The sequence below is a fragment of the Oceanobacillus sp. FSL W7-1304 genome (assembly GCF_037969805.1).
In the GTDB taxonomy this organism is placed as follows: domain Bacteria; phylum Bacillota; class Bacilli; order Bacillales; family Amphibacillaceae; genus Oceanobacillus; species Oceanobacillus profundus.
Genome location: NZ_CP150211.1, coordinates 3,746,199 through 3,803,869 on the forward strand (window position 1 = coordinate 3,746,199; position 57,671 = coordinate 3,803,869).

A 57,671-nucleotide genomic window follows, 5' to 3' on the forward strand; every position below is an offset into this window, starting at 1 on the left:
TTTGAGGAACTTGCTTCAACAAGAACTCTTGTAAAAAATGTGGCAAAGCAAAAAGGCTTTGCTGAGGATAAGCTTAATGGGAAGGAAATATTTGAATTCGCATTGAATGGAGACGAGGTTTGCATAAGAGAAATCAATCAGCTTGTGTATTACTTATCAAAGGGAATTGCAACGATTGCCTATATGATGAATCCAGAAATGATTGTGATTGGTGGAGGAATAACCAATCAAAAGGAATATCTTTATCCGCTTATTATGAAGCAATTAAAGAAGGATCTTATACCTGCACTACTAGGTAAAACGAAAATTGAAATTGCGGGGAATTTAAATGATGCAGGAATGGTTGGTGCATTACGGCATTTCCTACTTCAAGAATCCTTGCAACCTTTCAATCGGATTACGACGATGATTGAATCAAATAAGCATAAATTAACCAAAGGTGAAGCTGCCATAGCAAAATATGTAACGATGAATTTAAGCGACGTACCTAATCATACCATTTCTCACATGGCTGACAAAATCAATGTTTCTGAATCGATGATTACGAGGTTTTGCAAGAAGCTTGAAATTGGTTCCTACAATCAGCTGCGTATGATGGCAAAAGAAGCAACGATTGGAACAAGGCTTCACGATAAAACAGAGAATTCTAGTCAAGTAGAGATTAAAGAAGACTATATTAACATCCTGAAAAAAATCGATACGTTAAACCAATCAGTTGATTTTGGGGAAATTGGATCACAGCTTAAGCTTGCGAAACGCATTATTTTATACGGATCTGAAGAAATGGAATATGTGATGAATCAACTCAAGTATAAAATGATGGAACTTCACATACCTGTTGACGTTTTTTCGAATCGCTATCAAATGGATCGCTCTGTTCACTTACTGGATCAGCACTGCTTAGCAGTGGGAATAAGTATTTCAGGATTTAACGCAAATGTACTAAAAATGCTTGAAGCTGCTAGGAAGTGCAATGCAACAACGATTGGAATGACTAGCCAGCAGGATTCACCGATAACAGAAAGAGCGGATATTACGTTTTTTATCCCTTCCGGCAATGAAGTAGGAAAAGTTACGCATTCGATTCGTGAAGTATCCTTATTTTATTTACTTGATACTTTTTTAAAAGAAATACAAACATTGAAAAAAACGAAAGTTATGTAATAAAGAGGTGTGTAAATGAAAATCATCTATACTCCAATTGACGAACGACCTTGTAATACACATGTTGTAGAACGAATCGCAGCTACAGCGAAGGATATTGATTTATTGTTACCCCCTAAGGTACTGTTTGGGTTTAAAAAGCAACCTGCCGATACAGATGGGATGTGGCAATGGATACAGCGTGCCGCTCCTGAGGTGGATGCGATTATTCTTAGTATCGATATGCTTGTCTATGGTGGTTTACTTCCGTCTCGTATTCATTATTTGTCGGAGGGAACCGTCGAGAAATGGATAGAAAGGTTACGAAATTTCCATCAACAGTATCCAAAATTACCTATCTATGCATCTAACATGATTATGCGCACTCCTAAGTATAGCTCTAGTGATGAGGAGCCCACCTATTATGAGGAGTGGGGAAGAGAAATTTTCCTGCATGCTTATTTGGAAGACAAGCAAAATGTTAGTGGATTAACGGATGATGAAACAGCTGAACTTATAGCAATACAGCAAAATCTCCCAAAGCAATATGTGGAGGATTATGAAAATCGACGAAGCTTTAACCTGCATATCAATCAATCTATGTTGGAATTAGTTAAAGAGGGAGTGATTAGCTTTCTTGCTATTCCACAGGATGATAGTGCGGAATATGGTTACACGGCAAGGGACCAAGCTATTGTCGCAGTAAAACGTGAACAGCTCAGGCTTTATAACGAGGTTCATATTTATCCCGGTGCAGATGAGGTTGGTGCAACCCTGCTCACACGAATTTATAATACCTATTATCAGAAACGGCCAAGAATTTATCCGATTTGGAGCAGCATATTAGGACCTCAGATTATTCCAATGTATGAGGATCGCCCTTTTGCCGAAAGTCTTAAGTCACATGTTTTAGCTAGTGGTTGTCAGCTGGTTGATCGAGCTGAAGAAGCGGATATAATTCTCGCCTATAATACACCAGGTCGCGTGATGCAAGAAGCTTGGGATCAAGGTAAGAAGGATATAACGTATTCTAGCTTTCGAAATTTATTACATTTCGTTGATCAGATTGCCTCTTATCTAAAGGAAGGCAAAAAAGTGGTTGTAGCAGATTCTGCATATGCAAATGGTGGTGATTCTCAGCTTATTACACTGTTAGATGAAGCTGGAATTTTAGATAAATTACTTTCTTATAAAGGCTGGAATACAAATTGTAATACGCTTGGTACAACGATTGCCCAAGGAGTCATTGGGATGGATGGCGACCAAACTGTAATCCAACAAAACTTAATTTATCATTTGTTAGATGATTATTTTTATCAAGCCGAAATTCGTATGGAGATGTTAGCAGATTTTCTTGCTGCACATAATCTATCGTATTTTGATTTAAAAGATAAAGCAGACCTTGTGAGTGAAGAACGAGATAAGCGGTTGAAGAGACGTTATAGCGATTTATTGATGAATAGCTTTAAGCGATTAAAAATTGAAAAGCTAAAAACGTATGCACCCTGGAATCGGATGTTTGAATGCGGTATAGAACTGGAAACGAAAACGATTTAATTACCGAGTCAATCAATTGTAAAAGGAAGGAGTTGACGGGATGAGGAAGGAAGCGGCAGACGTCATCGTTGTCGGAGGGAGTCTTGGTGGATGCATTGCGGCATTGTCGGTAGCAAAAATGGGGTTATCCGTTATGTTAACGGAGGAAACCGATTGGATCGGCGGCCAATTGACAAGCCAAGCGGTCCCGCCTGATGAGCATCCTTGGATTGAGGAGTTCGGTTGTACGACTACTTATCGTCATTTTAGAAATCGTGTACGAGATTATTATAAACAGAACTATGCCTTAACAGAAAAGGCGATGAAGGAAGAACGATTGAATCCCGGCAATGCATGGGTGAGTCGTCTTTCGCATGAACCAAAAGTTGCTTTACAGGTACTTGAGGATATGTTAGCACCTTATGTAAACAGTGGAAAACTTCGTATCCTGTTAAACCATAAACCTATCGATGTCCAAACAAGTTGCGAAGTAATAGAATCTGTAGTTATACGAGATAGTGTAAAAGGAGAGCTGACAAAACTTACTGGAAGCTACTTTTTAGATGCTACGGAGTGTGGCGACGTCCTCCCGCTTGCAGGGGTAGAATATGTGATTGGTGCTGAGTCCCAGAAGGAAACGGGCGAGCCACATGCTCCTTTACAGGTGGATTCAAAAGATGTACAGGCTATTACACATGTACTTGCAGTCGACTACCTAAAAGAAAGGAATAGTATTATTGAGAAACCCGACCAGTATGATTTTTGGAAACGCTATATTCCGAGTTATTCGAAATGGCCATTACTTAGTTGGTATGCCGTTAATTCTTTGGATACAAGTACGATGAAGAAATTCACGTTGTTTCCTAACGAACAGGATATTCCAGCTCTTTTTACTTATCGAAGGGTACTGGACGTTACGAACCTAATAGGTTCAATATATGACGGTGATGTGTCATTGATAAATTGGCCACAAAATGATTATTTTCTAGGTTCGATTATTGATGTTACCGAAGAGGAGCGAGAAAAGCATTTAAAAGGCGCAAAGCAGCTAAGTCTGTCTCTTTTATATTGGTTGCAAACCGAGGCTCCAAGATTGGATGGTGGGAAGGGTTATCCAGGCTTACGATTACGTATGGATGTTTTGGGAACGGACGACGGACTTGCTAAATATCCTTATATTCGCGAGTCGCGGAGAATAAAGGCGCAATATACGATAACAGAGAATGATGTTAGTAAAGATTTACGGGAAAGCATTCGCACCTATCCAGATAGTGTTGGCGTAGGAAGCTATCACCTTGATTTACACCATACGACTGTTTCAAATCGCACGTTTTATATTCCTACCTATCCCTATGAAATCCCGCTTGGTGCATTGATTCCATTGCGCGTAACAAATCTACTGCCAGCATGTAAAAATATTGGAACCACGCAAATCACCAATGGATGTTACAGACTGCATCCCACTGAATGGAATATTGGGGAGGCAGTCGGATATTTAGCCGCTTACGCCATTGCGAATGAGGTTGAACCAAAGGAAGTTAGACAAAACTCGAAACATTTACAAGCTTATCAACAGTTATTAATCGAAAAAGGTATCGAGCTACACTGGCCAGATGAGATGGAATTCTAAAAAAGAAAGGATATTATACGTTGTTGAATCGAACGAAAAAAACCTTTCATAGCAATATATTAAAACAAGATTATGAATACTGCGTTTTAACTTCAGACGAGGAAACAGAGGAAGCTTATCTTCTACATGTTCAGGACGGAAAAGATTATTTAGAACTTGGAGAATTAGAGAATGCATTCCAAAATTTATTGGAAAAACAACCAGAGATTGCTAGGAAGTTAGTTTTTATACTTGTGCACCCAGGGAATTCGATGGACAGGTGGAACGCCTACCATCATAAGGGAAAAAAATTTAAACAATACCTCACCTTTATGACAGAAGAATTTTTACCAGAAGTGGAAGTAGAAATCGGTAGGAAGATAGTCCGTCGTGGTCTTCTAGGGGATTCATTAGCAGCAAATATATCGCTAAACATTGCAGGAATGAGTCCAGAGACATGGACACATCTCTTGTTGCAATCGGCAGCTGTTTCCGAAAAGGATATTGAAATGGTAGAACAATTAAAGCATGTGCAATGGCTCGTTTATCAAACTGTTGGAAAATACGAAGATGAATATGTTTCGTTGCTTACAAATGAAAACTTATATATTTTGACTCGAAATCGAGAATTACACGAAATGTTAGTGAAAAAAGGTGCACGGATTGTATATTCCGAGCAGGAAGAGAAGCATGAATGGCGTTTTTGGAAGTCGGATTTAATGAATGCGTTAGAGTTTTTCCTTTTTACTTCTTAGTTTGTTTCTTGGAGTTTGGCCTGGCGCGATGCTCAGCTCGAACTGCAAACGGGTTACATCTTTAAAGGAGGTGATGTATTCGCTTGTTTTGTCGTTTGTATAGAGATAAATAAATAGAAAACATCCATCAACGTAATAGGTTGCTAATAAATTTTTTTGGAGGTAAAGAAAATGAGAAAATGGTTTAGTATGTTACTGACTATTGTTTTGTTTTTGACGTTAGCAACCCCAATTCAAGCAGCACCTGGGAGAGGCCTTGAGAAGGTCCTTTCTAATCTTGTAAAAAATGAAAACATTAAAGGGCGTGTGCTTTGGTATGATTTATCTGCAAACATTCACAACCTAGATACACCTGAAAAGGTAGCGAATATTGTGGAAAAAACAGCGAATGCGAATATCGACACCATTGTTTTAGATGTGAAGAATTATACTGGTTTCGTCGGCTATGACAGTGATATTGCGCCACATATGAGTACAGCGGAGATTGCCGACTATGGCGATTTTCCAGCTGGCTATGATTTACTGGAAACAGTTCTTGATGAAGCAGATAAGTACGGTTTGGAAGTTTTAGCGAATATCAATGTTTTCTCAGAAGGAAACAACACGTATAAAGATGGTCCAGCTTTTGATCATCCGGAATGGCAATCCCAATTCTATACGGCCGTACAAATTGTTGAGGCAAAAAATGGAGCGACAGTGCCATTAGATGGGGTGAATACAGAAAGAGGGGAAAACCAAATTATTTTATTTACTCCTGATAAATATGATGTTTCCCCTTCTAATCGCTGGGGAGTTGAAGTTCAAGTTGTTGATGGCGTAATCTCTCAAATCGAAGACAGAGTGGCTACGAATGGAGAAGCTTTAGAAATTCCGGAAAATGGTGTCGTGTTATCTGCCCATGGAAAAGCAAGAACTTGGGTCTTGGAAAATCTGAAGGTTGGTGATCCAGTTGCACATGAAGAGTCTGAAACGAGGATTATACCAGCTTCAGAATATCCTTCTTCTTCAGTGTTTGTAAATCCAATCCAGGAAGATGTTCGTAACTATGAATTGAGTATTATAGAAGAGCTAATCACGAACTATGATTTAGATGGTATTGTGCTTGATAGAGCAAGATATTCGAATGAACATGCTGACTTTAGTGATTTAAGTCGTGAGCAATTTGAAAAATATATTGGCGAGGAAGTGACTAATTGGCCAGAAGACATCTATGAAATCCAGTTAGATGGAACAGAGCAGATAATCGTTGAAGGACCGTTATATAAAGAATGGGTTGAATTCCGTGCACATAATATCCAATCTTTCTTCAAAGATGCAGAAGATCTCATTCATTCTTATGACGATGATTTATTGTTTACCACCTATGTTGGTTCTTGGTATCCACTCTACTATAATGAAGGTGTAAACTGGGCAAGCAAAGATTACAAGCCAGAGTATGATTGGGCTAGCGAAGACTACCATAAAACTGGTTATGCTGAATACCTCGACTTCCTCATGACCGGTAATTACTATTATGATGTAAGTATTGAAGAATCGGATGCTTCCGACTTGCCGTATTGGTATAGTGTCGAAGGGTCTGCACAGCTCGTAATGGAAGTAGTAGATTATGCTGCACCAGTATATGGTTCTCTCTATCTTCAACAATATGAAGGTGACCCAGAACAATTCCGAAAAGCAATCCGTACATTAGAAGATAACACACATGGGATTATGTTATTCGACTTAGTATATCTAGAAATGTATGGTTGGTGGGATATTATAGAAGAAGAGTTTGCTAAAGATACGAAAGCACCACATCAAATTCCTGGGCTATTGAAAATGATTCGCAAAGATAAGTAAGATAATGTGACCTTGACCAAAACTTCAATTGGTGGAAATTTTTTTAGATTTCCGCTGATAGAGGTTTTGGTTTTATTTGTTCATTATAGAAGAGTACTAGTTTAAAGAAGCAGGGAAATAAACTGCTGATATTTGCTTGTATCTCCCTTCATATTATTCAAACTACCAACAAAATTACTAGATTTTTATCTTAATTTTCCAAAAATAGTAAACTTGTCTGATTGTTTTAGTTGTTTTTCGCTGATAATCTATTAATGAGGTAAAAAAACATTTTTACGAGGAGGAGTAAGATGAGCGATCGGAAAAAAGTGTGGTTCGAAGATGCCGAACGTAAACTTGACCCTGGCTTAGTGGAACAATTACGAAATTCTCGAAAAGTACCCAAACAGGAAACTGACAACAAGGAAATCCCCATTATCGTTTATTTGAAAAAGAATTGTGATCAAGGGAAAAAAGACGACCTCTTGAAAGTATGCAATGCTGACTCCCATAACAAACTAGGTAGAGAACTCCGAAGTATAAATGCGATGCAAGGACATTTAACACCAGATAGGATAAAAGAAATTAAAGATCATGAAGCAGTAGATCGGATTTTTTATGATCGGATTGTAACTTCCTTTATGGATATTGCCTGTGAGCAAACAGGAGCTGTGAAAGTTAGAGAGCAGCTTGGGTTAACTGGGAAGGGCGTTACGATTGCTGTAATTGATACTGGTATCCATCCACATGAAGACTTGACCAATCCAGAAAATCGAATAATAGCTTTTCAAGATTTAATAAACGGTGAAAGTGAAGCCTATGATGATAATGGACATGGCACCCATTGTGCTGGTGACGCTGCTGGAAATGGAAGCCTGTCCAATGGAAAATACGTGGGGACAGCCCCAGAAGCCTCACTCATTGGAATAAAGGTTTTAGATGAACAAGGGAGTGGGAGATTATCCACCATTATTGAAGGCTTGGAATGGTGCATCGATCATAAAGAGGAGCATAATATCCGTATAATCTCACTCTCACTTGGAGCTCCTGCTTATGAATCGTTCAGGGATGATCCATTAGCATTAGCTGCTCAATCTGCGTGGCATGAAGGAATTGTTGTATGTGCTGCTGCTGGAAACAGTGGGCCTTCTGCAGCAACTATCAGCACTCCTGCAATCGACCCATTTATTATTACAGTTGGATCAACGGATGATCAGAACACATTAGAGCGCGCAGATGATGTGATAGCAGATTATTCTAGTAGAGGCCCTACAATTGATACGTTCGTTAAACCAGACATTTATGCACCAGGTACAAATATTATTTCCTTATTAGCTCCAGGATCGGCACTTGAATCTGAACTGCCAGAGATGGTTATTGACGAAAACTATATTCAATTGTCTGGTACATCGATGGCAACTCCGATTTGTGCGGGTATCATTGCCCTAATGCTAGAGGCTAATCCGAGTCTCAGTCCAAATGATATAAAGAGCATTCTAAAAGCAACTTCTCACCCAACACTAGATGATGTATGGGGATATATTGAAGCGGAGAGTGCTGCCCGTATGGCACAGAATTATTTAGCTCCGGCTGAAGCCATTCCGGAAAGTTAAATAAGAAACGAAAAGGGAGGACAAATCGTTCTCTCTTTTTTATGCCTCTTTTTGCTGTAAGGGATTTCATGAAGGTCTTTAGAAGCATTACAAATATCTTGCATTTCCATACATTTCTTTATCATGCAATTTACAGTCATTTAATAGATTTTCTCTATAATTAAAGACAAATACGGGTAAAGGGAGAGATTCAGCTCATGATACGAAAATTTACGGTTTTAGCATTGTCGGCAATATTCTTTATGTTTATTTTTGCAGTTCCTGTATTCGCATCGAATGGAAAAAGCGAAATGGTTAATGTTGCACATCGCGGTGCTTCAGGACATGCACCAGAAAATACAATGGCTGCATTTGAAAAGGCATTCGAAATGAAAGCTGATTTTATAGAAATTGATGTTCAAATGACACGAGATGGAAGGTTAGTAGCTATTCATGATACAACCGTAAATCGTACAACCAATGGTAATGGATTTGTTGGAGATTATACTCTAGAAGAAATTCAGCAATTGGATGCAGGCAGCTGGTTCGGAGAGGAATTTGCAGGTGAACGGGTTCCTACTTTTGAGGAAATAATAGATGAATATCGCGGAAAGATAGGAATATTAATAGAATTAAAATCTCCTGAATTATATCCAGGCATGGAAGAAAAAGTTGCTGAGGCTCTGATCGAGCGTAATATGCACAAGCCTAGTAACGGTAAAATTATTATTCAGTCATTCAATCATGAATCGGTACAGCTATCAAAGCAACTTCTGCCAAATATCCCACATGGGGTTCTTGCTGGATTAACATGGGCGGATGTTACGGATGAACAGCTAGCACAATTTGCAACATATGCTGATTTTTTCAATCCAAATATGAATATTGTCACAGAAGATCTGGTTGACCGTGTTCATCTCGCTGGGATGGAAATTTACGCTTACACTGTACGAACTCAGGAGCAAGCAGATAACTTATTTGAACTTGAGGTTGATGGTATCATTACGGACTTTCCTGAGTATGTTTACCGGCATCGGGTGAAGAATTGAGGAATCTGAAGTGGTTAGCAATCTTGTAATGGAATATTCGAATAGATGCGTAGAATTCATCTGTGTTTAATAAAGTGGACATTAGGCTTTTAATGTTAAGAGTTAAATATATTATCATATGAAAATAAATTACTGACCGTTTACCAATAGAGACCAGATTAAAGATTTGGTAATAATTTATAAGCACACTCACTTGGCGAGTGTGCTGTTTTGTGTGGTGGTGTAGTGCTTAATGTGTAAGGTATAATTTGAAAAAACAGCAAGAATACATTCATTATATAGGATGTACCAAAAGCCTCGGGAGTATGGATGGGGCATAACCGACTGCCGTTACAATGGCTTGAGGCGTAGGTATTGCTACTTGAGGTCATGAATCAAGAACTGACCTCATAATCATATCTTCTAATGGACAATCAGTAAGTATATTTACCTAGTGTTAATTTTGATCAAATAGAGCATAAGATCTATGAAATAATGTTATAATTCTATATATTAATATTATTAATGATATAGCTGTCATTAATTATCGTACATCATTTCTGTCGTGTGAAAGACAGAAATAAATGTACTTCATAGAATAAGGAGTATAACAATGTAAGGAAAAATATTATCATTCTAAAAATAAAGGGGTAAGAAAATGGACAATAATTTAAAGGAAGATCGATCGAATCATGATGAAGTGGTAGATACAGATTTATTTTTTCGTTCTTTGTTTACGTATAATCCTGATATCGTTTTTTTTGCAGATAAAGAGGGGGTTATTGCATCAGTAAATGAAGGGTTTACGGATGCCCTAGGTTATTCAAAAGAGGAAATTGCATTATACCCGTTGGAAGAAATTCTCTTAAAAAGTGAAGTCCCTAAGTTTAGAGCGTTATTTAATAGTACCCTTTCTGGAAGAATTGAACATGATAATACTGTTATCGTTCAGAAAAATGGTGCTCCACTTCAAGTGGAAATACATATTATTCCTGCCATATCAGAAGGAAAGACGATTGGTATTTTTGGGATATTTAAGGATCGGACAGAATTGAATACAGCGAAGTATGAGCTGACTGAATCGGAATTGAAGTTTAGAAGTCTCGTTGAAGAATCTAGCTTCGGAGTTTTTATTATACAAAATAAAAAATTATTTTACGGGAATCCGAGGCTATCCGAAATTGTTGGTATACACTCATCAAATGTTAGCTCGGATTTCGATATTTACCACTATATACATCGAGCAGATCAAGCTATATTTCTATCTATAATTAATAATCTAATGGATGGGGAAGAAAGTATTGAGCAATCCATCAGAATGATTAAAGTAGACGGGAGTAGGATAGATGTAGAGTTCCGTGTGAAAAAGGTTTTATATCACAATTATTCAACAATCATTGGGACAATTATTGATATTACGGAACGTAAAAAGGCTGAGGAGTTGAATAACTTCTTGGTCTATCATGATGCATTAACAAAGCTTCCAAACCGTAGATTTCTGAATGAGAAAATAGAACAGGAAATAGTTATTAGTAATACACTAGAAAAACGATTTGCACTAATGATTTTAAACTTAGATCGTTTCAAGTATGTGAATGATACGTTGGGTCATTTGACCGGTGATAAGCTACTTAAAGCATTTTCCGATAGATTAAAAGAGAAGCTTGAGGATGAAGCGGTTCTTACAAGGGTAGATGGAGATGAATTTGTTATTTTATTACCCAATATCGTAAATTCAGAGCAGGTTATAGCATATGCGAAAAAGTTGATAGAATCAATCGATCAGCCATTTCATATCGACAATTATGAACTTTTTGTTTCTACGAGTATTGGGATTAGCTTTTATCCAAATGATGGAAAGGATTATGAAACAATTGTCAAGCATGCTAATTCTGCTTTGTACAAGGCTAAAAGCAAAGGAAATAATACATATCAAATTTATACTTCCTCATTGGATGCAGAAACATATAAAACCTTTACACTTGAGTCAGATCTTAGAAAGGCATTGAAGTTGAAACAGCTAGAAATGTATTATCAGCCTAAAATATGTACAAATTCGAATCAAATTATCGGTGCAGAAGCTTTAATTCGCTGGAATCATCCAGAATGGGGATTAGTTAATCCGAATGAATTTTTACCAATAGCAGAAGAAACCGGGCTAATTGTGGATATAGGCAAATGGATTAAAGAAACAGTATGTATCCAAAATAAAGCATGGCAGGATAATGGGTTGCCGGCTATCCCTATTTCTATCAATCTATCCGCACAGCGTTTTATGGAAAAAGAAATGCTTGTTAATATCTCAAATATTTTACAAAGGACGAAACTTGACCCTAAGTACTTGGAAGTTGAAATACTTGAATCGTCACTTCTGGATAATGAAACGATGATTCTCTCTATGTTGGATGATTTTAAGAAGATGGGCATTCGGGTTTCATTAGATGACTTTGGGACAGGCTACTCATCACTTTCTTACTTGCAGAAATTTAAAGGGCGAATCGATACATTAAAAATAGATCGTACATTTATTAATGGATTAAGTCGCAAGGATTCTGAATCAACCAATTTTATTACAAAAACAATTATTGATTTAGCTCAACATCTTAATATGAATGTTATTGCGGAAGGAGTGGAAACAAATGAACAGGTGGAACTATTAAAAGAAATGAATTGTAACGCAATACAAGGTTATATATTTTCAAAGCCTGTTTCAGCAGAAGCGTTTGCTGCACTTCTGCAAAAAAGTAAAATCAAAGTTGAAGCACCATCCAAAGAAGAAAAAGTAACTGATAATAGAAGAAATTATTTCAGGATTGACCTTGATATTCCATTAAAAGGATCGATGACACTTACACGTATTCTTGGAAGAAATGTTGAACTTGGAAAAGCAGAGGTACTAATTGAAGATATTGGATTAGGTGGTCTGCGGTTTTTATCCGATATAAGGCTAACTGTCCATCAAGACATTATTTTAGAATTTGAAGCAGAGATATTGGGAAACATAGTTAATCTGCAAGGTACAGTTGTCTGGATGAAGGAAATAAGATATGGGATATATCAGTATGGAATTGAATTTATATTCGATGATAATGTTCAGTCTGATTTAACGCAAATACTTAATAGATTAGCTATTGTATTAAGAAAAAATCCATCTCCTCCTGATTCTAGTTTTGTGACAGTAAATAAATATAGTTTTTTTAGGAAGTGAAAATAGTAAAATTCAACATAGACTTTGAATATGGAATCTTTGGTTACTCTTTCAATTGTGCTTCATCTGAAGCTGTTTAGAAAAACGAAACCTAAAAAGAACCTGCGAGATCGTTTCATTAAAATTAAAAAACCGCATGAAATCAATTAAAACTTGATTTCATGCGGTTTTATTTTTGCATTTTTACTCCAAAACGGTTAATTTTGTTTTATCTCGGTAAGAATGTCTAGGATTAAGATTTCTTTCTTGCTTCTTAATAAAGTAATTTTCTACCTATGTAATGAAAGGAGAAGTCAAATGGAAAACGACTGGGATATAGCGAAGGATTCTCTTTCCAAAATCACTGTTTCATCAAATCCTAATAATGAGCCTGTCACGATAAGTGGGGGCGCTAAAGATTTGAAGTGTATTGGTGTAGGTACAGATGCGGCAGTTTTTCAATCGATTCATGCTCCAGCTTATGTGTTTAAAAAATATGCAAAGGACAAAATTGATAAAGTTAAAGTAGAAGCAGGTGTTTATCAGATAATAGATGACTCTTCTTTCTTTTCAACATGTTTTGCTGCGTATGATGAATACCTCGTTTTAAGCTACGAGGAAGGGATGACTCTCTTTGACTGCGTTTTACAAGGGATTCACATTCCAGAGCAAGTTATAAATGATGTGGAGGATGCCCGGGAATATGTTCGTAATAAGGGCCTTAACCCACGTGATATCCATTTAAAAAATATATTACTTCAAAACGGAAGAGCAAAAATACTCGATGTTTCTGAATACATTCAGCCAGGTAATGATTTCAGATGGGAGCATCTAAAGAAAGGCTATGAACAATACTATCACTTAATTGATGGACATTCTGTACCTTACTGGTTAGTTAACACGGTACGAAAATGGTATAATCACCGAGATAAATATTTCTCTTCATATGAAGAGTTTATAAAATCCATTTTAAATTTCCTGTATAAAAAATAGGACACAAGGTTGATATTACGAAAGGAGTTCAAGAGAAAGGATAAGGAGCGCCTAAATATATCAAACGATTGTAAAAAACAATTGAGATCAAGTTAATTGAATGTAAAAGGGGAGGGGACAGGTTTCTCATCCAAACAAATTTCATCATCCTCTTATTTTGCAAGTAGATGTTATATATAGGAGAATTACTATCATGTTAATAATAGTAGAGAATTACCATTAAACTTTGGTGTTTCTTCACTTTTCGGTTAAAGGTAAAAATAGCAGCTTGTTTTGATTACATTTTATTGCAAAAAAACTTGTAGTCATTTAGAAGAACAGATGATATCAATTTAATCGGATATCATTAGATCTTTCATATCTTCACTATAGAAGTGACTAGGGACAGAAGTTGACCCAGCATCCCACCAAAGAATATTAAATCTCGATAATAAATAGTATTGCAATAGCTGTCTATCTATGTTATATTAAATTTCCGCCACAAAACGGAGCTAAAAACAATAAAAAAAGTTGTTGACTTTTAGTTTAATAGTGTGGTAAATTATTTCTTGTCGCTAAAAAAGTTCAATGCGAACAAGAAAATAATTCAAAAAAGTTATTGACATTATATTTTAATCTGTGATAGATTAATAAAGTCGCTTTAAAGAAGGCGGCAAACAAATTTGCTCTTTGAAAACTGAACAAAACAACCAGTATGTCAAGAAAAAGGAAACTCGTTTTTCTTTTTAAAACAAGTAGAAGTCAGCTTCTACAAAAGCTAAGTATTACAAACTTTTATGGAGAGTTTGATCTTGGCTCAGGACGAACGCTGGCGGCGTGCCTAATACATGCAAGTCGAGCGCAGGAAATAAACAGAACCCTTCGGGGTAATGTTTATGGAATGAGCGGCGGACGGGTGAGTAACACGTGGGCAACCTGCCTGTAAGATCGGGATAACTCGCGGAAACGTGAGCTAATACCGGATAACACTTTTCATCTCATGGTGAGAAGATAAAAGACGGTTTCGGCTGTCACTTACAGATGGGCCCGCGGCGCATTAGCTAGTTGGTGAGGTAACGGCTCACCAAGGCGACGATGCGTAGCCGACCTGAGAGGGTGATCGGCCACACTGGGACTGAGACACGGCCCAGACTCCTACGGGAGGCAGCAGTAGGGAATCTTCCGCAATGGACGAAAGTCTGACGGAGCAACGCCGCGTGAGTGATGAAGGTTTTCGGATCGTAAAACTCTGTTGTTAGGGAAGAACAAGTTGGGTAGTAACTGACCCAACCTTGACGGTACCTAACCAGAAAGCCACGGCTAACTACGTGCCAGCAGCCGCGGTAATACGTAGGTGGCAAGCGTTGTCCGGAATTATTGGGCGTAAAGCGCTCGCAGGCGGTCTTTTAAGTCTGATGTGAAAGCCCACGGCTTAACCGTGGAGGGTCATTGGAAACTGGAGGACTTGAGTACAGAAGAGGAGAGTGGAATTCCACGTGTAGCGGTGAAATGCGTAGAGATGTGGAGGAACACCAGTGGCGAAGGCGACTCTCTGGTCTGTAACTGACGCTGAGGAGCGAAAGCGTGGGTAGCGAACAGGATTAGATACCCTGGTAGTCCACGCCGTAAACGATGAGTGCTAGGTGTTAGGGGGTTTCCGCCCCTTAGTGCTGAAGTTAACGCATTAAGCACTCCGCCTGGGGAGTACGGCCGCAAGGCTGAAACTCAAAAGAATTGACGGGGGCCCGCACAAGCGGTGGAGCATGTGGTTTAATTCGAAGCAACGCGAAGAACCTTACCAGGTCTTGACATCCTCTGATACCTCTAGAGATAGAGTTTTCCCTTCGGGGACAGAGTGACAGGTGGTGCATGGTTGTCGTCAGCTCGTGTCGTGAGATGTTGGGTTAAGTCCCGCAACGAGCGCAACCCTTGATCTTAGTTGCCAGCATTCAGTTGGGCACTCTAAGGTGACTGCCGGTGACAAACCGGAGGAAGGTGGGGATGACGTCAAATCATCATGCCCCTTATGACCTGGGCTACACACGTGCTACAATGGATGGAACAAAGGGAAGCGAACCCGTGAGGTCAAGCCAATCCCATAAAACCATTCTCAGTTCGGATTGTAGGCTGCAACTCGCCTACATGAAGCCGGAATCGCTAGTAATCGCGGATCAGCATGCCGCGGTGAATACGTTCCCGGGCCTTGTACACACCGCCCGTCACACCACGAGAGTTGGTAACACCCGAAGTCGGTGAGGTAACCTTTTGGAGCCAGCCGCCGAAGGTGGGACTAATGATTGGGGTGAAGTCGTAACAAGGTAGCCGTATCGGAAGGTGCGGCTGGATCACCTCCTTTCTAAGGATTATTACGGAACCCTACCTTCGGGTAGGAAGGGCATACTGTGTTGTTTGGTTCAGTTTTGAGAGAGTAAATCTCTCTATTTGTACCTTGAAAACTAAATAAGAGTAACAACGACATCAATATTTTTAAATAAAAGCAAGGCTAATAAATTAGTACGCTTATTTACTGTAACTTAGTTAAGTGAATAAGGGCGCACGGTGGATGCCTTGGCACTAGAAGCCGATGAAGGACGGGACTAACACCGATATGCCTCGGGGAGTTGTAAGTAAACTTTGATCCGGGGATTTCCGAATGGGGGAACCCACTGTTCGTAATGGAACAGTACATGCATCTGAATACATAGGGTGCATGAGGTAGACCCGGGGAACTGAAACATCTCAGTACCCGGAGGAAGAGAAAGAAAAATCGATTTCCTGAGTAGCGGCGAGCGAAACGGAAAGAGCCCAAACCAGAAAGCTTGCTTTCTGGGGTTGTAGGACACTCCACTCGGAGTTACCAAGGAATTCTTTAAATGAATCGACCTGGAAAGGTCAGCCACAGAAGGTAACAGCCCTGTAGTTGAAAAAGAATTCCCTCCGGAGTGTATCCTGAGTACGGCGGAACACGTGGAATTCCGTCGGAATCCGGGAGGACCATCTCCCAAGGCTAAATACTCTCTAGTGACCGATAGTGAACCAGTACCGTGAGGGAAAGGTGAAAAGCACCCCGGAAGGGGAGTGAAATAGAACCTGAAACCGTGTGCCTACAAGTAGTCGAAGCCCGTTAATGGGTAACGGCGTACCTTTTGTAGAATGGACCGGCGAGTTACGATCGTATGCAAGGTTAAGTGGAAGACACGGAGCCGCAGCGAAAGCGAGTCTGAATAGGGCGAATGAGTATGCGGTCGTAGACCCGAAACCGTGTGATCTACCCATGTCCAGGGTGAAGGTCAGGTAACACTGACTGGAGGCCCGAACCCACGTATGTTGAAAAATGCGGGGATGAGGTGTGGGTAGGGGTGAAATGCCAATCGAACACGGAGATAGCTGGTTCTCTCCGAAATAGCTTTAGGGCTAGCCTCAAGAAATAGAGTACTGGAGGTAGAGCACTGATTGGACTAGGGGCCCTCACCGGGTTACCGAATTCAGTCAAACTCCGAATGCCAGTTACTTTTACTTGGGAGTCAGACTATGGGTGATAAGGTTCATAGTCGAAAGGGAAACAGCCCAGACCGCCAGCTAAGGTCCCAAAGTATACGTTAAGTGGAAAAGGATGTGGAGTTGCCCAGACAACCAGGATGTTGGCTTAGAAGCAGCCATCATTTAAAGAGTGCGTAATAGCTCACTGGTCGAGTGACTCTGCGCCGAAAATGTACCGGGGCTAAACGTATCACCGAAGCTGCGGATTGTTCTTACGAACAATGGTAGGAGAGCGTTCTAAGTGCTGTGAAGTCAGACCGTGAGGACTGGTGGAGCGCTTAGAAGTGAGAATGCCGGTATGAGTAGCGAAAAAAGAGTGAGAATCTCTTTCACCGAATGCCTAAGGTTTCCTGAGGAAGGCTCGTCCTCTCAGGGTTAGTCGGGACCTAAGCCGAGGCCGAAAGGCGTAGGCGATGGACAACAGGTAGATATTCCTGTACCACCTCATGATTGTTTGAGCGATGGGGGGACGCAGTAGGATAAGGAATGCGCACTGATGGATATGTGCGCCCAAGCAGTGAGAAAGTCAGATAGGCAAATCCGTCTGGCAATTTCAAGCTGTGATGGGGAGGGAAATTTAGTACCGAAGTTCCGGATTTCACACTGCCAAGAAAAGCCTCTAGTTAGATCATAGGTGCCCGTACCGCAAACCGACACAGGTAGGCGAGGAGAGAATCCTAAGGTGAGCGGGAGAACTCTCGTTAAGGAACTCGGCAAAATGACCCCGTAACTTCGGGAGAAGGGGTGCTTCATTTACATGGAGCCGCAGTGAATAGGCCCAAGCGACTGTTTAGCAAAAACACAGGTCTCTGCGAAGCCGAAAGGCGAAGTATAGGGGCTGACACCTGCCCGGTGCTGGAAGGTTAAGGGGAAATGTTAGCCGCAAGGCGAAGCTTTGAACCGAAGCCCCAGTAAACGGCGGCCGTAACTATAACGGTCCTAAGGTAGCGAAATTCCTTGTCGGGTAAGTTCCGACCCGCACGAAAGGTGCAACGACTTGGGCACTGTCTCAACGAGAGACCCGGTGAAATTATACTATGCGTGAAGATGCGCATTACCCGCGACAGGACGGAAAGACCCCGTGGAGCTTTACTGTAGCCTGATATTGAATGTCTGTGCAGCTTGTACAGGATAGGTGGGAGCCTTGGAAACCGGAGCGCTAGCTTCGGTGGAGGCATCCGTGGGATACCACCCTGGCTGTATGGACATTCTAACCCAGGACCGTGATCCGGTTCGGAGACAGTGTCAGGCGGGCAGTTTGACTGGGGCGGTCGCCTCCCAAAAGGTAACGGAGGCGCCCAAAGGTTCCCTCAGAATGGTTGGAAATCATTCGTAGAGTGTAAAGGCACAAGGGAGCTTGACTGCGAGACCTACAAGTCGAGCAGGGACGAAAGTCGGGCTTAGTGATCCGGTGGTTCCGCATGGAAGGGCCATCGCTCAACGGATAAAAGCTACCCCGGGGATAACAGGCTTATCTCCCCCAAGAGTTCACATCGACGGGGAGGTTTGGCACCTCGATGTCGGCTCATCGCATCCTGGGGCTGTAGTCGGTCCCAAGGGTTGGGCTGTTCGCCCATTAAAGCGGTACGCGAGCTGGGTTCAGAACGTCGTGAGACAGTTCGGTCCCTATCCGTCGTGGGCGTTGGAAGTTTGAGAGGAGCTGTCCTTAGTACGAGAGGACCGGGATGGACACACCGCTGGTGTACCAGTTGTTCCGCCAGGAGCATCGCTGGGTAGCTACGTGTGGAAAGGATAAGTGCTGAAAGCATCTAAGCATGAAGCCCCCCTCAAGATGAGACTTCCCATCACTTCGAGTGAGTAAGATCCCTCAGAGACGATGAGGTTGATAGGTTCGGTGTGGAAGCGTGGTGACACGTGGAGCTTACGGATACTAATCGATCGAGGACTTAACTAAATTCTTTATTTGATGTCTTGTTTTCTCTTATTTAGTTTTTAAGGTATAAACCTAAAAAAAATAGGTCTGGTAGCAATAGCGAAGAGGTCACACCTGTTCCCTTGCCGAACACAGAAGTTAAGTTCTTCAGCGCCGATGGTAGTTGGGGCTTTGCCCCTGCAAGAGTAGGACGCCGCCAGGCAAAAGATTATTTCACAGTACCTAAATGGTAGCACAACGACTATTTGTCGATTGATCGTGGATTCGAAGTTTAACTTTTGAAATCTACCTGTGAAATTATTTCTTTGTTTATACTTGGGAAAATTTACCTGGCCCGTTGGTCAAGCGGTTAAGACACCGCCCTTTCACGGCGGTAACACGGGTTCGAATCCCGTACGGGTCACCAATATGGAGGATTAGCTCAGCTGGGAGAGCACCTGCCTTACAAGCAGGGGGTCGCAGGTTCGAGCCCTGCATCCTCCACCATATTTAAACAATTAGATAGATTATTCCTATCGCGGGGTGGAGCAGTCTGGTAGCTCGTTGGGCTCATAACCCAAAGGTCGTAGGTTCAAATCCTGCCCCCGCAACCAAAAATATAAAATTAAATTAACTTGAAATAAGCTAAAGCTAGAAATACTGGATAAATGTATCCGTTAGTTTTAACATATATTATTATTATTGGTCCGGTAGTTCAGTTGGTTAGAATGCCTGCCTGTCACGCAGGAGGTCGCGGGTTCGAGTCCCGTCCGGACCGCCAGATGCCGGCCTAGCTCAATTGGTAGAGCAACTGACTTGTAATCAGTAGGTTGGGGGTTCAAGTCCTCTGGCCGGCACCATTTATTACAGTAGGAGCCATTAGCTCAGTTGGTAGAGCATTTGACTTTTAATCAAAGGGTCGAAGGTTCGAATCCTTCATGGCTCATCTCATATGCGGGTGTGGCGGAATTGGCAGACGCGCTAGACTTAGGATCTAGTGTCTTCGGACGTGGGGGTTCAAGTCCCTTCACCCGCATTTTATTACTTGTCAAGCGTATAAGTAATTCAGCGGTAGAGCGTTATCTTGCCGTTTCAATTTTCTTACTCAGCACTATAGGCGCCCGTAGCTCAATTGGATAGAGCGTTTGACTACGGATCAAGAGGTTAGGGGTTCGACTCCTCTCGGGCGCGTTATTCCGGGAACTTTAGCTTGGTAGAGCCCTTGGTTCAGGACCAAGGTATTGCAGTTTGAACCTTGTTTTCCCGATTATCTTTGTACATGGGGCCTTAGCTCAGCTGGGAGAGCGCCTGCCTTGCACGCAGGAGGTCAGCGGTTCGATCCCGCTAGGCTCCATTTGAATATTGGCGGCGTAGCTCAGCTGGCGAGAGCGTACGGTTCATACCCGTGAGGTCGTGGGTTCGATCCCCTCCGCCGCTACCATTCAAAATTAAATAATTGCATAATGGCGGTCGTGGCGAAGTGGTTAACGCACCGGATTGTGGCTCCGGCATACGTGGGTTCAATCCCCACCGGTCGCCCCATTATATTATGAAGAAAATATTAGGACCCTTAGCTCAGTTGGTTAGAGCTATCGGCTCATAACCGATCGGTCGCAGGTTCGAATCCTGCAGGGTCCATTATAAGTTCACCGTAATGTGGAGGTATACCCAAGTCTGGCTGAAGGGATCGGTCTTGAAAACCGACAGGCGGGTCAAACCGCGCGGGGGTTCGAATCCCTCTACCTCCTCCATACATAAATAGTTAATTAAATAATTGGCTCGGTAGCTCAGTCGGTAGAGCAACGGACTGAAAATCCGTGTGTCGGCGGTTCGATTCCGTCCCGAGCCACCATTATAATGTGGAGGGATAGCGAAGTTGGCCAAACGCGGCGGACTGTAAATCCGCTCCCATCGGGTTCGTAGGTTCGAGTCCTACTCCCTCCACCATATTATATATTACAATGCGGGTGTAGTTTAGTGGTAAAACCTCAGCCTTCCAAGCTGATGATGAGGGTTCGATTCCCTTCACCCGCTCCAATTACCCTTTTCTTTGGGCCTGTAGCTCAGCTGGTTAGAGCGCACGCCTGATAAGCGTGAGGTCGGTGGTTCGAGTCCACTCAGGCCCATTCCTATACATTCTTACATTGGATTAAATTCCATACAATTGTATGTTATTATATACTTTTACATTTGCGCCCTTAGCTCAGTAGGATAGAGCAACAGCCTTCTAAGCTGTGGGTCAGGGGTTCGAATCCTCTAGGGCGCGTATAAATTATTCCACAGTAGCTCAGTGGTAGAGCAATCGGCTGTTAACCGATCGGTCGTAGGTTCGAATCCTACCTGTGGAGCCATTTGGGGAAGTACTCAAGAGGCTGAAGAGGCGCCCCTGCTAAGGGTGTAGGTCGTGTAAGCGACGCGAGGGTTCAAATCCCTCCTTCTCCGCCAGTATTTGGTTCACCAAGTGATAAGGATTTTGGTTTGTTTTTTTATCATAGGTTTAAATTCTGTTATCCCCTTAACTATATAATGAAATATCACTCCACAATTATGTAGGTCCACTACTTTTAAATCTTTTCCAAACTGATTGAAGTAATTCATACACAATTACATATAAAATGAGGAAAAGAGCATGCCTCTATTCCTCATCCCTCACCGATTAATCTAACTCTATTTCAACTATTTCTCCAGTATTCATATTTATTGCTATTTCATATTTTACTCCTTGGGCAGTTATAACATCCACCTCATAAACCCTTACACCTTGTTTTGTGTCTAATTCTGCCTTTACAGCTTGACCAGGTACTTGTGCAAGTGCAATATCTATTGCTTCTTGAATAGTGATTTGACGTTGAAACTGTGGGGATTGGTTGTAATTTATTTGGTCATTCCATCCTTGATTTTGCCAGTGGTGTTGAGGCTGGTTATATAGATTTTGGTAATTCCAATTTCGATGCATCATGTATCATGCTCCTTCTTTGAATTCATTCAGTCACATTTTATGCATATGTCCCGAGTCTGTGTTGATGCCCGAATAAAATAGTGAAGAAGCCTATTTTAGTTTAACCGAACTATTGCGTTACATTTGATCAATAATGGAATATATCCAGCGCTTCTCCTGTCTTTTATAATATAGTATGATAGTAATGGAGGTCGATAGCATGGATACGATTATTTTTGATGTAGATGATACATTGTACGATCAAGCAGCATCATTTAAAAATACATGTAAGAATATGATTGATGTACCTTTTACAGATGAGGAATTAAATAATTTTTATATCATAAGTCGCAAATACAGCGATGCATTATTTGACGATCAAGTAGCAGGGAAACTAACCGTTCAGGAAATGCATATCCGCCGGATTAAGGATGCATGTACGGAGATTGGTATTGAAATGACGGAGCAACAAGCAATAGATTTTCAAGAAGCCTATGTAGCTGAACAGCGAAAGATAGCGTTATTTGATGAAGTTATGGAACTGATGGATATTCTCATAGCCAATAATAAGCATGTTGCTGTCTTAACAAATGGAGCAGAAGGGCATCAATCGATGAAAATTAAACAATTAAGGTTAGATAGGTGGATCTCTAAAGAAAATATGTTTATTTCAAGTGCCATTGGTCACGCGAAGCCATCCAAAGAAGCGTTCGAATTTCTTGAGCATAAACTTGGGTTGGACAAGAATAGAACGGTTTATATTGGGGACTCGTTTGCAAATGATATTGTTGGTGCAAAACAAGCGGGCTGGCATGCTGTGTGGATGAACCATCGAAAGCGAGATATGCCGGAGGGTACTGTTAAACCAGATAAGGTAGTGTATAGTGCGAGAGAGTTATTGGACTTATTTTCAGATGAGTTGTTATGTAATGATGCAATAGTTAACTAAATATTTCGCTCACATCTCTAATAGAGTTTGTGGGCTTTTTTATTTGAAAACATCTATTTCTTTAAAGATTATATTCATGTACCAAAACCTTTCTATCTGCTATAGTATAAATTATATTCAGATTATATTAAATAATTAGAAAAGGGGTAATCACGTTGGACAATCGATTGCAGAGTATTCTTCAATTGCTAATTTCCTCGGATGAGCCCATGAGTAGTTCGCAACTTTCGCTTAATCTGCAAGTGAGTTCAAAAACAGTTCGAAATGATATTAAAGAATTAAATCACTTTTTGCAGAAAATTGATATGCAGATAGTCGGTTTCCGAGGAAAAGGATACAAGCTGAAGGTTGAGGATGAAGAAAAACTAAATAAATTTTTAGATGAAAACATGAGAAAAGAAGGTGAAGCAATTCCTTCTCATCCTGGAGATCGTGTGAAATATTTAATTGAAAGTTTATTATTGAGTTCCGATTATATTAAGATAGAGGAACTTGAGCAAAAACTATTTATAAGTCGTTCAACTTTACAAGGAGACTTAAAAAACGTTCGTAAAATACTAGAAGTTTATAACTTAAAACTGATTAATCGCCCATATTATGGATTAAAAGTTATTGGTGACGAAACCAAAATCAGATATTGTAGTTCTCAATATATCTTTAATCAAAACCAAGAATTAATAGAGGAATCTCCTGCCTGGCATATAATTCTACCAGAGGAAGGTTTGAAAGTTATTAAGAATAGTATCTTAAAAAATATAAGACAACACAAAATTATCATTTCGGATATTAGTTTGCACAATTTAATAATGCATGTTGCTATAGCATGCAGACGAATAAGAGAAAATCATGCGATGGAAAACTTCCTTGAAGAATCGCAGGAAATAAGGTCTAAGAAAGAATTTATAGTTGCGAAGCAGATTTTAAAGCAAGTTGAAGAAATTGGGGTATGTTTTAATGAGAAGGAAATCATGTACTTAGCTATCCATCTTCTCGGGACACGAATGGAAAGTTCAGATGAAAAAGCAAAAGCTCTATCCGTTATAGACGAAGAAATCTTTGGATTATCAAAAGAAATAGTGAAACGGATTGATAAGAACTACAATTTTAATCTTTCTGAAGACCAAGATTTGCTTTTAGCATTAAGCCTCCATTTAAAACCAGTAATTAATCGTTATAAATATCAAATGAACCTTCGAAATCCATTGTTGGAAGATATAAAGACAAAGTATCCGCTATCATTTGAAGCTGCATTAGCAGCTAAGGATATTTTATATGAGAAATATGAGTTGATTATTGATGAGAATGAAATTGGTTATTTGGCTCTTCATATAGAAGCAGCTCAGGAGAGGCTTAAAAACAAGACGAGGAATGTGAGGAAATGTTTAATAGTGTGTGGATCAGGATTAGGAAGTGCACAGTTACTGTTATACAAACTAAAAGACAAATTTAGGGACGATCTTGAAGTTATTGGAACAACGGAATATTATAATTTAAATCAACAATCACTTAAAGAAGTCGACTTTATTGTTTCAACGATTCCAATCCAGGAAGCATTAGATGTCCCGGTAATTTATGTAAATACCATATTGAGTAGGAAGGATATTAACAAAATTGAAAGTGTATTATCAAAAGGTGCATCCATTATTAATAATTACCTTTTAGAGCGTTATACGTTTTTAAATGTGGATTTTGAGACACCAAAAGAAGTAATTCGGTATCTATGTGATAAATTATTAGAAGATTATAAGATAGATGAAGACTATGTTGATTCGGTTTTACAAAGGGAGCGGTATGCCCCTACAAGCTTTGGGAATTTGATCGCAATTCCACATCCACTCGAACCAAAAACAAAAAGTACATTTTGGTCGATTGCAACTTTAAATAAACCTATCTTATGGGGAGATAAGCAAGTTCAGATAGTCATTTTAATAAATATTAAAAAAGGCAATCAGGACTTATGTGAAATGTATCAAATCTTGGTTAGGTTACTGGATAATATGAAACTTCTTTTACAACTTTTGGAATGTACGTCCTTTGAACAGTTTAGGACTTTAATGGACACTGTTTAAAAACTAGGGGAACAAACGGTTCACTTTTTTTGCCTGAAATGAAACTTACTTTTTCCACTGTCAAAGGAAAATATCCCTCTACTAATGAAAGCGTTTACTGTTTAAAATAAAGTATACAGAATTGATTAAAAGAAGGGGATGAAAGGTAATGAGCCCAATTAAATTAACGGTGATTGGAGGGGGCTCTTCCTATACACCAGAGTTATTAGAAGGAATTATTAACAATCAGGTGTTACTGAATATATCGGAGGTTTGGCTAGTCGACATTCCAGAGGGTCAACAAAAATTATCTATTATAGAAAGCTTATCCAAGAGAATGGTAGACAAAGCAGAAAGCCCGATTAAGATCGTAGCGACTTTCGATCGAAGAGAAGCTATTAAAGAATCTGATTACATTATTACCCAAATACGAGTGGGTCAACTAGAGATGAGAAAAAAAGATGAATATATTTCTATTAAACATGGTGTCATTGGGCAAGAAACAACTGGTGCAGGCGGTTTTATGAAGGCATTAAGAACGATTCCAGAAATTCTAGATATATGTAGAGAGATTGAAGAACTTGCTCCTAAAGCATGGTTATTAAATTTTACAAATCCTGCTGGCATTGTTACGGAAGCCATATTAAAACACAGCAATGTAAAAGTAATTGGGCTTTGCAATAATCCGATTAATTATTATAAAAAATTCGCTAAAACTTATGGTGTGGATATACGTGATGTGAGTATTAATTTTATCGGAATAAACCATTTAATATGGATTACAGAATTGTATATAAAAGGGCAGTCAAGATTAGAAGATATTTTAACTGGAAAATCCGATGTTTATGAGGCAAAAAATATTCCATCTTTTGGCTGGGATTTAGATTTCCTTCAATCACTCGGGTCCTTACCGTGTGGTTATCATAAATATTATTATCTAACAGACCAAATTCTTGAAAAGCAGTTAGAAGAATATCAACAAAATAAAACTCGTGCAGACGAAGTACAACGAATTGAAAAGGAATTATTTGATCTATATAAAAACAAAAACCTGAAAGAAAAACCAAAAGCATTGGAGCAAAGAGGTGGTGCCTATTATTCAGAGGCCGCCATAAATCTAATCAAATCGATTCATTTGAATACGAGGGAGATTCACACTTTAAATGTGAGGAATAATGGAGCCATATCTTGTTTACCTGATGATGTGAGCGTTGAAACAAATTGTGTCGTAGAAAAACATCAAATTACACCAATTCAAATAGGGGCTGTTCCACCGCAAATACGGGGACTTCTTCAAGTTGTTAAGGCATATGAAGAACTTACGGTAGAAGCTGCAGTTACTGGTAACAAAACAATTGCATTACAAGCATTAACACTACATCCATTAATTCCATCAGCAAATCGTTCAAAAGAAATTTTACAAGAGATGTTAACTGCGAATAAACATTATTTACCCCAGTTTAGTTAGCAACTATATTGATTGAAGAAAGGATGGACTCTATGAAAATTACTTTACTATGTGCTTTAGGGATGAGTACGAGTTTATTAGTAGAAAAAATGAAAAAAGCTGCAACTGAAAAGGAGATTCAGGTGAAAATAGAAGCACATTCTGTGGATTATTTGGAAGATCATTTGAAAACTGCAGATGTTATTTTACTTGGCCCGCAAATTCGCTACAAAAAAAATGAACTTTTTCGTAAGGCTGAAGCAGCAAATGTACCAATAGGCATTATAGATATGAGAGCATATGGCACAATCAACGGAGTCAAAGTATTGGAACAAGCAATGGAATTAATGAAGTAGTTTCTAAAAAAAGGGGGAAAATCAATGAATGGGTTCAATGCGTTTATGGAAAAATATTTCATGCCCGTTGCCGGAAAGTTGGCGGAACAGCGACATTTAAAGGCAATACGGGATGGAATCATTTCAACTATGCCACTATTGATTATTGGTAGTCTTTTTTTGATTATTTCTTCTCCACCAGTACCTGCATGGTCCGAGTTTATGTCACCATATGCCCCTGCATTAAATATTCCAGTAAATGCAACATTCGGGTTATTAGGACTCGTAGCAGTATTTTCAATCGCATATAGTCTTGCAAAAAGTTACGGAATGGATGAGCTGTCTTCAGGTGTACTTAGTTTAGCTGCCTTCTTTGTTGCCACTCCACTTACAGAAGACGGTAATATTCCATTAAGCTTAATGGGAAGTCAGGGATTGTTTATTGCTATTCTTATCGCATTATTTACAGTGGAAGTCTATCGTTTCTTTGAAGTAAGAAATATTATTATACGAATGCCAGAGGGGGTTCCGCCATCTGTATGGCGTGCTTTTTCTGCTCTTATACCGGGGGCTGCGATAATTTCCATTGTCTGGGGCCTCGATCTTCTATTGAAATCTACGTTTGATCTATCGTTACATGGTGTGGTTGGTGCTGTACTAAGGGAACCTTTAGAAATGGTGGGTAGTAGCATATGGGGAGCGATTATTGCTATTTTACTCATTCATTTATTGTGGGCTTTTGGTATACATGGTATATCCGTTGTTGCTAGTATTATGGCTCCAATCTGGTACAGTCTAACGGAACAAAACGTGGCAGCACAACAAGCTGGCGAAGAACTACCCTACATTATTGGTCAGCCATTTATGGCAATTTGGTGGGCTGTTGGTGGTTGTGGTATGGTGCTTTCTCTAACGATATTGTTTGTATGGCGTGCACGCTCTAAACATCTGAAAAGCTTAGGAAAAGGTTCTATTTGGTCAAGTGTTTTTAATATTAGTGAACCCGTCGTATTCGGTGCGCCAATTGTAATGAACCCAATTCTTGTGATTCCTTTTATTCTAGCTCCATTAGTTGTTGGTCTCTTAACGTATTTTGCAATGTCGATAGGACTTGTTGGTAAGCCCTATATTATTGTGCCATGGACCACACCACCTCCTATTTCTGGAATCCTTACAACAGGTGATTGGCGTGGTGGAGTATTAATGCTTGTCAATATTATAGTGGCTTTGTTTATATATTATCCGTTCTTTCGATTATATGATAAACAGCTGTTACAGGAAGAATCTACTTTAGACGTAGCTGCTGCTACAAAAGAAGAAGCAGGAAACAAGAAATAATGAAGAAATCTTTGATATTAAATGCCGACGATTTTGGTCTTACTCCAGGAGTTACCGCAGGAATTCTTTATGCATATCAACATGGTATTCTTACAAGTACAACCGTAATGGTAAATACTGAATTTGCTAAAGAGAGTTTAGCAGAGGCAAAGCATTTTCCGAATCTTGGTATTGGGCTACATTTTGTTTTAGATTTTGGTAAACCTATTTCTGCTAACGTAAATAGTTTGGTCGATCAAAATGGTGACTTTTTAAAAGGAGAAGAACTTATACAATCTGCAAAAAGACAAGATATTAAAAAGGAACTTCAGGCACAGCTTGATTTACTTTATAAATGGAATGGTCAGGTGACGCATATTGACAGTCATCATCATATGCATCTTCATATCCCTGAAGCTTGGGAAGCAGTAATTGAAGTTGGGCAAAAGTACAAATTGCCTGTTCGGACATTTACTGAGAAGAAACTACCGGGGAGTAAGGTAACTACTAGTGATTATTTTCATTATGATTTTTACGGAGAGGAACATGTTTCATTGAAATATATGATGAAAATTATTTCTAAAATGAAGCTTGGTGTTACTGAAGTTATGTGCCACCCTGCATTCTTGGATCCATGGCTAATGAAAACAAGTAGCTACAATCTTACTAGAATGAAAGAATTGGGGATACTTGTTGATAACAGATTAAAACAGTGTTTACAGAAGCATGCCATTGAATTAATCAATTATGGGGGGCTGGCTGCGAAATGAAAATTGAAGAATTTTCTATGTATATTATCTTACACGCGGGTGATGCCAAATCACTTATGCATGAGGCATTACAGAATGCAAGAAATGGAGCATTTGAACAAACGGAATCAAAAATGAATCAAGCCACCTTAGAACTACTGAAAGCTCATAAATTCCAAACAAAATTTATCCATGAGGATGCCAAATTTAATCTAGAGCGTTTGCCTGTCTTATTGATACATGCACAGGACCATTTGATGACGGTAATGGCAGAAAAAAATCTTATAGAAGAGTTAATCATGATGTATCGGAAACAACATCAATTAGAAGAAAAAATAGAACTTGTCGTGGAAAAGATCGGAGGCTTATAGAACAAACTCAATTTTAAAAATAAAGGGGTGTTTCTGATGAAGAATATTAAAAGTTTTATTACAGTTGTTGCATTTATGTTAGTTACGACATCCTTGATAACTATATCTAGCGCAGAGGAAAATAATAATGTTACAAAAAAGAAATCGAGAGTGACGCCTGGAATTGAAATTTTTTTAGAAGATCATATCGATTGGGTCAAAGATAAAAAGGTTGGATTAATAACAAATCCGACTGGAGTTGATCGCAATCTTGTAAGTGATATTGACTTATTGTATAACCATTCAGAGGTTAATTTAACTGCATTGTTCGGACCAGAGCATGGAATACGTGGTGACCAAGAAGCTGGGGAGTATGTTGATTCCTATGTTGATGAGAAGACGGGGCTGCCAGTTTATAGTTTATATGGTCCAACATGGAAACCTACGGAAGAGATGCTAGAAAACGTTGACGTATTGCTGTTTGACATTCAGGATATTGGTTCCAATGTGTACACCTATATTTATACACTAGGCTTTGCGATGGAAGCAGCAGCAGAATTTGATAAAGAACTCATCGTTCTTGATCGTCCAAATCCAATTGGTGGAGAAAAGGTCGAGGGGCCACTACGATCTGAATCCACGGTAAGTTTTATGGGGAGGTTTCTCTTACCGGTTAGACATGGAATGACTGTTGGCGAACTAGCTACAATGTGGAATCATGAATACAGCATGGGCGTGAACTTAAAAGTAGCCAAAATGAAGGGGGGGAAACGGTCGATGCATTTTGAGGATACTGGTCTACCGTGGGTTATGACATCCCCTAATATTCCCACAAAGGAAACCGCATATCTTTATACAGGAACAGAATTATTGGATGATACTTCTTTGTCAACGGGACTTGGCACTACGAAACCCTTTGAGTTGGTGGGAGCACCATGGATCAATGGTGAAGCATTGGCAGAAGAAATGAATAGTAGAGACCTTGCTGGGGTTACCTTCAGACCAGCCTACTTTACTCCGATGTTTGGAAAATATGAAGGTGAACTAGTAGGTGGTGTGCAAGTTCATATAGATGAACCTTCAGCAATTAATCTCGTATCTCTGGGACTGAATTTAGTAGACGCTATGCGCGACCAGAACCCGGAGGAATTTGAAATGACTCCCAGTTATGCAAATCTAATTGGTGACCCAGACGTTCCTGAAATGATTTTGGATAATGAACCAGTTAATCGTATTATAAGTTCCTGGGAGGACGAACTCAATAATTGGATTGTAGATGTCCGCAACAACTATTTATTGTATAATCCATACCCAGAGGATGCAGAGCCATATAAAGAGCGGGGAGCTCTAGGCATTTTTCCATTGGATTTGGCAGCTTCACCAGGCGAAATGGTAGAATTAACACTAAAAGGATTTGATAAAAATGGCGAAAGGCTGGATATTAAACCAAAAGATATTGAATGGGAAGTCACAAATGATATTGGATATGTAGAAGATGGAAATTTTTACGCTACATCTGGAGGTATAGGTGAGGTAGTGGCTACCTATGATGATTTTACTGCATCACGCACGGTAGAAGTATCGGCTACACGTGTTGAAAATATTCGGTATGGTATTCATTCAAATTATTCTCGAATTGTTGTCGATTTAAATAAAACTGTTAATCATTATGAAGTAGAGGAAGTCACCGGTAAATTACTTTTAAAGATCCCTTATGCAGAGATTGGTAGGGAATTGAATGATGAGGGTGGAACTATTTTAGTAGAAAATAGCCCAGTGATTAACCATATTGATTATTATTTGAAGGACGAAATGTTTATTAGTGAATTTAATCTGAAGGTTGACAAAGTTGACTATGAAAGACCTGATTATGCAGGGAGAATTGTATTTGATTTAAGGCATTAACATCTTGAAAAGTTTTAATCTCAAATCAATTTGATTTATAAAAAATTAGTAGTCTTGACTAATATCCAAGGCTACTTTTTTGCAATTAAATAATATGTATAGAGAGCTTAGAGAAAGCAGCGTTTTCAAAGATGATGGAGTAGACAAACTGGAGCTAAGGATATTGTATGCCCCCCTCTTCTATTTGCAAAATAAAACTTAAACGTTTACAATATAAATATACGAAATTTAGTATATTGCAATCTAAGAAATTAATCTAAAAATCTATAGAAAGAAGAGGAGGATCTAAATGCAATTGCAAGATATCATAACCGATAAAGAACGTCTATTCCTGGAAACGGAAGTTCCTGATGTATACAAAACGGATTTCTCTTATAAACAAGTTGCTACTGTACATGCGGTTGCGCTTCCCAATACAACACAAGAAGTAATCGATTTAGTCAAGTTTGCTAATAAAGAAAATATCCCCATTATTGCTCGTGGAGCTGGTACAGGTGTAGCAGGCTCTCAAGTTCCAATAAACGGAGGAGAATTAATTATTGATGTTCATCAAATGAATCGCATTCTAGCATTAGATGAAGAGACGATGACATTAACTGTGGAACCAGGAGTGCAGTTAAATGAAATTCAAGCATTTGTTGAAAATAGAGGTTATTTTTACCCACCAGATCCGGGCTCAAAAAACTCTACTATTGGAGGTAATATTGCCACAAACGCAGGCGGTATGCGAGCAGTAAAATATGGTACAACGAAAGACTATGTTCGTGAATTGGAAGTTGTCTTGCCAGAAGGAGAAAAGGTTAGACTGGGAAGTTTAAACATAAAAAGCAGTTCTGGATACGATTTGAAGAACTTATTTATAGGTTCAGAGGGGACATTAGGAATAACAACGAAAATCAAATTAAAAGTGTTACCGCTGCCAAAATATAAAGAATCGGTTCTATTGGCTTTTCATACATTAAAAGATGCGACAAATGGTGTATTAACTATTCTTCAAAATGGCATCGAGCCAGCAGCATTAGAATTATTTGAAAGAGGAACGATTGAATATAGTGAAAAATATACAAAGGTTTTATTACAAAGTCAAAAGGGCGAAGCATATGTCTTAATGACAATTGATAGTAATGAACAGGAGACTGTATTTCGCAAGATTAATACTGTGAATAATATTTTAAAAGGTCAAGCAGCAGAAATTATTCCTTTACTTACCCAAGAAGAAGAGGAAAAGGCTTGGTTACTTCGAGATAATATACTGATTGCGCTTATGCAGTTTACAGAATATGAAATGTTAGATGAAGTTGTGCCGATTAATAGATTTAGTGAGATGATTGATTATACAAAAGAATTACAAGCAAAGTATGACTTGAAAGTAATCAATTTTGGGCATGCAGGGGATGGAAATATCCATACTGTTTTAATGAAGGAAGGTTTAGATGAAGCAACATGGCAGGTAAGGCGACAAGCTCTATTAGAAGATCTTTATAAAAAAGTTAATGAGTTGGGTGGATTACCTTCAGCTGAACATGGGATAGGCATTATAAAGAAACCTTATCTAGAAAAAATGCGTAATCCTGTAGAATTGGATTTGATGCGTAAAATTAAAAATGCGATTGATCCAAATACCAGATTAAATCCAGGGAAGTTATTTTAATATAGGAACTTTTTAATTCGATAACCCCATTGATTTACCTGTTGTAAACGCTTATAATTATAATATACAAAAAATAGTATATTGATTTGAGGTAATGATATGTGGGAAAAGTTATATTCAAAAAATGGGTTAACGGCCAAAAATATTGCAAAAGAATTATTAGACGTGGAGATTGGTAATAAGATTCCTAGAGTTACTGACTATAGTGTGAAGCTATCCATCGGTAGAGGAACCGTACAAATTGCGCTAGGTTTATTAGAAGAATTAAAAGCAATTCGACTGGAGGCAAGAGGGCATCTAGGAACATATCTAGTAGATAAAGATATAGAGCTATTGCAGGAAATCGCTGGTATAGCACCATTGATTGGTTCCATGCCGCTGCCATATTCAAGAAAATATGAAGGGCTCGCCACTGGCATGGTGGAAGCCTTTGAATTATCTGGCAAAAGAATTAATTTATCTTACATGCGTGGAGGTTTAAACCGTATTGAATCAATCCGCACAAAGCGAAGTGATTTTTCAATTGTTTCGAAGATGACAGCAGTTAATAGCTTATCGAATTATCCCAACTTAAAAATCATGAAGGAATTTGGCATTAATAGCTATGTATCAGCACATAAAATCTTTTTGGCTGATCAACATGAAAATTCGATTCGAAATGGAATGCGAGTAGGAGTCGATATGGATTCACCTGACCAGAAAGAATTAACGTTCAATGAATTCAAGGGGCTGGACGTGGAGTATGTGCATATTAATTATATGCAACTTTTAGATATGCTAGATTCGAAGCAATTAGATGCTGCTATCTGGAGTATAGATGACAAACGAATAACAAAATCTTTTAAAGCAATAAATTTCCAATTGCCGGAAGCCAAGAAAATAGCAGAAGAAACATCAGAAGCAGTTATTATAATCGATGGTGATAGAGAGCAAGAAATTGCTGAAAAGTGGGGGACTGTTGAAATAAAAAGCATTTTAGAAATTCAAAAGCAAGTTGAGTCAGGGGATAAAATTCCACGGTATTAACAATGTGCAGACAGGAACAGAGAAATCAGGAATCTATCCCCCGTCCCACTTAAGGGAGAGTGATCCAGTTGTTAGTAGATGGAATTACCTATATGCACGAGCATACAACGATTGATCTATCGGAAATTAAAAATAATGAAGATTGTCAGCTGGATGTATTTTCGGAAACAGTTCGAGAATATACGAAGCTATATGATAAAGGTGTTCGTAATATTATTGATGTCACTAACTTTGGAATGGGGAGAAATATTCCCTATGTCCAAAAAGTAGCCGAAGAAAGTGGTATAAATATAATTTCTTCAACTGGCTTTTACCAGGAGAAGTTTTATCCGATTCAAGTATTCAGGGAAACAAGGGAAGAGCTTGCGTTAAGAATGATTAAAGACATAAATGAGGGTATAAAAGGAACGTCTGTAAAGGCTGAAATCATTGGAGAAATTGGCACGAGCCATCATAAATGGACGGAGACAGAAAAAAAGGTATTTGAAGCGGTTGTTATTGCACATAAAGAAACAGGAAAGCCGATTACAACGCATACGACTTTAGGAACACTAGGTCATGAACAGGTAGCATTTTTCAAAGAAAATGGGATTGATTTAAGCAGAGTTATTATCGGACATGTCGATTTAACCGGGGATAGAGACTATATTCTCCACATGTTGCGAGAAGGAGCATATGTTGAATTTGATACAATCGGCAAAGAGAATTATATGCCGGATCAAGTGCGAGCAGATATATTAAAGGAAATACAAGAAAGAGGCTACATGGATCAAGTCGTTTTATCAATGGATATAACAAGAAAGTCACATTTAGAGTATCAAGGTGGACTTGGCTATGCATATTTATTAGATGCATTTATTCCGATGCTGGAACGTTCTGGAATTACAGAAGCTTCCATTGATAAATTGCTGGTAAAAAATCCAATCACGTTTATGAAAGGCTAAGGTGATTTTAATGCAAACAAGTCCACTAAAAAGTATTTCCTTAGAGGAAGCACAGCAAAGACAATTTTTATTAATCGATGTGATTACAAAGCACTTTAGAGGTGACGAGATACTTTCGCTTGGTGATTTGGGTGTGGTAAAGGGCTTGAATAAACCGACTTATACCAAAAAGGTAGAGGAAGTATTAGCAGCGTTCTTTGGTGTTGAGCGGGCGAAACTAGTACGTGGAGCTGGAACCGGTGCATTACGCTATGGTTTTATGAGTTTCTTAAAACCGAATGATAAAATTTTAGTGCATGACGCTCCTATCTATCCAACTAGTAAAACAACCTTAGAATCAATGGGGATAATTCCGATTGCAGTTGATTTCCATAAACATGAGGAAATCAAAGCAGGGATTGCTGCACATCCTGATCTAAAAGGTGTACTGATCCAACACACGCGTCAGCAAATAAATGATCATTATGATTTTGCCGAAATAATTGAAGTTATTCAATCGGTTGAGCCATCTCTGACTATTATTACGGATGATAACTATGCTGCGATGAAAGTTGGTCAGATTGGAGCACAAATCGGAGCTGATTTATCTACCTTTTCTCTGTTTAAGTTATTAGGGCCAGAAGGTGTAGGTCTAATCGCAGGGAAAGCAGATTTGATCGAAAAGATAGAAGCATTTAACTATTCTGGTGGAAGTCAAATTCAAGGATATGAAGCATTAGAAGCATTAAGAGGTCTTATTTATGCACCTGTCATGTTAGCAATTCAAGCTGGAGTTAATGAGCAATTAGTCAAACAGCTTAACCATGGAGCTATCCCTGGTGTGAAAAGCGCCTTTCTCGCAAATGCTCAATCGAAGGTACTACTGGTGGAATTCGACGAACCAATTGCAGATCAAGTACTTCATCATGCTAATGAACTTGGGGCTGCACCGAATCCAGTAGGAGCAGAATCGAAATATGAATTTGTACCAATGTTCTATAAGGTGTCTGGTACGTTTTTAGCTTCTGATCCATCATTAGAGAAAACGATGATTCGGATAAATCCTTTACGAAGTGGAGTTGATACCGTTATTAGAATCCTTACCTTATCCATTGAGCAAGCAAAGCAGCGAAGTAAATAGGGAGGAATTAGCTTGAAGAAAAGAGTTATAATAATCATCCTAGATAGCTTAGGTGTTGGGTATATGGAGGACGCCAAATACTACCACCCACAGGATATAGGAGCGAATACATTCTATCATATTATGGATGCGGTTCCATCCATACAAATCCCTGCCCTGGAGAAACTAGGGATTAACAAGATTGTGAATCATCCAGCCTTAAAGACAGGTGAGAATCAACTTGCCAGCTATGGTTGCTTAAATTTGATGCATAACGGAGCGGATAGCTTTGAGGGTCATAATGAAATCATGGGCTCTAAACCGAAGAAAACATATTTAGCACCCTTTATTGACAATATGGAAGAGGTAAAGCGAGCATTGGAAAAAGAAGGATATAATGTGAGAATACCAGATGCTAATCTAGCTTATTTATTAGTAGATGATTTAGTTATTGTTGCGGACAATATCGAAACGGACTTTGGTCAAATTTATAATGTAACCGCACCACTTGATTATATATCCTTTGAAGAGGTATTAAGAATTGGCCAATGTGTACGTAAACAGGTGAAGGTTAATCGTGTTATTGCACTCGGTGGAGAAAATGTAACACCCCAGCATTTACGAAAATCAGTAGAGAGAAGAGAAGATGGCCTAGTAGGAGTAAACTCACCAAAATCAAATGTCTATAAACAAGGGTATCAGGTACGTCATTTAGGATACGGTATATCACCTGAATATCAACTACCTACTCTGGCAAAAAAAGCTGGTCTGGATGTATCGCTAGTTGGGAAAATGCAGGATGTCATTTATTGTGAAGGTGCTACAAAATTACCCGGAGTTGATACAGAACAAGTCATGAAGGAAATTATAAACGAAATGGACCATGTGCAGCATGGTGTAATTGCAGCCACGATTCAGGAAACAGATTTAGCAGGGCATGCTCAAAACCCTGAACGGTATGCAGATCGGATTGAGTTAGTCGATCGCTATTTACCAGAAATTATCGAAAAAATGACGGAACAAGATCTTTTAATATTGAGTGCTGATCATGGGAATGACCCAACGATTGGTCATAATCAGCATACCCGAGAAAAAACGTATTTATTAGCGTATCAGAAGCAAAAGGAGCCTAAATATCTTGGGGAAAGAGAGACATTATCTGATATTGCAGCTACAGGTGCAGCCTATTTAGGGTTGGATAGGACAGAAAATGGTACGTCATTTCTTCCTTTAATAAAGTAGAGAGGAGGTTTTCGTATGTTCTTAGATGCAACATTAAAACAGAATAGAAAATTAATTGAAACAGCGATTGAGTTTCATCAGCAAGGACTAATTTCGCCGAACACATATGTACTGGACTTAGATATGGTGAAGCATAATGTTCAACTGTTGTCCAAAGAAGCCAAAAAACAGGATATTGAATTATTGTTTATGACAAAACAGTTTGGCAGAAATGAATTAGTTGCTAAGGCTATTGTTGAAGCTGGTATTAAGAAAGCGGTAGCAGTAGATCCTTGGGAAGCAATTACATTAAATCAATATGGCATTAAAATTGGCCATGTTGGACATTTGGTGCAAATTCCAAAGGGGATGATTCGTACAATCTTGCAATTAGAACCAGAATTTGTAACCGTTTTTAGTTATGAAAATGCATGTCAGATTAGTGAAGTTGCGGTACAAATGAATAAAAAGCAGAAAATATATTTACGAATTGCCGATACAGAGGATTTTTTGTATAACGGACAAAATGGAGGATTTACATTATCCCAACTGCATCATGATGTGGAAAATTTAATGCGATTAACAGGTATCGAAATCGCAGGATTAACGAGTTTCCCATGTATATTAATTAAGGATAATTCACCACAGGTAACACAAAACGTTTTAACGATGCAACAAGCAAAGAAATTGTTAGCTGAAAAAGGTATCCATGACTTAGAGATGAATATGCCAAGTGCCACCTCTACAGCTACGATGAAACTATTAAAAGAAAATGGCGCTACACAAGGGGAGCCGGGTCATGCTATGACTGGCACGACTCCTTTACATGCCTCGGGTGACCTGCCTGAAAAGCCATCGATGGTTTATGTAACCGAGGTATCTCATATATATAATCACCAGGCATATGTGTTTGGAGGTGGCTTCTATCCACGATCACGTATGGAGGGTGCTTTAGTTGCAACGGATAAAAGGAATTTGCAAAGAGTTTCAGTGATTGAAAATGACCCAGCAAATATTGATTATTATGGAACATTGGAAACCGAGGATGTACATGTTGGCGATACCGTTATTTATGCGTTTCGTACACAGGTTTTTGTAACAAATGCCCAGATAGCAATCGTTGAAAATATAAATGATGATCCAAAGCTTTTAGGGATTTATGATTCAGTAGGACATGTCATTCCAACTAATAATATAGACGAATAAATGATGGCTTTTGAAATCTATAAATGAAAGGAATGGTAAGTATTACAACAATAACCTGTTATGAAGAAAATATGGAGGGAGCTATCATGCCAGGCCTGATAGATAAAATCCAGCTAGCAAAAGGAGAAATAGGCAGATCTGTAATTGCAGTTAATCCAATGATAGTGAATGAAATAAGGGATAAAAATAGGAATATGCTCTATTTCGGAATAAAGAATACGAGTCAAATTCCGGAAAACATAATCCGGCAGGTTCGGACACATGCGAATTTTGCTTGGCTAACCATTGATAAATCTGCTGATAAGGGGAGGGCGATAGATACGGATTTAATAAACCCATTAACGTATCGCGCTATGACCGGTTCAACTAGTGGTGGACCTATTAATATTTTAAAAGGAATCAACGATTTTGTTATAGGTACAGACGGTGGTGGTTCTGTGCTTGCTCCTGCAATGAGCTGCCAGCTTCCATCCATAATTGGTGCAGGAACTGGGCTGTTTGTAAAAAATAAAAAGCTGTCCACTGACCAATATGAATTTACAGGGAGTATAGGTGTCATTGCAAAGCGTATTTCGATGTTAAAAGAAGTAATGGAATGCATGCTTGAACAAAAGTTAACGCCATCTTCAGAGAAAAGGTTAAAAATTGTAATTCCTAAAAAGGGATCTATAATCGGTCCCGATCAGATAGATATGCATGATAAAGTAATGGAACACTTAGCTTCTATTCAATTGAGCAACTATCAAATCGAAGAGATTGATATGAATGGAATTGATGAGAGAAAGACAGCTATTGACGTCATTCGTTATTGTTTGCAAGAGAGACAAGCGGATATGATTCTTACCTGTGAAGGACCTGTTGACGTATATGGATATGGGGAAACCATCCCACAGCATTTTGGAGAAGCAGGTATAAATTTAACCAAAAACCATGGTAAATACCTTATTCGAGCTGCTAATATGTGTCAAACGACAGCTATTACTGTTCCTACAAGTACGTTGGCTAGTGGCATCACGATAATTGCCAAAAGCGGAATTGCTCATTGTGGATACGCTTTTGATTTAGCCCAGCAGTTGGAGGGAGCTATTCATTTGCCGGAGGTTTGGAGAAGATACTACCTGGAAAATGATCAGCACGTTTCGCGGTTAGATTTTTGGTAGTGGTTATTCATCATACAATTAGAAGAATTGGAGGTTTTTTTTATGAATTTACAGGCTTATAAGGAAAGGCTACAACTTTTGCTCGAGCAAAAGGTAATTTCTAATACTGCACATGAAGTTGCCTTACAGGCATTCACGCAAATCATGGGGGTTGTTAATAAAACGGATATTGACCAAGCTGAGATGCTCTTTACCCACCTGCCAATGGCACTTACAAGAATTGATGCAGGAGAGGAAGTAGAAGAACCAGCAGGGGAAATAATGCGTGAAGTGGAACAATCAGAGCATTTTGGATTAGCCAAAGAGCAAGTCGCAATGATTGAGGATAAGTGGAGTCAACCTTTACCACAGGGAGAAAAGAAATTTCTTTATATGCATTATGTAACAGTATTAAATACGAATTTATATAAGGAGGAGTTACGATGAAAATTGTTATTGGTGGGCAAGTGGAGAAAAAAGAGATTGAAAGATTAATAAAGGAGTTGGATCCTACAATTGAAACCGTTGTCAAATCTGACTTAGAAGCGGCAATGGAAATGAAAACAGGTAAAGCAGATTACTACTTTGGTGCTTGCCATACAGGTGGTGGTGGTGCATTAGCTATGGCGATTGCAATGCTTGGAAGAAAACAGTGTGAAACTGTATCAATGCCAGGGAAAAAGCCTAAAGAAGAGAATGTTATAGAAGCAGTCAAGAACGGAAAAAAGGCTTTTGGGTTTACAGGTGATCACGTTGAGACAGCAGTACCAATGATATTAAATGCGATTAAAACAAATTCATAGAATAGGAGGACAAATAAATGGAAACATTGTTTGTCATATTAATAGGTGCAGTGGCTGCTATTTTAGCGAATCAAAATATTGCGGTATTTAATGATGGTTTACGACCAATTGTTTCAGAACATATTGATGGAAGCTTAAAACGTAGAGAACTTGGTTTAACTGCATTTGCTATGAGTTTTGGTTTGGTAATTGGGTTTGGGATACCATTTACCTTATCAGCAAGTATTATTTTAATCCACAGTATTTTGTTAGGAACCGATATTATTGGACTAATAACACCTAAGAACAAGTGGGGTACGCCGATTGCAGCAATCATCGGTGGTCTGTATGGCTGGGGACTTCTAACTGGTCTTGAAGGATTTGTTAAATTATTTGAATACCTTCCAGTTAATTTCCTTGAGCCACTTGGGGAAGTAGGGACTCCTGTTGTTGTTACATTTATGGCTTTCCCTGCACTGGCAGTTGCGTTGCAATTCAGTATTAAAAAAGGTATTTTAACTTTTGCAGTAGCAGCTATTGTTAGACAGCTAGCCGTATTTGTAAATGAACAAGGACTACTTACAATTGGTGATAATGTGATTACATTAAACCAAGAAGGTATGGCTTTAATTGTCGGTATGATTTTCTTATTTGCTTACGCAATGAGAGAAAAAGCAGAAGAAGGGTCCTCTGTGGATTTAGCCTCTGTTTTTAGTGAAAAAGTATTACGTATTAAGAAAAATGTTGTGTACTTTATGATTATCGGTGCTTTAATTGCTGGAGCTACCAATCTATTATTGATGGCTGGTGATCCGATTTCACTTAACTTACTTGCAGAAGGCAAACAAACGGATGCTGGAATTGCTGCAGCAGCAAGAGCAATTGGATTTATTCCATTAGTTGCAAGTACGGCAATAGCAACTGGTGTTTATAGTCCAGTTGGATTTACCTTGATTTTCGTCGTTGGTTTATTTGCACCAAATGTGTGGTTAGCAGTTATTATTGGTGCCGTCGTAATTTTTGCGGAAGTAATGCTATTGAGTTATATTGCTAAATTCTTAGATAAATATCCGGGTGTCCGTAACTCTGGAGAGAACATTCGCAGTGCCATGACCAAATTACTTGAAGTTGCGTTACTAATTGGTGGTGCGAATGCTGCAAATATGATTGCACCAGGATTTGGTTTCTTCTTTATTGCTGGATTCTATCTGTTGAATGAAGCTGCTGGGCGTCCAATCGTTCGAATAGCAGTAGGGCCAGTAGGGGCAATAGCAGTAGGGATTATTGTTAATATTTTAGTATTGCTTGGAGTTATGAATATACCTCAATAAGGCTTATGAATGGGACAAGGGAATATTATCCTTGTCTCGTTCTTCTTAGGTAGAGAACTTTTAATTTTTCTATCTAAATATATAGCTTAGTGACAAAACCTGTTAAAACATGCATTCCACATTTGCTAAAGGTTTTAATTACGTAAAATGTATATATTTTTAATATACTAGATAAATGGATTAAGGATTATTATTCAGTACTCACTATTTCGTTCCCCAAACAAAACAACTCCCTTCATATTTTAGTAAAGGAAGTTGTTATATTTTAATTGACTTTTATGCCTTCGCCTAATTCAAATAAAGGAAATTTCGGTTTTTCTTCCTTCATTACCCTTAATACTTCTTCAGCAGCCGTTACTGCCATGAGTACCCTAGTTTCTTGGACACTGGCACCTAAGTGTGGTGTAAATACGACATTGTTTAACTTCAGTAGTGGGTTATCTGGGAGAATAGGCTCAGGTTCAAATACATCCATTCCTGCTGCGCCTAATCTGCCTTCACTTAAAGCTTCATATAGAGCCGTTTCATCAACAATGCCACCTCTAGCTGATACAACAATCACAGCAGTATCCTTCATTTTATCAATGGCTTCATGGTTAATCATGTTTTTCGTAGACTCAGTGAGCGCGCAATTGATCGTTATAAAATCCGACTTAGTATAAAGTTCATCCAGTGTCACATAGCTAATTCCAAGCTCTTCTTCAGCTTCAGGCTGTCTGAAAACATCATAGTATACGACTTTCATATCAAATCCTTTAGCTCGTTTAGCCATATGCTTTCCAATTTTTCCGAGACCAATAATTCCAATTGTTTTATGATGCACATCATAACCCATGAATTTTCTAGCTACCCAGACACCACCTTCTGTCCATTGCCCATTTCTTACAAAAGCATCAGCTAAATGAATTTTACGCGCAGCATTTATGAGTAAACCGAATGTCAAATCAGCAATTGTATGCGTGTGTACAGGTGTTACAGTTACATAAATATTCCGTCTTTTAGCTTCCTCTAAGTCGATATTATCGTATCCTACACCTCGGCGTGCAATAATTTTTAGATTGGAAGCAATTTCAAACGCTTCTTTATCCATCTGTTCTGTATGCCAAACAAAGATAATGCCGTCCACATCTTTTATTCCATTAAGGAACTCCTGGCGTGTAAGGGGCCCGTCTTTTCCACTAGTAACAACCTCTACACCATTTTTCTCCAGCACATCAATTGATTCTTGTTCAATGTTTTGCGTTATAAAAACTTTCATGTTATCTCCCCTTATAAGTGTAAGTTATTAAATCCACTATGCTTGATGAATGGTAGTTACTACTGCACCTGTTCCAGGATCTCTATCCCTAGTCATTTCAATATTTTTTACTTCCATAATAAATAAATCTGTTGTTGTTAACGTGATTGTACCAGGTAAAATATGACCACCAAGAATGACATTATTTTCACCACTAATAACTGCATGGTAATGAATATTCATTTTATCGGGTTCATCAGAAGGGGAAACAAGACCCTGACCTGTAAGAAGGCTGAATGGACCTTCCATTGACTTAGCTGTTGTATACCCTTCGCCTTCAGCAGGCTCTATCGTAGTTACATAGTTAAAGGAGACTTTGCGTAGGCTGCCAATGGTGCTTGTTAATTGACCGTATTGAATATCATGCTTCTTGCATATATTTTCAATCGTCTCTAGTAAGTCCAAATTCGGATGGATCCGTGCAGCTATTACTTTTCCATTCGTACCAGCAGCAGAACTAAATTGAGAAGAATAATCCATTTTAAAAGCCTCCAATCATTGTGCGTTTATTATAATGAGTCTACAATTTGCTCTATTTCTTTTAATGACAGTAGTGTGTAGTGATCCTTCTTTAATAGCAAAGGTAATTCTTTCATTGTTCTTGCGTCATAAGTTGGATTTTCAGGCATTAACCAATATTTTGTACTCGGTATCAAGGTAACATTCGGATTATATCCCCATGCAATATCAAAGATTTTTTCTGGCTTATTCCCTATAAAAACAACCTTACCATGCATTTGACCACGCATCTGGAAGGCAATTGCAACTGCTTCTTCAATTTCCCAGCCTCTTTCTTGCATGGCTTTCAGTGCTTCTTCTTTAATCAATTCTGGATGAACAGAAGTTTCTACATTTGCATGAATGTGAACAACATCAGGGTCTTCATTTAGTTCGCAGTAATCATTCCACGCTTGCGTCGAGAAGTATCCACGTAACTCTTCTTGTTCCTGTTTGTTTAAAGAAGTTTTTAAATCAAATTTACTGAGGAAATTATCCATGAAATTTTTGCCCCAGTATTCCACATTTATTTCTTTTGAGGCAGGGACTAGAATGTTGTTGGGTGAATAGCTCCATATAAAATCAAAATGAGGCATTCCTTTTGGTTCAATACCATGGATAGAACCAGAATTGAGTACTTGTCCTGAAGTAAAAATTTCTATTTTTCTCTCAATCTCGTAACCTATTTTTTTAAAATAGCCTTTAATGATTTCTTCAAGACTTAATGGGTGAATTTGTGTTTCAACATAAATATGAGCATGATATACAGGTTCATCTTTTTTAGTCAGTATATCTAGTAATTCTTTCCATTGCTTTGATTGGAAGTAATTTGAAACGCTTTCAATTAATTCAGTGTTATTGCTAGTAATATTTACCACATAACTTTCCTCCAATTTTTTATAATAACCAAAACATATTGAATTAATTAAATGTAATGATTATTACTTTATTTGATTAGAATGTAATATAAAATACAATGAATGTCAATAGAGAAATATATATTTTCTATATTTGTGTAAAAATGTAAATGGTGTTATATTTTTTTCTAGGATATGTAAGAGAAGTAATATTTTTATTTCTAATAATGATTTGGAGGTACTGTTATGGAAAATCCAATAGTGAAATTAAAAGAAAATATATCTTCATTAACCAATACCCAGAGACAAGTAGCTAATTACATTATTGAACATCCAGTTGATGTTGCTTTTTTAACAGTGGATCAACTAGCTGGAAAAGTTGGAACAAGTACAACGACAATAATGAGGTTGGCATTTTCACTAGGCTATTCTGGATACTCAGAATTCCAGAAGGGGCTTCAGCAAAATTTACGTAGTCAAGCATCTCCTGGTACTAGATTTGAAGTGAATTTAAAAGGAAATACGGATGAAAATTTATGGATTAGTAATGTAAATCATCAATTAGAAAATATTCAACAGACTGTTGATTTGATATCGAATGAAACATTAGACAGCGTGATTAATATGATTATGAAGTCTAAAATGATTTACTGTTCAAGTGTTAGAAGCGGTATGCCTGTATCTTATCATCTAACTCATGGATTAAATCGACTGCTTGGAAATTGTAAAATGCTCCCGGCAGACAGGATTGAATGGGTTGATGATATGATTAGCTTAAATTCAGAAGATCTTATTATTGCAATTAGTTACCCTAGATATTCTAGTAGGCTACTTGAATTTGTTAAGCATGCCCGAGAGAGAAAAGCTAAGGTAATTGTGATTACAAACAGTTATTCTTCTCCATTTGTTAAATATGCAGATATTGTTCTTCCATGTCCATCGGGATCATTATCTTTTCACAATTCAATTGTATCTTCTATACTTGTTGCAGATTATATCATCAATGCAGTTGCAATTAATTTTCCTGAACGTACGAAAGAAAGACTTTCTGAGCTTAATGAAGTTTTAACTAGTCTTGACTATCACGTTTTATAAAATAAATCAATCCTAACTATCTTCTGGATAGGGGGATTGATTTATTTTTATTTTAAATTTATTAAAAATTTTAATTAAAAAGTATTTACAATTAAAATAAACGATGCTATTGTAGTAACAAATATTACTTAATTTATTTTAGTTGTAAAAAATACAACAATTTAGTTTGGGTTAAAATTAGGAGGAGAAAGGATGACAACTTTACCGGATAGATTATCAGATGGAATTATAGAAAGAGCGAAGTTATTAAATAGCACACTTGTCTCAGATGCTATGGGGTGTGCAGGTGCCATGGATTATTCGATTAAGTCATTAACTGGTATCAAAAGAATAGTCGGTACAGCTACTACTGTAATTATGAAGCCCGGTGATAATCTTTATCTGCACCAAGCAATTTATAATACAACTGAAGGATATGTCATTGTAGCTGATGGAAAAAGTCATACGAAGAATGCTTATTTAGGAGAATTAATGGCGTACGCAGCAAAAGCAATGGGTGTTTCAGGGATTATTATCGATGGTTGTATTCGTGATAAAGGTGTTTTGGAGACATTAGATTTTCCAATTTTTGCGAAGGGTTTTGTTTCAAACGGTCCATTTAAGGATGGACCAGGTGAAATTAATGTTCCCATCTCTTGTGGGGGGGTTACAGTAAATCCTGGTGACTTAGTGATCGGTGATGAGGATGGCGTAGTAATTGTACCGAAAAATAAAATACAGGACGTTTTTGAAAAAGCAGAGAAGAAATTAAAATATGAACGTGAAAGAGTTAATGTCATTAACAAGTTCGAAAAGTCTAAACAGAGTGGGGAAAAGCTTGTAAGTCTTGAACCTTCATGGCTAAGAGAAAAAATAAAAAATTTGTAGTTTAAGAGGTGTTATCGGAAATGAATGTAGGATTTATTGGTTTTGGTGAAGCTGCATTTGAAATGGCTAGTGGTTTAAAAGAAGAGGGATTAAATGGGTTTAAAGTTTTTGATCTAGTGTGGAATCATCCAGTTTATGGAGAAATTATACGGGAACGAATTGAAATTGTTGATGCATCACTTTGTGAGCAGCCTCGAGAAGTATTGAAATCATGTGATGTTGTAATCGTAGCTGTACCTGCAGATAAAGCGCATAAAGTTAGTGAAATGCTTTACCCTGATTTGAAATCGCATACATTGTATATCGATGTATCTGCATCTACACCACAGATTAAATATGATATTAGTTTACTTGTTGAAAAAAAACAAGCAATGTTTGTTGATGCAGCAATGATGGGACCACTTCCGATATATAAACATAAAGTGCCGATATTTGCTAGCGGGTCAGGTACAGACCATTTCATCAATAAATTTTCCCCTTACCATATGAATGTTACTAAAATTGGGAATAAGGGTGGCGATGCATCTGCGGTGAAGTTAGTGCGAAGTGTATTTATGAAGGGGCTTGCGCAATTATTAATTGAGACACTAGGAGCTGCTAAACACTTTGACGTTGAAAAGTTGGTAGTAGAATCTATTAATGAAACAATGAATAATAATAGTTTTGAAAAGATGATGAACCGTTTAGTAACAGGTACAGCAATTCATTCGGAGAGAAGAGGAATAGAGCTTCAAGGTTCGATCGATATGTTGACATCAGGAAACTTGGATGCATCTATGTCAAAAGCCGCTAAAGTAAAATTGGACAAGATAACAGAGTTGAAATTAAAAGAGAAGTTTAATGGGCAGGTGCCTGATACATGGGAGGAAGTTATTGAAGTATTGAATGAGACACTTGGAGATTCAGTTGTACGTCAATAGACTGTTAAATAACTATTTTAAAATTCTAATACTAAGTGCTTGAAGCGATTTAACACTGCGAAATAAAATTACTTAAAGAAATTAAACAAGGAGGATTTCAAGTGAGAAATAAATTAACATATTTATTATTGATAGCGTTATCATTAATCGTAATTTCTGCCTGTTCTTCAGACGAAAATGCAGGTGCAAGTGTTGAAAGCTATCCAGAAAAGGCTGTTACTTTAATCGTCCCTTATGCACCAGGTGGAGGTACAGATTTATCGGCTAGAATATTACAACCTTATTTGGAAGATGAACTTGGAGTACCTGTTGTTATCGAAAATAAAGAAGGTGGAGGCGGTTGGGTAGGTTGGTCTGAATTAGCTCGATCAGAACCTGATGGCTATACCATTGGCTATATGAATATGCCCAATTTAATTGTTGGTTATATGAACCCTGAGGTTAACAGGAGTGAGAATTTGGATAGCTTTGATTTTTTAACGAATCATGTTGTTGATGCAGGGGTAATAGCAATTCGTCCGGATGAGGACAGGTTTTCCACGATAGAAGAGTTAGTTGAATATGCAAAAGAACATGAAGTAACAGTTAACAGTAGTGGAGTAGGTTCAGCGAATCATTTTGTTGGTTCACAATTAAATACTCAACTAGGAACGAACTTTAAATTTGTTCAGATGAATGGGGTAGGAGAAGCAATTCCAGCGGTGCTTGGAGGGCACGTAGATGTACTAATAGCTGGAATCGGAGAAACGATGGCCAATTTAAACAGTGGTGAATTCGAGGCACTTGCGGTATTTGGTGATGAAGAAGTTGAACAACTACCAGGTGTTCCAACAGTAAATGCCGCTGTTGGATCTGAAACAGACATATTTTTATATCGACCAATTGCTGCTCCAGCTGGACTTGAACCAGAAATAATGAACAAGCTACAAACCGCATTAGAAAAAGCTCATAGTAATGAAGAACACATAAAGCAAATAAATGATTTGGGGATGGTAGTTGATTCAACAAAAGGAGAGGATTTAGAGGAACAGCTTAAATCTCTTGAAGTTAACATTGATGAAGCTAAAAGTGTATTTGGTTGGTGATTTATAGAAAACAATTTTCTTGAGTGTTTCTTGTATGTTTAACACGGAAACACTCATTTAACGTCATCAGACAATAAGGAGGGAAAGATATGGTTAGACAATTACACCAAGATATATATATAGGGTTTGTTTTAATCTTGATAGGTTTATTTTTATTTGTAGAAACACTTGATTTTACACAGGATTCTGCAACTTATCCACGAGGGATTATTATATTATTTATTTTCTTTTCGATTCTTATCATTATAGAGGGCTTTAGGAAAACAAAACTAATGAAAGAAAAAAACGTAGAATTATTTGAAGGAGAGGAAAGCCCACTTCATTTATCTGTTCTTAAGTCACCTTTGCTTTCAATAGCCTTTGTTACCATCTACGCAATATTAATCCCTGCATTAGGATTCTTCGTTTCAACATTTTTATTTTCATTCGTATTTTTATGGTTTATGGGTGTGAAAAAATGGAAGACCTATGTACTCACGGCAGTAGGAATTGATTTATTCATTTATCTGCTCTTTGTTATGCAATTAAATGTACGGCTCCCGCAAGGAATTCTTTTTTGATGAAATGGAGGTCATGAGAATATGAATACGGATGTTATAAGTCAAGTATTTAGTAATCTATTTACAATAGAAATATTAATGGTATTGCTAATTTGTGGTTGGTGGAATCATAATAGGGGCACTCCCTGGATTAAGCGCAATGATGGCAATTGCTTTAATGATTCCTATTACATTTGGAATGGAACCTATCACTGGTTTAGTTATGTTAACTGCGATTTATACATCAGCAATATTTGGTGGTTCTATTTCTGCGATTTTAATTCATACACCAGGTACTCCTTCATCTGCTGCTACAAGTCTTGATGGATATCAGTTAACACTTAAAGGGGAGGGAGCTAAAGCACTAGGTGTTTCAGCTATATCGTCTATGATTGGGGGATTTGTTGGTGCACTTGCTCTCTTATTTTTAGCTCCGCCTTTATCAAGAGTGTCTTTAATGTTTAGTTCTTCTGAGTATTTTCTCATTGCAGTATTTGGTCTTACGATCATTGGAAGCTTAACTGCGAAATCGATGGTTAAAGGATTGACAGCTGGGGTATTTGGATTAATTATCGGTACAGTTGGAATTGACATCTTTACAGGTTATCCTCGTTTTACTTTCGGAGTTTCTAGTTTAGAATCTGGAGTATCATTAGTTCCAGCGATGATAGGTTTATTTTCTTTATCCCAGGTTATGATTCAATCTGAAAAACGTGGGATTGACGGAGCAAAGAAGATTATTCAAAAAGTAACAGGTAAAGTACTCCCGTCAAAAAAGGAGTTTAAACAAACATTTGCTAATATTCTTCGATCGTCTGGTATTGGTACTTTTGTGGGTTTACTACCCGGTGCGGGAGGAGATATTGCGTCATGGATTGCCTATAATGAATCAAAACGTTTTTCAAAAGATAAAGATAAATTTGGGAAAGGTAGCTTAGACGGAGTTGCCGCTCCAGAAGCTTCAAATAACGCGGTAACTGGTGGGTCTTTGATTCCAACTTTGACGTTAGGTATTCCAGGGAGTGCAACAACGGCAATTTTATTAGGTGGTTTTATGATTCAAGGATTGAATCCAGGGCATGAGCTATTTACTACACACGCTGAGACAACTTATTCCATTATTTTTGGATTTATATTAGCAAATATTCTTATGGGGATTGCTGGTATAATGGGTGCAAAGTATTTTGTAAAAGTAGCTAATATACCTTTCCAAGTTCTTGCACCGTTAATTATTATTTTTAGTGTTGTCGGGTCGTATGCAATTAGTAATAACATATTTGATATTTGGATTATGATAATCTTCGGATTTATTGGCTATATAATCAGAAAAACTGGCTTCCATCCTGCTCCAATCATTTTAGGTATGATCTTAGGACCGATAGCTGAAAGTGGATTTAGACAATCTGTATTAATGAGCGATGGAAATTTATTGGCATATTATTTCTCACGTCCGATTTCAATTGTCTTAATTATTTTAATTGTTATTGCACTGTTCTCCCCGATTTTAATGAAAAAATTGGGAGGGAAAAGTAAAGTAGTATAAGATTTAGTCTTTGGTAATTAATATTCACTGTCTAAAAAAGAAAAAGATACCTTGAAATATTATTAAAAACATATATAAAATTATGTGAAGAATAAAAGTATTAACAATCTGGGAGAAGTGTAAAATTGCACTTCTCCTTAACTAAATCAGTTTTTTAAATTTTGACCCCGAGATTATCAAGTACTCAATAATGATTTTTTAACTTTAACTCCTTAAAACCTATAAATCTGAGCTGTCATTCTTTACCCCTCTAACAACAATCCCATTCACGCTAGACCATTCAGCATAATAAATCTTGCTTAAATCCTTATAACCCTTTTCAGCCAATTGAGCTCGTAACCATCTTTCGTCTTTTTGGATATTTTTCAATGCTTTCTTTTCGATCCTTCCCTCATCGACAAGTAGATGAGTTAAAGTAGCCTTTTTGGGTTTAATTGATAGCATTTCGGCAGTTACTGGGGATGATAATTCATTTTTCAAGACACTTAATTGTCCGCTCGGCTCCAGAACTGCGTATTTTACTTCTTGTAAAGAAAATATACCTTGTTGCCTCAGCATTGTTCGGAGCTGCTCGGATTCTAGTTTGTTCTTTTTCAGTGTTTTTACATCCAGTTCTCCATCTTTTATGATAATAGAAGGTTCCCCTTTAATAACCGTTCGCATTCTGTCAAATCTTCGTACAATCAGTTCTATTATATAAATTAAAACCGCCCATAATCCTATCGCATACAGTACTTGCCATACAGTTACCAGATCATCATAAATAGATTCCTCGAGCAGGCCACCAAGAACTAATAGATAGACAAGGTCAAATGGTGTTATTTGTGAGAGTTCTTTTTTTCCTAAGAGACGGACAACAAGCAGCAAAGCTAAAAGTCCGCAAATTACTTTTATGCTTATGGAAGTTTCTATGATTCATCCCGCCTTTTGAAATGCTTAGTTAGTTTAATGTTGTATTACCCTTTCTTCTGTTTCTTAATCCTAAAGTCTAATAGCTGCTTTTCATGATAGAAGCATAATCGATTTCGTTTCATATCCATTGATTCGTGATACATACATAGTAAGAAAAAGGAGGCAAACATATGACAGCAGAGGTAGCAATAATGAATAAACAAGGTATTTCGTTGGCTGCTGATAGTGCAATCACAAGTGGCAGAGACGGTGTACAAAAGGTTTATAATACAGCAAACAAATTATTCTCCTTATCAAGTGAACATCCAATCGGAATAATGGTTTATGGTGCTGCATCGTTTATGGAGGTGCCTTGGGATGTCATTATTAAATCGTATCGCGATAATCTTGGTGAACGGAAATTCGCTAATTTGACCAACTATGTGGAGGACTTTTTTAATTTTTTACGACAAGATGAGCGATTTAAAAATGAAAATGTAGAAGAAATAGTCATTTACCGCATTTTTTCTGACAATCTAAAGCGTATTGTAAAAGAAGTGGAGGACATAATCAGGCATGAAAGGAATAAAGATGGGGGAATTTCCGCTGAAAAAGTAACGGAATGGTTAGTTGACTGTATAAATGAGAATATACAATCGTACCAAAAGGAGAGAAAAACCTTTTTGGAGATCAATTATGGTGCATTTAAAGAAAAATTCGGCTCTGTTATTGATGAGATTAAAGATGAGCTGATTACGTATGAAATCCCCAGTGAACTGACGGAAACATTTTACGAGCTTGCTTTTGAAGCAGCAAAGAAAGATTATTTCAGTGTAGGAAGTACTGGATTTGTAATTGCTGGATATGGCGAAGAAGAAATTTTTCCGCAATTATTAAACTACCGATTAGAAGGCTTTGTATTTGACCAATTGAAATACAAAAAGCTAAAGGAAAAAAGAATTAGCTATACGACAGATAAAATGGATGGAACAGCTGCTGTTACCGCTTTTGCGCAACGAGAAATGGTCGATTCATTCATAGGCGGAATGGAACCGAATATGGAAGATGTTATCTTTGACATTATTGCTAACGTGTTAAAAGACTATCCAGAGCAAATTCAAAAGCATGTATCGATAGATTTTACCGAGGAACAAGTTACAGAACTGCAAAGCTTGGGTAAAGAAGTGTATGAGTCGATAGAAGATGCAGTAAAGGAATACCAGCAAACAAATTATGTTGAGCCATTACTTGGTGTTGTGCGATCCTTGCCAAAAGAAGAGCTGGCCGATATGGCAGAAATGCTTATTAGTCTTACTTCCTTTAAAAGACGAGTGACAAGAGCAACAGAGTCTGTTGGTCCACCAATTGATGTAGCTGTCATTACAAAAGGTGATGGGTTTGTATGGATGAAACGAAAAAACTATGTGAATTCTGAAATTAATGCTCGATTTTAAAATCAGAAAGGAATGAGCTTATGGTTTCCAAAGAAAAGAAGTCATCAAAGGATTCGTTTTTTAGTTTGCCGACAGAGGATCGCCTCGACTTTGAATTGGAAGATAAAGAAAAAGAGGAAAAAGAAACAGCAACAGAAAAAGTATTTGATAAATTGAATGGGAAAAATAAAAAGAAGTAGATTTTACACTTCACCACTAAGAGGGAGCGCATGAAATATATTACAATCGGAATACAAACCTATTAAAAACTATTTTTCATGTTTACGTAATTTCTATCGTGGAACACAATTAATGTACGAGCAAGACTATCAACTATTGAAAGGAGCTGTTAGAAAATGGCTAGAAACAATAATGGTAAGATGTCTCGTGAACAAGCAGGAAAAAAAGGTGGAAACGTAACCTCAAGAAATCATGACCAAGAGTTTTATGAGGAAATCGGCCAAAAAGGCGGAAAGGCCACTGCTCAAAATCATGACCAGGACTTTTATGAGGAAATCGGTCAAAAAGGTGGAGAAGCAACCGCCAAAAATCATGATCAAGAGTTTTATGAAGAGATTGGTCAAAAAGGTGGAGAAGCAACTTCAAAAAGCCATGACCAAGAGTTTTATGAAGAAATTGGTGAAAAAGGTGGTAATGCCCGTGCACGCCAACGGAGAAATAACAGCAACAACTCATAATAAAAATTAATAGAAAAATATAGAAGCTGAGTGAGCAAGTATGCATAAGATTCTTGCTCACTCAGCTTTTTGTTGAGGATAATATCTATGCCGTTTAGAAATTCGATTATTTTGCTTGTTACCGTTAACCATCATGGATGACGACCTTCCGTAAAATAATTTGACCTCATCATCATTCTGGGCAAACTAAGCTTCTGCTTGTGTCATCCTTTTTCTTTTGATAATTTGAGTGGCAATGACAATTGCGAATAAAACGATACCGATAGCATCAGACAACATCCCCGGTATTACCAATACGACAGCAGCTATTGCTGAAATCACCCTTAAAACCCAATTTAAATTTTCCAGCAAGTATCCTTCTAGTGCGATAGCTAATGCCATAACCCCAATAATTGCTGTAATCGCAATCAATAGGATACTTAAAGCGTCAGCATCTTGCATCAGCATCTCAGGCGAATAAACGAATACATAGGGTACGAGAATCCCAGCAGCTGCGAGTTTCAGTGATATGAATCCAGTTTTATTTGGTTCGCCACCTGCCAGTCCTGCGCCGGCAAATGCTGCTAGGGCTACAGGAGGGGTTAAGTTTGCCAAAATACCGAAATAAAAAACAAACATATGTGATACAAAAGGCTCGACACCGAACTGTACCAACGCTGGTGCTGCCATGGAGGACGTAATAATGTACGTAGGTATAGAAGGTAGCCCCATTCCCAGAATGATGGACGCAATCATCGTAAAGAATAATGTCAAAATAAGTGTGTCGTTACCAAGAATAAGAATTGCCGAGGTCATTTTTAAGCCAAATCCTGTTAAAGAGGCTACACCTACAATAATTCCGACCATCGCACAGGCCATCGCAACACCAAGTGCACTGCGTGTTCCATCTTCCAACGCTTGAAAAAGGCCTTTCAGATTCATTCGCGTTGTTGCTCTTAGTAAAGAAATGACTACAGTCGAAATGATTGCCCATGCTGCAGCGTAAATGGGTGTAAACCCACCAAATAACATATAAATGAGGATAATAAGTGGAATGAGCAAATGTCCTCGTTCTTTTAAAACATCTTTCATTCTCGGAAGCTCTTTTCGGGATAATCCTTTTAAGCCAAGTTTTTTGGCGCGTAAATGAACAACTGTAAGAACGCCCATGTAATATAAGATCCCAGGGATAATGGCTGCGATAGCAATTTGCGCGTATGGCATCCCTAACGTTTCTGCCATAATAAAGGCAGTCGCTCCCATTACCGGTGGAAGTATCTGACCACCAACAGAGGCTGCTGCCTCCACAGCTCCTGCAAAATTTTTGGAATATCCGGTTTTCTTCATTAGTGGGATCGTAAACGAACCTGTCGTTACGACATTCGCAATGGCAGAACCATTAATAGAACCAAGAAAACCACTTGAAACAACGGCAACCTTCGCGGGACCTCCGGCAGTATGTCCAGAAATAGCCATTGCGGAATCATTAAATAATTGTCCCATTCCGGTGCGATTTAAAAATGCTCCAAACAAGATAAATAAGAAAATATAGGTAGCAGAAACACCTATTGCAGTCCCGAATATACCTTCTGTTGTTAAATACAAGTAAGAAGCAATGTCGTCTATTTGGTATCCGCGATGGGCAACTACTCTAGGGAGATATGGACCGAAATAGGCATACAAGAGGAACAAGGTACAAAGAACGGTCAGTCCATTCCCAACTACTCGCCGTCCACCTTCAAGGACAAGCAGAACCATTAGTAAACTGAAGATAATATCGTTTTGGCTTGGCAATCCAGCTCGATTTACAATCCCCATATAATCGGTGAAAATATAAACGATGGTTGCAATCGATAGGATAGCAAGCAAAAAGTCAATGATTGTTGCACGAGTCTGTGGTGCATTTTTACGTGAGGGATACAGTAAAAATACAAGAGCCATTACTACTCCCGTATGTAATGCGCGGTGTTGTAGTGTAACTAAGGGTCCTGTAAATGAAGTAATCAAGTGGAATAGGGCCAAGGAAACTGAGATAATCATAACAAGCCTGGCCATCCAAGGTATATTCAATTTTCGGAACCTGGCTTCTGAATCGTATTTTTCAACAATCTTTTGTTTTTCTTCTTCTGATAATTCTTCACGAATGATTCCTTGCACGTCCTTTTCCGCAAGCTCTTCTAGTGACTTTTCATTTTTTTTAATGGAATTACTCACCTGAGGGATACCTCCTTATTGAATATCCTTAACAGTAGCCATTTATAGACTTGTATTTGTTCATAGTGGATTTGGATATTTATGTCTTCCGGAACGTAGTCGGATAACGGATACCTTTGTTCATTGTTTTCGAGATAATAGTTTGAAATCGCGACATAGAACAGGGAATAATGGGGTATAACCCGATCTATTCCAGTAACTTGGATAAATCCATTCGGAAGAAATTCTACTTTACCATCTGTATCTGGAGTCCCTGCCCCATAAGACTTGTACAATGTAGACTCAAGACTTAGATTTCCATTTTCGATTATTCGATATGTTTCCTTCCAAGGTGTCAATTCAACAGAATGTCTCCACCCGATTGTTAATTTATCCGAATCCCAAGGCAGAAAAAGTAATGGATTTTCTTCTCCATCCGTTAATAAAATACCTGATTGGACGGGAATCACGCTGATCCCGAATCCAACCAGCAGAATAGCAAGTATCAGCGTTATTTTTTTAATCATTTAGCCAAAACTTCCGCTTTTATTCTGTTATCCCTTGTTCTTCAAAATATTTAGCTGCACCAGGATGGAGTGGTGCTGGCAGGTTTTGTAATGCATTCTCTAATGTGATATCGTTAGCCGCATTATGTGTGTTCTGTAATTGATCAAGGTTATCAAATATAGCTTTAGCCATTGCGTAGGCCATATCATCTGAAACTTCACTATGTGTCAACAAAACATTGTTAACACCTATGGTTGATACATCTTCCTCCATATCATATATATCCTTTGGTACAGTCGTTGGAAAAAAGGAAGGATAGTCTTCTTGCATTCCGAGAATGATATCTTCAGCAATTTCTACAATTACAACATCCTGTGTTGTCTGAAGCTCGAGCACACCGGCATTTGGCAATCCAGAAGAAATAACGACTGCATCGATATTTCCATTTTGAATCCCTTCGACTCCTTCAGAAAAGGAAAGAAAATCGGCGTTGATGTTATCGTATGTCATTCCGTATGCCTCCAGCACACGTTGCGCACTGATTTCTGTTCCAGATGCAGGCGCACCAACAGCAACTCTTTTTCCAGCTAAATCTTCAACTGTTTTAATGCCAGAGCTTTCAGTCGCTACAATTTGTAAATAATTCGGATAGAGGGAGGCGAGTGTACGGATGTTTTCCTGAGCACCTATTTCTGTAGCGCTAGCAACTCCTTCATAAGCATCCTGAGCTGCATCTCCCATCGAAAATCCGATTTCTGCATTTCCTTGGTTAAGGGTTGTTGCGTTTGCTGTAGACGCTGCTGTAGATTGGCTGTTCGCATTAGCACCTAAATCTTGGAAGATATTCGCTAATGTTCCTCCTAGCGGGTAGTACACACCAGATGAACCACCTGTAAGAATCGTAATAAACTCACCGTCTAATACATCTTCAGCATTTCCGCTTTCGCCAGCAGGATCAGAATTACTATTATTATTACACGCGGAAATTATCATAAATATGGATACGAACACGAAGATGGATAAAATTTTTTTCATTAAAATACCTCCAATGGTTAAGTAGCTTTACTTAAGAAACAATCATCGTACAACAATGTGTCTAGTAAAATATGGATACTGGAAATAGTTATACACCTCCTATGTTTAGACTCTATGCTTTCATTTGAAAAACTTTCAAATCATGTATGAATTTAAACAATAATTTTTTTACTCTAAATAAAAAGTCCAGTTCAAAGAAGACTATAAAAAGTCTTTGAACTGGATCTTATCTGTGGGAAGACTTCGGAAAGAAGAACTGACAGATTAGGCAGCTTGTATTATATATTTTGTTGATAATTATATGTTATGTTTTTCTTTCAATATTAGAACATCATGATTATGGATGGAGAGCTTAACGGGGAGACATCCAGTGTTTAAATCATTTTTGAAAATAGGAAATGACAAGAAAAGAATAAGAGTTAGCTACTGTAAATCATTCGAATGCAGGTATAGAAATGAACAGATGTAATAAGAACATTACAATTGGAATACAAGCCCATTAAAAACTGTTATTCATGTTTAGGTAATAGACTACGTGGAATACAATTACTGTACGAGCAAAAATATCAACTATTGAAAGGAGCTATTAACATGGCTAAGAACAATAATGGTAAGATGTCTCGTGAACAAGCTGGCAAAAAAGGCGGTAAAGCAACCGCAAGAAATCATGACCAGGAATTCTATGAAGAAATAGGTCAAAAAGGCGGCGAAGCAACCGCTAAGAATCATGACCAGGAATTTTTT

The 57,671-nt window shown here is 38.2% G+C and carries 44 protein-coding genes, 20 tRNA genes, 3 rRNA genes and 1 pseudogene (2 of these 68 cut by a window edge); 60 read left to right on the forward strand and 8 right to left on the reverse strand.

Annotated elements, in window-relative coordinates:
- From NYE61_RS18510 to NYE61_RS18665, 32 genes are all read left to right on the forward strand, one after another.
- Positions 1-1,164, forward strand: the 3' portion of a protein-coding gene (locus NYE61_RS18510; RefSeq protein ID WP_339316293.1) for an ROK family protein. 504 nt of this gene lie to the left of the window's left edge; only the last 1,164 of its 1,668 coding nucleotides appear in the window; the start codon falls outside the window, past its left edge; its stop codon occupies positions 1,162-1,164.
- Positions 1,165-1,179: 15 nt separating this feature from the next.
- On the forward strand, positions 1,180-2,700 hold the full coding sequence (locus NYE61_RS18515) for a DUF4127 family protein (protein ID WP_303451332.1): 1,521 nt from the start codon (positions 1,180-1,182) through the stop codon (positions 2,698-2,700).
- Between the two features lie 40 nt (positions 2,701-2,740).
- Entirely contained in the window at positions 2,741-4,309 is a 1,569-nt protein-coding gene (locus tag NYE61_RS18520; protein WP_303451329.1) for an FAD-dependent oxidoreductase, read from the forward strand.
- A 23-nt stretch (positions 4,310-4,332) separates the two neighbouring features.
- Positions 4,333-5,043, forward strand: coding sequence for an alpha/beta hydrolase-fold protein (locus NYE61_RS18525; RefSeq protein WP_303451326.1), 711 nt, complete (start codon positions 4,333-4,335; stop codon positions 5,041-5,043).
- A gap of 171 nt (positions 5,044-5,214) precedes the next feature.
- Entirely contained in the window at positions 5,215-6,882 is a 1,668-nt protein-coding gene (locus tag NYE61_RS18530; protein ID WP_303451323.1) for an alpha amylase family protein, read from the forward strand.
- Positions 6,883-7,172: 290 nt separating this feature from the next.
- Entirely contained in the window at positions 7,173-8,474 is a 1,302-nt protein-coding gene (locus NYE61_RS18535; protein ID WP_303451320.1) for a S8 family peptidase, read from the forward strand.
- Between the two features lie 197 nt (positions 8,475-8,671).
- Entirely contained in the window at positions 8,672-9,502 is an 831-nt protein-coding gene (locus NYE61_RS18540) for a glycerophosphodiester phosphodiesterase family protein (RefSeq protein ID WP_303451317.1), read from the forward strand.
- A gap of 637 nt (positions 9,503-10,139) precedes the next feature.
- On the forward strand, positions 10,140-12,689 hold the full coding sequence (locus tag NYE61_RS18545; RefSeq protein WP_303451314.1) for an EAL domain-containing protein: 2,550 nt from the start codon (positions 10,140-10,142) through the stop codon (positions 12,687-12,689).
- A 297-nt stretch (positions 12,690-12,986) separates the two neighbouring features.
- Positions 12,987-13,661: a serine/threonine protein kinase gene (locus NYE61_RS18550; protein WP_095313905.1), complete on the forward strand. Its 675-nt coding sequence runs from the start codon at positions 12,987-12,989 to the stop codon at positions 13,659-13,661.
- A gap of 773 nt (positions 13,662-14,434) precedes the next feature.
- Positions 14,435-15,996, forward strand: a 16S ribosomal RNA gene (locus NYE61_RS18555).
- A gap of 180 nt (positions 15,997-16,176) precedes the next feature.
- A 23S ribosomal RNA gene (locus NYE61_RS18560) occupies positions 16,177-19,095 on the forward strand.
- 65 nt (positions 19,096-19,160) lie between these two features.
- Positions 19,161-19,276, forward strand: a 5S ribosomal RNA gene (gene rrf / locus NYE61_RS18565).
- The 16S, 23S and 5S rRNA genes sit together here with 20 tRNA genes alongside, the layout of an rRNA operon.
- Positions 19,277-19,405: 129 nt before the next feature.
- Positions 19,406-19,480 (forward strand) — tRNA-Glu (locus NYE61_RS18570).
- Between the two features lie 4 nt (positions 19,481-19,484).
- A tRNA-Val gene (locus NYE61_RS18575) sits at positions 19,485-19,560 on the forward strand.
- A gap of 30 nt (positions 19,561-19,590) precedes the next feature.
- Positions 19,591-19,667 (forward strand) — tRNA-Met (locus NYE61_RS18580).
- Between the two features lie 90 nt (positions 19,668-19,757).
- Positions 19,758-19,834 (forward strand) — tRNA-Asp (locus tag NYE61_RS18585).
- A gap of 3 nt (positions 19,835-19,837) precedes the next feature.
- Positions 19,838-19,913 (forward strand) — tRNA-Thr (locus NYE61_RS18590).
- A 13-nt stretch (positions 19,914-19,926) separates the two neighbouring features.
- Positions 19,927-19,999, forward strand: a tRNA-Lys gene (locus NYE61_RS18595).
- Between the two features lie 8 nt (positions 20,000-20,007).
- Positions 20,008-20,089 (forward strand) — tRNA-Leu (locus NYE61_RS18600).
- 81 nt (positions 20,090-20,170) lie between these two features.
- Positions 20,171-20,244: transfer RNA gene (locus tag NYE61_RS18605), tRNA-Arg, on the forward strand.
- Between the two features lie 90 nt (positions 20,245-20,334).
- A tRNA-Ala gene (locus tag NYE61_RS18610) sits at positions 20,335-20,407 on the forward strand.
- Between the two features lie 10 nt (positions 20,408-20,417).
- Positions 20,418-20,494: transfer RNA gene (locus NYE61_RS18615), tRNA-Met, on the forward strand.
- A 25-nt stretch (positions 20,495-20,519) separates the two neighbouring features.
- A tRNA-His gene (locus NYE61_RS18620) sits at positions 20,520-20,595 on the forward strand.
- 22 nt (positions 20,596-20,617) lie between these two features.
- Positions 20,618-20,691: transfer RNA gene (locus NYE61_RS18625), tRNA-Ile, on the forward strand.
- A 20-nt stretch (positions 20,692-20,711) separates the two neighbouring features.
- Positions 20,712-20,804 (forward strand) — tRNA-Ser (locus NYE61_RS18630).
- Between the two features lie 25 nt (positions 20,805-20,829).
- Positions 20,830-20,905 (forward strand) — tRNA-Phe (locus NYE61_RS18635).
- A 9-nt stretch (positions 20,906-20,914) separates the two neighbouring features.
- Positions 20,915-21,000, forward strand: a tRNA-Tyr gene (locus NYE61_RS18640).
- Between the two features lie 16 nt (positions 21,001-21,016).
- A tRNA-Gly gene (locus NYE61_RS18645) sits at positions 21,017-21,090 on the forward strand.
- Between the two features lie 15 nt (positions 21,091-21,105).
- Positions 21,106-21,179 (forward strand) — tRNA-Ile (locus NYE61_RS18650).
- 66 nt (positions 21,180-21,245) lie between these two features.
- A tRNA-Arg gene (locus NYE61_RS18655) sits at positions 21,246-21,319 on the forward strand.
- Between the two features lie 10 nt (positions 21,320-21,329).
- A tRNA-Asn gene (locus NYE61_RS18660) sits at positions 21,330-21,404 on the forward strand.
- 3 nt (positions 21,405-21,407) lie between these two features.
- A tRNA-Ser gene (locus tag NYE61_RS18665) sits at positions 21,408-21,498 on the forward strand.
- 211 nt (positions 21,499-21,709) lie between these two features.
- Here the strand turns inward: NYE61_RS18665 and NYE61_RS18670 are convergent.
- Positions 21,710-22,012, reverse strand: coding sequence for a PepSY domain-containing protein (locus NYE61_RS18670; protein WP_205126996.1), 303 nt, complete (start codon positions 22,010-22,012; stop codon positions 21,710-21,712).
- A gap of 199 nt (positions 22,013-22,211) precedes the next feature.
- Here NYE61_RS18670 and NYE61_RS18675 point away from each other — a divergent pair, with 199 nt between their 5' ends.
- The 18 genes from NYE61_RS18675 to NYE61_RS18760 all read left to right on the forward strand — a co-directional run bounded on the left by NYE61_RS18675 (position 22,212) and on the right by NYE61_RS18760 (position 41,490).
- Positions 22,212-22,940: an HAD family hydrolase gene (locus NYE61_RS18675; protein WP_303447461.1), complete on the forward strand. Its 729-nt coding sequence runs from the start codon at positions 22,212-22,214 to the stop codon at positions 22,938-22,940.
- Positions 22,941-23,095: 155 nt separating this feature from the next.
- Positions 23,096-25,009, forward strand: coding sequence for a BglG family transcription antiterminator (locus tag NYE61_RS18680; RefSeq protein WP_095313359.1), 1,914 nt, complete (start codon positions 23,096-23,098; stop codon positions 25,007-25,009).
- A 148-nt stretch (positions 25,010-25,157) separates the two neighbouring features.
- A complete protein-coding gene (locus NYE61_RS18685) occupies positions 25,158-26,456 on the forward strand; it encodes a 6-phospho-beta-glucosidase (protein WP_095313357.1) in 1,299 nt (432 codons plus the stop codon).
- Between the two features lie 32 nt (positions 26,457-26,488).
- Positions 26,489-26,791, forward strand: coding sequence for a PTS sugar transporter subunit IIB (locus NYE61_RS18690; RefSeq protein WP_095313355.1), 303 nt, complete (start codon positions 26,489-26,491; stop codon positions 26,789-26,791).
- A 24-nt stretch (positions 26,792-26,815) separates the two neighbouring features.
- Positions 26,816-28,108, forward strand: a complete 1,293-nt coding sequence (gene celB / locus NYE61_RS18695; RefSeq protein ID WP_095313353.1) for a PTS cellobiose transporter subunit IIC — start codon at positions 26,816-26,818, stop codon at positions 28,106-28,108.
- A complete protein-coding gene (chbG, locus tag NYE61_RS18700; RefSeq protein WP_303447464.1) occupies positions 28,108-28,857 on the forward strand; it encodes a chitin disaccharide deacetylase in 750 nt (249 codons plus the stop codon). Before celB ends, chbG begins: the two co-directional genes overlap by 1 nt.
- The gene (locus tag NYE61_RS18705) at positions 28,854-29,207 is read left to right on the forward strand and encodes a PTS lactose/cellobiose transporter subunit IIA (RefSeq protein ID WP_118890300.1); all 354 of its coding nucleotides are present in this window, start codon (positions 28,854-28,856) and stop codon (positions 29,205-29,207) included. The genes chbG and NYE61_RS18705 overlap by 4 nt, the downstream gene beginning before the upstream one ends.
- A gap of 36 nt (positions 29,208-29,243) precedes the next feature.
- Entirely contained in the window at positions 29,244-31,091 is a 1,848-nt protein-coding gene (locus tag NYE61_RS18710) for a DUF1343 domain-containing protein (RefSeq protein ID WP_303447466.1), read from the forward strand.
- Positions 31,092-31,380: 289 nt separating this feature from the next.
- Positions 31,381-32,742 carry an FAD-binding oxidoreductase gene (locus NYE61_RS18715; protein WP_303447467.1) on the forward strand — a complete coding sequence of 454 codons (1,362 nt, stop codon included), beginning with the start codon at positions 31,381-31,383 and terminating at the stop codon, positions 32,740-32,742.
- Positions 32,743-32,841: 99 nt separating this feature from the next.
- Positions 32,842-33,768 (forward strand): GntR family transcriptional regulator YhfZ, encoded by a 927-nt coding sequence (yhfZ, locus tag NYE61_RS18720; RefSeq protein ID WP_303447468.1) that lies wholly within the window; start codon positions 32,842-32,844, stop codon positions 33,766-33,768.
- A gap of 68 nt (positions 33,769-33,836) precedes the next feature.
- Positions 33,837-34,712: a TatD family hydrolase gene (locus NYE61_RS18725; RefSeq protein ID WP_095313343.1), complete on the forward strand. Its 876-nt coding sequence runs from the start codon at positions 33,837-33,839 to the stop codon at positions 34,710-34,712.
- Positions 34,713-34,722: 10 nt separating this feature from the next.
- Complete coding sequence (locus tag NYE61_RS18730; RefSeq protein ID WP_251659404.1) at positions 34,723-35,832, forward strand: aminotransferase class V-fold PLP-dependent enzyme; 1,110 nt, start codon at positions 34,723-34,725, stop codon at positions 35,830-35,832.
- 12 nt (positions 35,833-35,844) lie between these two features.
- Positions 35,845-37,053, forward strand: a complete 1,209-nt coding sequence (locus tag NYE61_RS18735) for a phosphopentomutase (RefSeq protein WP_251659402.1) — start codon at positions 35,845-35,847, stop codon at positions 37,051-37,053.
- A 15-nt stretch (positions 37,054-37,068) separates the two neighbouring features.
- On the forward strand, positions 37,069-38,238 hold the full coding sequence (locus NYE61_RS18740; protein ID WP_095313341.1) for a YhfX family PLP-dependent enzyme: 1,170 nt from the start codon (positions 37,069-37,071) through the stop codon (positions 38,236-38,238).
- Between the two features lie 86 nt (positions 38,239-38,324).
- Positions 38,325-39,398 (forward strand): amidase, encoded by a 1,074-nt coding sequence (locus NYE61_RS18745; protein WP_095313339.1) that lies wholly within the window; start codon positions 38,325-38,327, stop codon positions 39,396-39,398.
- 42 nt (positions 39,399-39,440) lie between these two features.
- Positions 39,441-39,824: a PRD domain-containing protein gene (locus NYE61_RS18750; RefSeq protein WP_095313337.1), complete on the forward strand. Its 384-nt coding sequence runs from the start codon at positions 39,441-39,443 to the stop codon at positions 39,822-39,824.
- Positions 39,821-40,180, forward strand: coding sequence for a DUF2620 domain-containing protein (locus NYE61_RS18755; protein WP_118890307.1), 360 nt, complete (start codon positions 39,821-39,823; stop codon positions 40,178-40,180). The genes NYE61_RS18750 and NYE61_RS18755 overlap by 4 nt, the downstream gene beginning before the upstream one ends.
- Positions 40,181-40,197: 17 nt before the next feature.
- Positions 40,198-41,490, forward strand: coding sequence for a YhfT family protein (locus NYE61_RS18760; RefSeq protein WP_118890308.1), 1,293 nt, complete (start codon positions 40,198-40,200; stop codon positions 41,488-41,490).
- Between the two features lie 265 nt (positions 41,491-41,755).
- On the opposite strand, the gene NYE61_RS18765 is transcribed toward NYE61_RS18760, so the two are convergent.
- The 3 genes from NYE61_RS18765 to NYE61_RS18775 are packed head-to-tail and all read right to left on the reverse strand — an operon-like array spanning position 41,756 to position 44,163.
- On the reverse strand, positions 41,756-42,748 hold the full coding sequence (locus NYE61_RS18765) for a D-glycerate dehydrogenase (protein WP_339316311.1): 993 nt from the start codon (positions 42,746-42,748) through the stop codon (positions 41,756-41,758).
- 36 nt (positions 42,749-42,784) lie between these two features.
- Positions 42,785-43,267 carry a PPC domain-containing DNA-binding protein gene (locus NYE61_RS18770; protein WP_339316313.1) on the reverse strand — a complete coding sequence of 161 codons (483 nt, stop codon included), beginning with the start codon at positions 43,265-43,267 and terminating at the stop codon, positions 42,785-42,787.
- 29 nt (positions 43,268-43,296) lie between these two features.
- Positions 43,297-44,163 carry a hypothetical protein gene (locus NYE61_RS18775; RefSeq protein ID WP_339316315.1) on the reverse strand — a complete coding sequence of 289 codons (867 nt, stop codon included), beginning with the start codon at positions 44,161-44,163 and terminating at the stop codon, positions 43,297-43,299.
- Positions 44,164-44,388: 225 nt separating this feature from the next.
- Here NYE61_RS18775 and NYE61_RS18780 point away from each other — a divergent pair, with 225 nt between their 5' ends.
- The 6 genes from NYE61_RS18780 (at position 44,389) to NYE61_RS18805 (ending at position 50,191) form a co-directional block, all read left to right on the forward strand.
- Positions 44,389-45,237 carry a MurR/RpiR family transcriptional regulator gene (locus tag NYE61_RS18780; RefSeq protein ID WP_339316317.1) on the forward strand — a complete coding sequence of 283 codons (849 nt, stop codon included), beginning with the start codon at positions 44,389-44,391 and terminating at the stop codon, positions 45,235-45,237.
- Positions 45,238-45,429: 192 nt separating this feature from the next.
- The gene (locus NYE61_RS18785; protein WP_339316319.1) at positions 45,430-46,104 is read left to right on the forward strand and encodes an RraA family protein; all 675 of its coding nucleotides are present in this window, start codon (positions 45,430-45,432) and stop codon (positions 46,102-46,104) included.
- A gap of 20 nt (positions 46,105-46,124) precedes the next feature.
- Positions 46,125-47,024 carry a DUF1932 domain-containing protein gene (locus NYE61_RS18790; RefSeq protein WP_339316321.1) on the forward strand — a complete coding sequence of 300 codons (900 nt, stop codon included), beginning with the start codon at positions 46,125-46,127 and terminating at the stop codon, positions 47,022-47,024.
- 101 nt (positions 47,025-47,125) lie between these two features.
- Positions 47,126-48,109, forward strand: coding sequence for a tripartite tricarboxylate transporter substrate binding protein (locus tag NYE61_RS18795; RefSeq protein WP_339316323.1), 984 nt, complete (start codon positions 47,126-47,128; stop codon positions 48,107-48,109).
- A gap of 89 nt (positions 48,110-48,198) precedes the next feature.
- Positions 48,199-48,669, forward strand: coding sequence for a tripartite tricarboxylate transporter TctB family protein (locus tag NYE61_RS18800; protein ID WP_339316325.1), 471 nt, complete (start codon positions 48,199-48,201; stop codon positions 48,667-48,669).
- Positions 48,670-48,763: 94 nt separating this feature from the next.
- On the forward strand, positions 48,764-50,191 hold the full coding sequence (locus NYE61_RS18805; protein WP_339316327.1) for a tripartite tricarboxylate transporter permease: 1,428 nt from the start codon (positions 48,764-48,766) through the stop codon (positions 50,189-50,191).
- Positions 50,192-50,410: 219 nt separating this feature from the next.
- Here NYE61_RS18805 and NYE61_RS18810 read toward each other — a convergent pair whose 3' ends face one another.
- A complete protein-coding gene (locus NYE61_RS18810) occupies positions 50,411-51,106 on the reverse strand; it encodes a DUF421 domain-containing protein (RefSeq protein ID WP_339317521.1) in 696 nt (231 codons plus the stop codon).
- Between the two features lie 167 nt (positions 51,107-51,273).
- On the opposite strand from NYE61_RS18810, the gene NYE61_RS18815 reads away from it, so the two are divergent.
- The 3 genes from NYE61_RS18815 (at position 51,274) to NYE61_RS18825 (ending at position 53,213) form a co-directional block, all read left to right on the forward strand.
- Complete coding sequence (locus NYE61_RS18815; protein ID WP_095313331.1) at positions 51,274-52,536, forward strand: hypothetical protein; 1,263 nt, start codon at positions 51,274-51,276, stop codon at positions 52,534-52,536.
- Between the two features lie 20 nt (positions 52,537-52,556).
- Positions 52,557-52,715 carry a hypothetical protein gene (locus NYE61_RS18820; protein ID WP_158586302.1) on the forward strand — a complete coding sequence of 53 codons (159 nt, stop codon included), beginning with the start codon at positions 52,557-52,559 and terminating at the stop codon, positions 52,713-52,715.
- Between the two features lie 156 nt (positions 52,716-52,871).
- Complete coding sequence (locus NYE61_RS18825; protein WP_095313330.1) at positions 52,872-53,213, forward strand: general stress protein; 342 nt, start codon at positions 52,872-52,874, stop codon at positions 53,211-53,213.
- 186 nt (positions 53,214-53,399) lie between these two features.
- Here NYE61_RS18825 and NYE61_RS18830 read toward each other — a convergent pair whose 3' ends face one another.
- From NYE61_RS18830 to NYE61_RS18840, 3 genes are read right to left on the reverse strand one after another with little or no spacing between them, the layout of a single operon-like run.
- Positions 53,400-55,406, reverse strand: a complete 2,007-nt coding sequence (locus NYE61_RS18830; protein WP_303447470.1) for a TRAP transporter permease — start codon at positions 55,404-55,406, stop codon at positions 53,400-53,402.
- A complete protein-coding gene (locus NYE61_RS18835) occupies positions 55,403-55,912 on the reverse strand; it encodes a DUF1850 domain-containing protein (RefSeq protein WP_095313328.1) in 510 nt (169 codons plus the stop codon). The genes NYE61_RS18830 and NYE61_RS18835 overlap by 4 nt, the downstream gene beginning before the upstream one ends.
- A gap of 19 nt (positions 55,913-55,931) precedes the next feature.
- Positions 55,932-56,927, reverse strand: a complete 996-nt coding sequence (locus NYE61_RS18840; protein WP_303447471.1) for a TAXI family TRAP transporter solute-binding subunit — start codon at positions 56,925-56,927, stop codon at positions 55,932-55,934.
- A 591-nt stretch (positions 56,928-57,518) separates the two neighbouring features.
- Between NYE61_RS18840 and NYE61_RS18845 the strand changes: the two are divergent.
- Positions 57,519-57,671: pseudogene (locus NYE61_RS18845) on the forward strand (KGG domain-containing protein); its annotated part runs 39 nt beyond the window's last position; the annotation flags it as partial.

What these genes read in the sequence shown, in the direction of transcription:
- NYE61_RS18515 (WP_303451332.1), top strand. Translation starts at nt 1,180, where the DNA reads ATGAAAATCATCTATACTCCAATTGACGAACGACCTTGTAATACACAT.
- NYE61_RS18520 (WP_303451329.1), top strand. Translation starts at nt 2,741, where the DNA reads ATGAGGAAGGAAGCGGCAGACGTCATCGTTGTCGGAGGGAGTCTTGGT.
- NYE61_RS18530 (WP_303451323.1), top strand. Translation starts at nt 5,215, where the DNA reads ATGAGAAAATGGTTTAGTATGTTACTGACTATTGTTTTGTTTTTGACG.
- NYE61_RS18535 (WP_303451320.1), top strand. Translation starts at nt 7,173, where the DNA reads ATGAGCGATCGGAAAAAAGTGTGGTTCGAAGATGCCGAACGTAAACTT.
- NYE61_RS18540 (WP_303451317.1), top strand. Translation starts at nt 8,672, where the DNA reads ATGATACGAAAATTTACGGTTTTAGCATTGTCGGCAATATTCTTTATG.
- NYE61_RS18545 (WP_303451314.1), top strand. Translation starts at nt 10,140, where the DNA reads ATGGACAATAATTTAAAGGAAGATCGATCGAATCATGATGAAGTGGTA.
- NYE61_RS18550 (WP_095313905.1), top strand. Translation starts at nt 12,987, where the DNA reads ATGGAAAACGACTGGGATATAGCGAAGGATTCTCTTTCCAAAATCACT.
- NYE61_RS18670 (WP_205126996.1), bottom strand. Translation starts at nt 22,012, where the DNA reads ATGATGCATCGAAATTGGAATTACCAAAATCTATATAACCAGCCTCAA.
- NYE61_RS18675 (WP_303447461.1), top strand. Translation starts at nt 22,212, where the DNA reads ATGGATACGATTATTTTTGATGTAGATGATACATTGTACGATCAAGCA.
- NYE61_RS18685 (WP_095313357.1), top strand. Translation starts at nt 25,158, where the DNA reads ATGAGCCCAATTAAATTAACGGTGATTGGAGGGGGCTCTTCCTATACA.
- NYE61_RS18690 (WP_095313355.1), top strand. Translation starts at nt 26,489, where the DNA reads ATGAAAATTACTTTACTATGTGCTTTAGGGATGAGTACGAGTTTATTA.
- celB (WP_095313353.1), top strand. Translation starts at nt 26,816, where the DNA reads ATGAATGGGTTCAATGCGTTTATGGAAAAATATTTCATGCCCGTTGCC.
- chbG (WP_303447464.1), top strand. Translation starts at nt 28,108, where the DNA reads ATGAAGAAATCTTTGATATTAAATGCCGACGATTTTGGTCTTACTCCA.
- NYE61_RS18705 (WP_118890300.1), top strand. Translation starts at nt 28,854, where the DNA reads ATGAAAATTGAAGAATTTTCTATGTATATTATCTTACACGCGGGTGAT.
- NYE61_RS18710 (WP_303447466.1), top strand. Translation starts at nt 29,244, where the DNA reads ATGAAGAATATTAAAAGTTTTATTACAGTTGTTGCATTTATGTTAGTT.
- NYE61_RS18715 (WP_303447467.1), top strand. Translation starts at nt 31,381, where the DNA reads ATGCAATTGCAAGATATCATAACCGATAAAGAACGTCTATTCCTGGAA.
- yhfZ (WP_303447468.1), top strand. Translation starts at nt 32,842, where the DNA reads ATGTGGGAAAAGTTATATTCAAAAAATGGGTTAACGGCCAAAAATATT.
- NYE61_RS18730 (WP_251659404.1), top strand. Translation starts at nt 34,723, where the DNA reads ATGCAAACAAGTCCACTAAAAAGTATTTCCTTAGAGGAAGCACAGCAA.
- NYE61_RS18740 (WP_095313341.1), top strand. Translation starts at nt 37,069, where the DNA reads ATGTTCTTAGATGCAACATTAAAACAGAATAGAAAATTAATTGAAACA.
- NYE61_RS18745 (WP_095313339.1), top strand. Translation starts at nt 38,325, where the DNA reads ATGCCAGGCCTGATAGATAAAATCCAGCTAGCAAAAGGAGAAATAGGC.
- NYE61_RS18750 (WP_095313337.1), top strand. Translation starts at nt 39,441, where the DNA reads ATGAATTTACAGGCTTATAAGGAAAGGCTACAACTTTTGCTCGAGCAA.
- NYE61_RS18755 (WP_118890307.1), top strand. Translation starts at nt 39,821, where the DNA reads ATGAAAATTGTTATTGGTGGGCAAGTGGAGAAAAAAGAGATTGAAAGA.
- NYE61_RS18760 (WP_118890308.1), top strand. Translation starts at nt 40,198, where the DNA reads ATGGAAACATTGTTTGTCATATTAATAGGTGCAGTGGCTGCTATTTTA.
- NYE61_RS18765 (WP_339316311.1), bottom strand. Translation starts at nt 42,748, where the DNA reads ATGAAAGTTTTTATAACGCAAAACATTGAACAAGAATCAATTGATGTG.
- NYE61_RS18770 (WP_339316313.1), bottom strand. Translation starts at nt 43,267, where the DNA reads ATGGATTATTCTTCTCAATTTAGTTCTGCTGCTGGTACGAATGGAAAA.
- NYE61_RS18780 (WP_339316317.1), top strand. Translation starts at nt 44,389, where the DNA reads ATGGAAAATCCAATAGTGAAATTAAAAGAAAATATATCTTCATTAACC.
- NYE61_RS18785 (WP_339316319.1), top strand. Translation starts at nt 45,430, where the DNA reads ATGACAACTTTACCGGATAGATTATCAGATGGAATTATAGAAAGAGCG.
- NYE61_RS18790 (WP_339316321.1), top strand. Translation starts at nt 46,125, where the DNA reads ATGAATGTAGGATTTATTGGTTTTGGTGAAGCTGCATTTGAAATGGCT.
- NYE61_RS18800 (WP_339316325.1), top strand. Translation starts at nt 48,199, where the DNA reads ATGGTTAGACAATTACACCAAGATATATATATAGGGTTTGTTTTAATC.
- NYE61_RS18815 (WP_095313331.1), top strand. Translation starts at nt 51,274, where the DNA reads ATGACAGCAGAGGTAGCAATAATGAATAAACAAGGTATTTCGTTGGCT.
- NYE61_RS18820 (WP_158586302.1), top strand. Translation starts at nt 52,557, where the DNA reads ATGGTTTCCAAAGAAAAGAAGTCATCAAAGGATTCGTTTTTTAGTTTG.
- NYE61_RS18825 (WP_095313330.1), top strand. Translation starts at nt 52,872, where the DNA reads ATGGCTAGAAACAATAATGGTAAGATGTCTCGTGAACAAGCAGGAAAA.
- NYE61_RS18835 (WP_095313328.1), bottom strand. Translation starts at nt 55,912, where the DNA reads ATGATTAAAAAAATAACGCTGATACTTGCTATTCTGCTGGTTGGATTC.
- NYE61_RS18840 (WP_303447471.1), bottom strand. Translation starts at nt 56,927, where the DNA reads ATGAAAAAAATTTTATCCATCTTCGTGTTCGTATCCATATTTATGATA.